54 protein-coding genes and 2 tRNA genes (2 of these 56 only partly in view) are annotated in these 55,589 nt (G+C 63.7%); 33 read left to right on the forward strand and 23 right to left on the reverse strand.

The features are described from left to right. From AC1Q6X_RS11375 to AC1Q6X_RS11425, 11 genes are all read left to right on the forward strand, one after another. Positions 1-235, forward strand: the 3' portion of a protein-coding gene (locus AC1Q6X_RS11375) for a sensor histidine kinase (RefSeq protein ID WP_492497025.1). It extends 2,804 nt beyond the left edge of the window; 235 of the gene's 3,039 nt are visible here — the last part of the coding sequence; its start codon lies beyond the left edge, outside the window; its stop codon occupies positions 233-235. Continuing rightward, positions 232-2,397 carry a sensor histidine kinase gene (locus tag AC1Q6X_RS11380; RefSeq protein WP_492497027.1) on the forward strand — a complete coding sequence of 722 codons (2,166 nt, stop codon included), beginning with the start codon at positions 232-234 and terminating at the stop codon, positions 2,395-2,397. Before AC1Q6X_RS11375 ends, AC1Q6X_RS11380 begins: the two co-directional genes overlap by 4 nt. 175 nt (positions 2,398-2,572) lie before the next feature. Beyond that, positions 2,573-4,783, forward strand: a complete 2,211-nt coding sequence (locus AC1Q6X_RS11385) for an EAL domain-containing response regulator (RefSeq protein ID WP_230504700.1) — start codon at positions 2,573-2,575, stop codon at positions 4,781-4,783. A 154-nt stretch (positions 4,784-4,937) separates the two neighbouring features. After that, positions 4,938-5,780, forward strand: coding sequence for an urease accessory protein UreD (locus AC1Q6X_RS11390; RefSeq protein ID WP_492497029.1), 843 nt, complete (start codon positions 4,938-4,940; stop codon positions 5,778-5,780). Between the two features lie 41 nt (positions 5,781-5,821). Further along, entirely contained in the window at positions 5,822-6,124 is a 303-nt protein-coding gene (locus AC1Q6X_RS11395; RefSeq protein ID WP_070313463.1) for an urease subunit gamma, read from the forward strand. A gap of 30 nt (positions 6,125-6,154) precedes the next feature. Beyond that, positions 6,155-6,484, forward strand: a complete 330-nt coding sequence (locus AC1Q6X_RS11400; protein WP_034751935.1) for an urease subunit beta — start codon at positions 6,155-6,157, stop codon at positions 6,482-6,484. A 1-nt stretch (position 6,485) separates the two neighbouring features. Further along, complete coding sequence (gene ureC / locus AC1Q6X_RS11405) at positions 6,486-8,186, forward strand: urease subunit alpha (RefSeq protein ID WP_492497032.1); 1,701 nt, start codon at positions 6,486-6,488, stop codon at positions 8,184-8,186. Positions 8,187-8,198: 12 nt separating this feature from the next. Further along, the gene (gene ureE / locus AC1Q6X_RS11410; RefSeq protein WP_492497034.1) at positions 8,199-8,714 is read left to right on the forward strand and encodes an urease accessory protein UreE; all 516 of its coding nucleotides are present in this window, start codon (positions 8,199-8,201) and stop codon (positions 8,712-8,714) included. After that, complete coding sequence (locus tag AC1Q6X_RS11415) at positions 8,714-9,394, forward strand: urease accessory protein UreF (protein WP_121669901.1); 681 nt, start codon at positions 8,714-8,716, stop codon at positions 9,392-9,394. Before ureE ends, AC1Q6X_RS11415 begins: the two co-directional genes overlap by 1 nt. A gap of 22 nt (positions 9,395-9,416) precedes the next feature. Next, positions 9,417-10,055, forward strand: coding sequence for an urease accessory protein UreG (gene ureG / locus AC1Q6X_RS11420; protein ID WP_100873508.1), 639 nt, complete (start codon positions 9,417-9,419; stop codon positions 10,053-10,055). Then, on the forward strand, positions 10,052-10,612 hold the full coding sequence (locus tag AC1Q6X_RS11425) for a HupE/UreJ family protein (RefSeq protein WP_492497037.1): 561 nt from the start codon (positions 10,052-10,054) through the stop codon (positions 10,610-10,612). The genes ureG and AC1Q6X_RS11425 overlap by 4 nt, the downstream gene beginning before the upstream one ends. A 5-nt stretch (positions 10,613-10,617) precedes the next feature. Here AC1Q6X_RS11425 and AC1Q6X_RS11430 read toward each other — a convergent pair whose 3' ends face one another. From AC1Q6X_RS11430 to AC1Q6X_RS11450, 5 genes are all read right to left on the reverse strand, one after another. Then, on the reverse strand, positions 10,618-11,229 hold the full coding sequence (locus tag AC1Q6X_RS11430; protein ID WP_070289317.1) for a 1-acyl-sn-glycerol-3-phosphate acyltransferase: 612 nt from the start codon (positions 11,227-11,229) through the stop codon (positions 10,618-10,620). Between the two features lie 204 nt (positions 11,230-11,433). Further along, complete coding sequence (locus tag AC1Q6X_RS11435; RefSeq protein ID WP_492497040.1) at positions 11,434-11,757, reverse strand: hypothetical protein; 324 nt, start codon at positions 11,755-11,757, stop codon at positions 11,434-11,436. Positions 11,758-11,847: 90 nt separating this feature from the next. Then, positions 11,848-12,912: an alkene reductase gene (locus AC1Q6X_RS11440; protein ID WP_326457753.1), complete on the reverse strand. Its 1,065-nt coding sequence runs from the start codon at positions 12,910-12,912 to the stop codon at positions 11,848-11,850. A 57-nt stretch (positions 12,913-12,969) separates the two neighbouring features. Next, the gene (locus AC1Q6X_RS11445) at positions 12,970-13,266 is read right to left on the reverse strand and encodes an ArsR/SmtB family transcription factor (protein WP_492497042.1); all 297 of its coding nucleotides are present in this window, start codon (positions 13,264-13,266) and stop codon (positions 12,970-12,972) included. Positions 13,267-13,389: 123 nt separating this feature from the next. After that, entirely contained in the window at positions 13,390-13,752 is a 363-nt protein-coding gene (locus AC1Q6X_RS11450; protein ID WP_070217982.1) for a DUF1304 domain-containing protein, read from the reverse strand. Positions 13,753-13,946: 194 nt separating this feature from the next. On the opposite strand from AC1Q6X_RS11450, the gene sugE reads away from it, so the two are divergent. Then, positions 13,947-14,267: a quaternary ammonium compound efflux SMR transporter SugE gene (gene sugE, locus AC1Q6X_RS11455; RefSeq protein ID WP_070217981.1), complete on the forward strand. Its 321-nt coding sequence runs from the start codon at positions 13,947-13,949 to the stop codon at positions 14,265-14,267. Between the two features lie 23 nt (positions 14,268-14,290). Continuing rightward, positions 14,291-14,620 (forward strand): SMR family transporter, encoded by a 330-nt coding sequence (locus AC1Q6X_RS11460; protein WP_070217979.1) that lies wholly within the window; start codon positions 14,291-14,293, stop codon positions 14,618-14,620. Here the strand turns inward: AC1Q6X_RS11460 and AC1Q6X_RS11465 are convergent, their stop codons facing one another. Further along, entirely contained in the window at positions 14,621-15,583 is a 963-nt protein-coding gene (locus AC1Q6X_RS11465; protein WP_492497044.1) for a M14 family metallopeptidase, read from the reverse strand. It lies immediately after the preceding gene. A 138-nt stretch (positions 15,584-15,721) separates the two neighbouring features. On the opposite strand from AC1Q6X_RS11465, the gene AC1Q6X_RS11470 reads away from it, so the two are divergent. After that, positions 15,722-16,834: an acyltransferase family protein gene (locus AC1Q6X_RS11470; protein WP_492497046.1), complete on the forward strand. Its 1,113-nt coding sequence runs from the start codon at positions 15,722-15,724 to the stop codon at positions 16,832-16,834. A 3-nt stretch (positions 16,835-16,837) separates the two neighbouring features. On the opposite strand, the gene AC1Q6X_RS11475 is transcribed toward AC1Q6X_RS11470, so the two are convergent. Further along, entirely contained in the window at positions 16,838-17,302 is a 465-nt protein-coding gene (locus AC1Q6X_RS11475; protein ID WP_409028374.1) for a hypothetical protein, read from the reverse strand. 148 nt (positions 17,303-17,450) lie between these two features. Here AC1Q6X_RS11475 and AC1Q6X_RS11480 point away from each other — a divergent pair. The 12 genes from AC1Q6X_RS11480 to AC1Q6X_RS11535 all read left to right on the forward strand — a co-directional run bounded on the left by AC1Q6X_RS11480 (position 17,451) and on the right by AC1Q6X_RS11535 (position 28,215). Next, positions 17,451-17,527: transfer RNA gene (locus tag AC1Q6X_RS11480), tRNA-Val, on the forward strand. An 89-nt stretch (positions 17,528-17,616) separates the two neighbouring features. Next, positions 17,617-17,693, forward strand: a tRNA-Val gene (locus tag AC1Q6X_RS11485). A 215-nt stretch (positions 17,694-17,908) separates the two neighbouring features. Next, positions 17,909-19,816, forward strand: coding sequence for a threonine--tRNA ligase (gene thrS, locus AC1Q6X_RS11490; RefSeq protein ID WP_071326353.1), 1,908 nt, complete (start codon positions 17,909-17,911; stop codon positions 19,814-19,816). 12 nt (positions 19,817-19,828) lie between these two features. Further along, positions 19,829-20,389: a translation initiation factor IF-3 gene (gene infC, locus AC1Q6X_RS11495; RefSeq protein ID WP_205711303.1), complete on the forward strand. Its 561-nt coding sequence runs from the start codon at positions 19,829-19,831 to the stop codon at positions 20,387-20,389. A gap of 227 nt (positions 20,390-20,616) precedes the next feature. Continuing rightward, the gene (rpmI, locus tag AC1Q6X_RS11500; RefSeq protein WP_038493025.1) at positions 20,617-20,814 is read left to right on the forward strand and encodes a 50S ribosomal protein L35; all 198 of its coding nucleotides are present in this window, start codon (positions 20,617-20,619) and stop codon (positions 20,812-20,814) included. A 26-nt stretch (positions 20,815-20,840) separates the two neighbouring features. Beyond that, a complete protein-coding gene (gene rplT / locus AC1Q6X_RS11505) occupies positions 20,841-21,200 on the forward strand; it encodes a 50S ribosomal protein L20 (protein ID WP_010399214.1) in 360 nt (119 codons plus the stop codon). A 145-nt stretch (positions 21,201-21,345) separates the two neighbouring features. Further along, positions 21,346-22,362: a phenylalanine--tRNA ligase subunit alpha gene (gene pheS / locus AC1Q6X_RS11510; protein ID WP_034751917.1), complete on the forward strand. Its 1,017-nt coding sequence runs from the start codon at positions 21,346-21,348 to the stop codon at positions 22,360-22,362. 78 nt (positions 22,363-22,440) lie between these two features. Next, entirely contained in the window at positions 22,441-24,867 is a 2,427-nt protein-coding gene (pheT, locus tag AC1Q6X_RS11515) for a phenylalanine--tRNA ligase subunit beta (protein WP_492497050.1), read from the forward strand. A gap of 172 nt (positions 24,868-25,039) precedes the next feature. Beyond that, positions 25,040-25,387: an integration host factor subunit alpha gene (locus AC1Q6X_RS11520; RefSeq protein WP_010399205.1), complete on the forward strand. Its 348-nt coding sequence runs from the start codon at positions 25,040-25,042 to the stop codon at positions 25,385-25,387. A 10-nt stretch (positions 25,388-25,397) separates the two neighbouring features. Next, positions 25,398-25,805 (forward strand): MerR family transcriptional regulator, encoded by a 408-nt coding sequence (locus tag AC1Q6X_RS11525; RefSeq protein ID WP_070217963.1) that lies wholly within the window; start codon positions 25,398-25,400, stop codon positions 25,803-25,805. Between the two features lie 210 nt (positions 25,806-26,015). Further along, positions 26,016-26,648 (forward strand): response regulator, encoded by a 633-nt coding sequence (locus AC1Q6X_RS11530; RefSeq protein ID WP_034783185.1) that lies wholly within the window; start codon positions 26,016-26,018, stop codon positions 26,646-26,648. A gap of 151 nt (positions 26,649-26,799) precedes the next feature. Then, a complete protein-coding gene (locus AC1Q6X_RS11535) occupies positions 26,800-28,215 on the forward strand; it encodes a sensor histidine kinase (protein WP_409028376.1) in 1,416 nt (471 codons plus the stop codon). A 65-nt stretch (positions 28,216-28,280) separates the two neighbouring features. Here AC1Q6X_RS11535 and AC1Q6X_RS11540 read toward each other — a convergent pair whose 3' ends face one another. Together AC1Q6X_RS11540 and AC1Q6X_RS11545 are read right to left on the reverse strand one after the other, a co-directional pair. Beyond that, positions 28,281-29,090 (reverse strand): Crp/Fnr family transcriptional regulator, encoded by an 810-nt coding sequence (locus tag AC1Q6X_RS11540; RefSeq protein ID WP_034751913.1) that lies wholly within the window; start codon positions 29,088-29,090, stop codon positions 28,281-28,283. Between the two features lie 225 nt (positions 29,091-29,315). After that, positions 29,316-31,373, reverse strand: coding sequence for a methyl-accepting chemotaxis protein (locus AC1Q6X_RS11545; protein WP_492497053.1), 2,058 nt, complete (start codon positions 31,371-31,373; stop codon positions 29,316-29,318). Between the two features lie 162 nt (positions 31,374-31,535). Between AC1Q6X_RS11545 and AC1Q6X_RS11550 the strand changes: the two genes are divergently transcribed. Continuing rightward, a complete protein-coding gene (locus AC1Q6X_RS11550; RefSeq protein WP_492497055.1) occupies positions 31,536-33,224 on the forward strand; it encodes a peptide chain release factor 3 in 1,689 nt (562 codons plus the stop codon). Between the two features lie 121 nt (positions 33,225-33,345). Here the strand turns inward: AC1Q6X_RS11550 and AC1Q6X_RS11555 are convergent, their stop codons facing one another. Beyond that, a complete protein-coding gene (locus AC1Q6X_RS11555) occupies positions 33,346-35,238 on the reverse strand; it encodes a putative bifunctional diguanylate cyclase/phosphodiesterase (RefSeq protein WP_230504727.1) in 1,893 nt (630 codons plus the stop codon). Between the two features lie 276 nt (positions 35,239-35,514). Beyond that, positions 35,515-35,643 carry a hypothetical protein gene (locus tag AC1Q6X_RS11560; protein ID WP_256267358.1) on the reverse strand — a complete coding sequence of 43 codons (129 nt, stop codon included), beginning with the start codon at positions 35,641-35,643 and terminating at the stop codon, positions 35,515-35,517. 184 nt (positions 35,644-35,827) lie between these two features. Here AC1Q6X_RS11560 and rnk point away from each other — a divergent pair, with 184 nt between their 5' ends. Next, on the forward strand, positions 35,828-36,235 hold the full coding sequence (gene rnk, locus AC1Q6X_RS11565) for a nucleoside diphosphate kinase regulator (protein ID WP_162835757.1): 408 nt from the start codon (positions 35,828-35,830) through the stop codon (positions 36,233-36,235). 56 nt (positions 36,236-36,291) lie between these two features. Here rnk and AC1Q6X_RS11570 read toward each other — a convergent pair whose 3' ends face one another. The 3 genes from AC1Q6X_RS11570 to AC1Q6X_RS11580 form a co-directional block, all read right to left on the reverse strand. Continuing rightward, positions 36,292-37,320 (reverse strand): transporter, encoded by a 1,029-nt coding sequence (locus AC1Q6X_RS11570; protein ID WP_175444840.1) that lies wholly within the window; start codon positions 37,318-37,320, stop codon positions 36,292-36,294. A 115-nt stretch (positions 37,321-37,435) separates the two neighbouring features. Beyond that, positions 37,436-38,191 carry a YXWGXW repeat-containing protein gene (locus AC1Q6X_RS11575; protein WP_343216318.1) on the reverse strand — a complete coding sequence of 252 codons (756 nt, stop codon included), beginning with the start codon at positions 38,189-38,191 and terminating at the stop codon, positions 37,436-37,438. Between the two features lie 188 nt (positions 38,192-38,379). Continuing rightward, entirely contained in the window at positions 38,380-38,616 is a 237-nt protein-coding gene (locus AC1Q6X_RS11580; RefSeq protein WP_492497059.1) for a hypothetical protein, read from the reverse strand. Between the two features lie 299 nt (positions 38,617-38,915). Between AC1Q6X_RS11580 and AC1Q6X_RS11585 the strand changes: the two genes are divergently transcribed. From AC1Q6X_RS11585 to AC1Q6X_RS11600, 4 genes are all read left to right on the forward strand, one after another. After that, positions 38,916-41,249: a coiled-coil domain-containing protein gene (locus AC1Q6X_RS11585; RefSeq protein WP_492497061.1), complete on the forward strand. Its 2,334-nt coding sequence runs from the start codon at positions 38,916-38,918 to the stop codon at positions 41,247-41,249. A gap of 19 nt (positions 41,250-41,268) precedes the next feature. Beyond that, positions 41,269-43,581 (forward strand): SUMF1/EgtB/PvdO family nonheme iron enzyme, encoded by a 2,313-nt coding sequence (locus tag AC1Q6X_RS11590; RefSeq protein ID WP_230504733.1) that lies wholly within the window; start codon positions 41,269-41,271, stop codon positions 43,579-43,581. A gap of 159 nt (positions 43,582-43,740) precedes the next feature. Beyond that, complete coding sequence (locus AC1Q6X_RS11595; RefSeq protein WP_099411573.1) at positions 43,741-44,139, forward strand: OsmC family protein; 399 nt, start codon at positions 43,741-43,743, stop codon at positions 44,137-44,139. Then, positions 44,136-45,023: a pirin family protein gene (locus tag AC1Q6X_RS11600; RefSeq protein ID WP_070224654.1), complete on the forward strand. Its 888-nt coding sequence runs from the start codon at positions 44,136-44,138 to the stop codon at positions 45,021-45,023. Before AC1Q6X_RS11595 ends, AC1Q6X_RS11600 begins: the two co-directional genes overlap by 4 nt. A gap of 6 nt (positions 45,024-45,029) precedes the next feature. Here the strand turns inward: AC1Q6X_RS11600 and AC1Q6X_RS11605 are convergent, their stop codons facing one another. The 6 genes from AC1Q6X_RS11605 to AC1Q6X_RS11630 all read right to left on the reverse strand — a co-directional run bounded on the left by AC1Q6X_RS11605 (position 45,030) and on the right by AC1Q6X_RS11630 (position 52,914). Beyond that, positions 45,030-47,513 carry a TonB-dependent siderophore receptor gene (locus AC1Q6X_RS11605; RefSeq protein WP_492415986.1) on the reverse strand — a complete coding sequence of 828 codons (2,484 nt, stop codon included), beginning with the start codon at positions 47,511-47,513 and terminating at the stop codon, positions 45,030-45,032. A gap of 114 nt (positions 47,514-47,627) precedes the next feature. After that, the gene (locus tag AC1Q6X_RS11610; RefSeq protein ID WP_492497064.1) at positions 47,628-48,596 is read right to left on the reverse strand and encodes a FecR domain-containing protein; all 969 of its coding nucleotides are present in this window, start codon (positions 48,594-48,596) and stop codon (positions 47,628-47,630) included. Next, positions 48,596-49,114, reverse strand: a complete 519-nt coding sequence (locus AC1Q6X_RS11615) for a sigma-70 family RNA polymerase sigma factor (protein WP_492497066.1) — start codon at positions 49,112-49,114, stop codon at positions 48,596-48,598. The genes AC1Q6X_RS11610 and AC1Q6X_RS11615 overlap by 1 nt, the downstream gene beginning before the upstream one ends. 109 nt (positions 49,115-49,223) lie before the next feature. After that, on the reverse strand, positions 49,224-49,823 hold the full coding sequence (locus AC1Q6X_RS11620) for a metal-dependent hydrolase (protein ID WP_492497068.1): 600 nt from the start codon (positions 49,821-49,823) through the stop codon (positions 49,224-49,226). A gap of 398 nt (positions 49,824-50,221) precedes the next feature. Next, positions 50,222-51,835 carry an FHA domain-containing protein gene (locus AC1Q6X_RS11625; RefSeq protein WP_492497070.1) on the reverse strand — a complete coding sequence of 538 codons (1,614 nt, stop codon included), beginning with the start codon at positions 51,833-51,835 and terminating at the stop codon, positions 50,222-50,224. A gap of 227 nt (positions 51,836-52,062) precedes the next feature. Beyond that, the gene (locus AC1Q6X_RS11630) at positions 52,063-52,914 is read right to left on the reverse strand and encodes a class I SAM-dependent methyltransferase (RefSeq protein ID WP_070313478.1); all 852 of its coding nucleotides are present in this window, start codon (positions 52,912-52,914) and stop codon (positions 52,063-52,065) included. Positions 52,915-53,066: 152 nt separating this feature from the next. Here AC1Q6X_RS11630 and AC1Q6X_RS11635 point away from each other — a divergent pair, with 152 nt between their 5' ends. Beyond that, positions 53,067-53,486 (forward strand): DUF2177 family protein, encoded by a 420-nt coding sequence (locus AC1Q6X_RS11635; protein WP_070289674.1) that lies wholly within the window; start codon positions 53,067-53,069, stop codon positions 53,484-53,486. Here AC1Q6X_RS11635 and AC1Q6X_RS11640 read toward each other — a convergent pair. From AC1Q6X_RS11640 to AC1Q6X_RS11650, 3 genes are all read right to left on the reverse strand, one after another. Then, a complete protein-coding gene (locus AC1Q6X_RS11640) occupies positions 53,467-54,417 on the reverse strand; it encodes a PP2C family protein-serine/threonine phosphatase (protein WP_070289650.1) in 951 nt (316 codons plus the stop codon). The genes AC1Q6X_RS11635 and AC1Q6X_RS11640 overlap by 20 nt on opposite strands. 143 nt (positions 54,418-54,560) lie before the next feature. Further along, on the reverse strand, positions 54,561-54,959 hold the full coding sequence (locus AC1Q6X_RS11645; protein ID WP_409028391.1) for a glycine zipper 2TM domain-containing protein: 399 nt from the start codon (positions 54,957-54,959) through the stop codon (positions 54,561-54,563). Positions 54,960-55,127: 168 nt separating this feature from the next. Continuing rightward, positions 55,128-55,589, reverse strand: partial view of a GNAT family N-acetyltransferase gene (locus tag AC1Q6X_RS11650; protein WP_070224661.1) — the 3' portion only. It continues 69 nt past the right edge of the window; the window shows 462 of its 531 coding nt (coding positions 70-531); the start codon falls outside the window, past its right edge; the stop codon is at positions 55,128-55,130.

The following is a 55,589-nucleotide window of genomic DNA, read 5'->3' on the forward strand; positions in this document are numbered from 1 at the left end:
CGCCTTCGACCTGCAGCAGGCGCTGGGCCAGCTGAGCGCCGCCCAGCGGCAGGCGCTGCTCGAATCCGTGCAAGCCCTCGATTTGCGGCGCAGCGCCATCGTGCTGGCCGGCGTGGCGACCAGCCTGCCGCAGCTGACCGCGCACATCGCCGCCATGCTGGAGCAGCACCAGTACCAGCCGCTGTGCGCCCTGCTGGCGCAGCCAAGCAGCGAGCCGCAGGGCGAAGGTGCATGACGCCATACGCCCCCAAAGATGCGCGCCTGGGCGGCGTCTCCATCGTGCTGGCCGTCAGCGTGGCGCTGACCTTTGTCGTCACCGCGCTGCTGCTGGTGTTTGCCGTGCTGTTTTACCAGTCCGAACGCGAGCAGCGCTGGCAGCAGCTGCAGGGCAGCCTGTCCGTAAGCGCGGACCAGCTGGCCGTGGCCATCGAACTGCCATTGTGGAATCTCGATGAAAAGCAGATGCAGGCCATTATGCGCAGCATGCTGGGCAAGCGCGACCTGGTGGCCAGTTCCCTCACGCCGGGCATCGGCAAGGAAGCGCTGGTCCTGCGCCGCACTGCGTCCGGCGCCATCGGCAGCTTTTCTTCGCTGTCCGCGGAACCCGGCTGGCTGGTGCAGCGGCGCCCCGTGACGATGGGCGGACAGGTCATCGGCAGCGTGGCCGTGTATGCGACGCCGGCCCTGCTGCACGCGCAGCTGCGCCAGCGCGCGCTGGGCATCGGCGCCATGATCGTGGCGCTCGACGTGATCCTCGTGGCCAGCATCTGGCTGCTGATGTGGTGTCTGATGCTCAAGCCCTTGAAAGCGATCGGCCAGTATGCGGCCGGCATCCAGGCGGGGCAGGGCGAAGCGCCCGGCACGCCGCCGAAAGCGTGGTTCCTGGGCGAGCTGCGCACCTTGTACCGTTCCATCCGCGACATGGTGGCGCTGCTCGACAGCCGCTACCGCGCCCTGCAGCGCAGCGAGGAGCGCGTGCAGATGGCCACCGGCGCGGCCAGCATCGGCATCTGGGACTGGAACGTCAGCAGCGATGCCTTGCAGTGGGATGAGCAGATGTATGCGCAGTTCAAGGCCGACGCGGAAAGCGGCATGGCGCCGGCGGCGATCTGGCGCAGGGCGCTGGTGCCGGACGACGTGCCCGCCGCCAAGGAGGCCCTGCGCGCCGCGCTGGGTGCCGGCCAGGCGTTCACGCACGAATACCGCATCCTGTGGCCCGACGGCGCCATCCGCTACATCAAGGCCGATGCCGTGATCTTCCGCGACGGCCAGGGTCGCCCCATGCGCCTGGTGGGCTCGAACTACGACATCACGGCGCACCGCGAGGCGGAACTGGAACTGCTGCGCCACCGCCATCATCTGGAAGAGCTGGTGGCCGAGCGCACGAGCGCCCTGTCGGTGGCCGTCAGCCAGGCGCAGGCAGCGAACCGCGCCAAAAGCACCTTCCTGGCCAACATGAGCCATGAACTGCGCACGCCCTTGAATTCCGTGATCGGCTTTTCGCGCCTGATGGCCGCCTCGCCGAACATGCAGGACGATGAGAAGCGCAACCTGGCCATCATCCACCGCTCGGGCAACCATTTGCTCACCCTGATCAATGAAATTCTCGAACTGTCGAAGGGCGAGGCGGGGCGCCTGCAGGCACAGACGGCCGTGGTGGCGCTGGCGCCGCTGCTGCAGGAAGTGATGGACATGCTGGGCATGCGCGCCGAGCAGCAGGGGCTGGCCCTGCGCCTCGACTGCGCGAACCTGCCGGCGGCCGTGGTGCTCGATGCGACACGCTTGCGCCAGGTGCTGCTGAACCTGATGTCAAACGCCGTCAAGTTCGCCGGCGGCGGCGAAGTCACCCTGCGCGTGCGCGGCGAGCGGCGCGCTGGCGACCAATGGGGGCTGTCGTTCGCCGTCAGCGACACGGGCATCGGCATCGCCCCGGAGGACCAGCAGCGCATCTTCGAGCCCTTCGTGCAGGCCGACAGCGCGGGACCGAAGGATGGCACGGGGCTGGGCCTGGCCATCTCGCGCGAATTCGTGCAGCTGATGAACGGCGAACTGACGGTGGAGTCCACGCCGGGGCAGGGCGCCACCTTCCGCTTCAGCATCCCCGCGCAGGCGGCCGAAGCGCCCGTGCCGGCGCCTGTGCCGCTGCCCGTGGCGCCGGCGCCCGAGGCGTTGCCGGCACTGCGGGCACAAGACTTGCTGCTGCTGACGGGGGAAGAACGCGCCGCCTTGCTGGTGGCGCTGCGCGAATTGAACCTGGCCAGGGTGGCCCTGCTGCTGGCGGCCTTGCCAGCGGTGGCGGCGCCGTTGCTGGCGCCGCTGCAGGCCATGCTCGACCAGCATCAATACCGCCAGCTGTGCGGCTTGCTGGAGAATGAGGGGGCGCTGGCGCACACGTAAAAGTGTGGGCTGACAACATCGGTTTCGCTGAAAAGACGGACTAAGTAGGGCCGATGGATGGTGCTAAATTGCAATAAAGATTATGATGATAGTACGTAGTTCATCGCAAAGAAAATGTCTTGTCCAGCGTGGCAACGGACCGCCGCGCCTCATCCAAAGCTGAGAGAACTGCTACATGCACCGCGATTTTTCGGAAGTGAATTCGAAGGGCGAAGTACTGATCGTTGAAGATACGCCGGCTTCGCTGAAGCTGTTGAGCGATTTGCTGGGCGGCGCCGGCTACGCGGTGCGCCAGGCGCCGAACGGCGAACTGGCCCTGTGGACGGCCCAGGCGCGCCCGCCGGAGCTGATCCTGCTCGACGTGCGCATGCCCGGCCTCGACGGCTTTGAAGTGTGCCGCCGCCTGAAGGAGATACCGTCCCTGCAGCAGGTGCCGGTGATCTTCCTGTCGGCCCAGTACGATACGGACGACAAGGTGCGCGGCTTTGCGCTGGGCGCCGTCGATTTCATCGCCAAGCCCTTCCAGGCCGAGGAAATCCTCGCCCGCACCGATGCCCATGTGCGTCTGGCGCGGGCGCAGCTGCAGCTGGCGCAGGAGCGCGCCAACCTGGAACGCCGGGTGGCCGAACGCACGGCCGAACTGGAACAGGTGGCCAGCACGCTGGCGCACGAAGTGCAGATCCGCCGCGCCAATGAAGAATTGCTGCGCCTGTCGGGCCAGGTCTTCGAAGCCACCCAGGACGCCATCCTGATCACCGATCCGGCCGGCATCATCGTCACGGCCAATCCCGCTTTTACCCGCATCACCGGCTACGCGGCGCAGGAAGTGGTGGGCACGGACATCATGCGCCTGCATGCCGAATACACGGGCGAAGCGGTGCTGCTGGCCCTGCGCCAGGGCTTGCGCAGCAGCGGCTGCTGGTCGGGCGAGGTGCAGACGCGGCGCAAGAGCGGCGACACCTATCCCTGCCTGCTCAGCGTCTCCACCGTGCACGGGCCCGATGGCGCCGTCGTCAACTATGTGGGCGTCTTCCTCGACATCAGCGAGCGCAAGGCCGAGCAGCATCTGATCGATTTCCTCTCCTACCACGACGCGCTGACGGGCTTGCCGAACCGCGTGCTGCTGCGCGAGCGCTTCGAACAGGCGCGCGCGAACGCCGTGCGCGACAGCCAGCAGGTGGTGCTGATGTGCCTGGACCTGGACCGCTTCAAGAACATCAACGATTCGCACGGCCAGGCCGTCGGCGACAAGGCGCTGCAAGTGGTGGCGCGCTTCCTGTCCGGCTGCGTACGCGAGGGCGACACCGTGGTGCGCCAGGGCGGCGACGAATTCCAGATCCTGCTGCAGGACGATGCCCTGCTGGGACGTACCCTGGGGCTGGCGCAAACCATCCTGGCCGGCTTGCGCGAAGAATTGAGTGTTGACGGCGAGCGCCTGGCGCTGACCACCAGCATCGGCATCGCCATGTGCCCGGCCGACGGCGACAGCCTCGACGACGTGCTGCGCCATGCCGACACGGCCCTCGTGCGCGCCAAGGAAATGGGGCGCGACCATTACGCCTTCTTCACGGAGCGCATGGGCAGCGATATCCGCGCCCGCCTGGCCATGCAGCAGCAGCTGCGCGGCGCCATCGGCCGCGATGAATTCGAAGTGCATTACCAGCCGCAGATGTGCCTGCGCACGGGCGCCATGCTGGGCGCGGAAGCGTTATTGCGCTGGAATAATCCTGTGCTGGGCAAGGTGCCGCCCGGCCTGTTCATCGCGCTGGCCGAGGAATATGGCTTGATCACGGCCATCGGCGAATGGGTGCTTGAAAGCGTGTGCGCACAGATCCGCGTGTGGCACGACGCGGGCCTGGGCAGCATCAAGGTGGCCGTCAACCTGTCCGGCAAGCAGTTCGCGCAGGACCGCACGGTGCCCTTCGTCGAGGCGGCCCTGCGCAAGTACGGCATCGCGCCCGCCTGCCTCGGCATCGAGATCACGGAAAGCACGGTGATGGGCGACCCGGACAAGGCCGTGGCGGCCCTCACGCGCCTGAAGGACATCGGCGTGGGCATTTCGCTCGACGACTTCGGCACCGGCTATTCCAGCCTCGGTTACCTGAAGCGCTTTCCCATCGACGTGCTGAAGATCGACAAATCCTTCGTCGACGACGTCACCACCAGCAGCAGCGACGCGGCCATCGCCCGTTCCGTCATCTCGCTGGCGCACAACCTCGATATGCGCGTCATCGCCGAAGGCGTGGAAACGCGCGAGCAGGTCGCCTTCCTGACGGAACACGGCTGCGATGAAATGCAGGGCTATTATTTCAGCCGCCCCCTGGGCGCCGCACTGTTTACAGCCTTGCTGCGCGAACGGCGCACCCTGGCCATGGCCCAGGCATAAACGCCGCGGTGCGGTCGCTGCACCATGGCGGTGCATTCGCTGCAACGCGGTGCAGGATTCTCACGTTTCCTTCACCTGATGCTGGCACATATCCTGCTTAGGTAATCGCTTATTTACGCGATTGCCCCGCATGCCAGACAGCAGCCATCCAGTCATGCCTCCACCAGCCAGCGCACACGGCGCCTGGCAGGCGCACCTGCGCCTGGGCTTCGCGCTGCACGATGGCGTCAGCCGCCTTGTCGAGCGCACGCACAGCGGCCCCCTGCGCGTGCAAAAGCCCCTGTATCCGGAAGGCGATGCCGTCTGCCACGCCATCATCATCCATCCGCCCGGCGGCGTGGTGGGCGGCGACCAGCTGGCCGTCGACGCCACGGCGGGCGAGGGCGCACACGCCTTGCTCACGTCGCCGGGCGCCGCCAAATGGTACCGCGCCAACGGCCATGTCTCGGGCCAGCACATCGTGCTGCGCGCGGGCAGCGGCGCCGCCATCGAGTGGCTGCCGCAGGAAAGCATTTTCTTCGACCAGGCCTGCGTGCGCCTGCGACATGAGGTGGACCTGGCGGCGGACGCCGGCTACATCGGCTGCGACATCGTTTGCCTGGGCCGCAGCGCCGCAGGCGAAATGTTTAACACGGGCAGCATCAGCCAGCAGGTGCAGATCCGCCGCGGCGGCAAGCTGCTGTGGTGGGAGCAGGGCGTGCTGGCCGCCGGCGGCGCCCTGATGGCCAGCCCCTTGGGATTGGGCGGGCACACGGTATGCGCCACCCTGATCGCCGTCGGCCGGCCTGTTTCTTCCGCCGTACTGGCGGCCGTGCGCGAGATCGCCGTGCCGGCCGGCGCCGCGTTTGGCGCCACGCACATGAAATCGCTGGTGGTGGTGCGCCTGCTGTGCGGCGACAGCGAGGCGGCGCGCCGCGTCATGCTGGCCGCCTGGCAGCTGCTGCGCCCCGCCATGCTGGGACGCGACGCCGTCGTGCCCCGCATCTGGAACACTTAGCATCTGGAACACTTAATCAGGAAAGAAGCGCAAGGAAAACCATGGATCTGACTCCCCGCGAAAAAGACAAGCTGCTCATTTTTACGGCCGCGCTGCTGGCCGAACGGCGCCTGGCGCGCGGCTTGAAATTGAATTACCCGGAAGCGGTGGCCCTGATCAGCGCCGCCATCATGGAAGGCGCGCGCGACGGCAAGTCGGTGGCGCAGCTGATGTCGGACGGCACCAGGATACTCTCGCGCGCCGACGTCATGGACGGCATCGCCGAGATGATCCCCGACATCCAGGTGGAAGCGACCTTCCCCGACGGCAGCAAGCTGGTGACCGTGCACCACCCGATACCGTAACCCTACAAGCGACATTGACAGGAGCCCCTCATGACCCCAGGCGAATACCAATTGGAAGAAGGCGAAATCAGCTTGAACGCGGGGCGCGCCACGGCCACCGTGGTGGTGGCCAACCGCGGCGACCGGCCCATCCAGGTCGGCTCGCACTTTCACTTTTTTGAAGTCAATCCGGCGCTGGCCTTCGAGCGCTGGCGTGCCTACGGCATGCGCCTCAATATCACGGCCGGCACGGCCGTGCGCTTCGAACCGGGCCAGCAGCGCACGGTGGAACTGGTGGCGCTGGCGGGCGAACGCAAGGTTTACGGCTTCAACGGAGAAGTGATGGGCGAACTGCAAGACACACCACCGGGAAAGGATTGAGATGGCCAGCATTCCCCGCAGCGCGTATGCCGAGATGTTCGGCCCCACCAAGGGCGACCGCATCCGCCTGGCCGACACGGAACTGTTCATCGAGATCGAGCATGACTACGCGATCTACGGCGAAGAAGTGAAATTCGGCGGCGGCAAGGTGATCCGCGACGGCATGGGCCAGTCGCAGCGCTGCGCGGCCGAGGTGATGGACACCGTCATCACGAATGCCGTCATCCTCGACCACTGGGGCATCGTGAAGGCCGACATCGGCCTGAAAAACGGTCTGATTTTCGGCATCGGCAAGGCGGGCAATCCCGATATCCAGCCCGGCGTCACGCTCCCCATCGGCGGCGCCACGGAAATCATCGCCGGCGAAGGCATGATCGTCACGGCCGGCGGCGTCGACACGCACATCCATTTCATCTGCCCGCAGCAGATCGAGGAAGCGCTGATGAGCGGCGTGACCACCATGCTGGGCGGCGGCACGGGGCCGGCCGTGGGCACGGCCGCCACCACGTGCACGCCGGGACCGTGGCACTTGCACGCCATGCTGGCGGCCGCCGACGCCTTCCCGATGAACCTGGGCTTCATGGGCAAAGGCAACGTCAGCTTGCCGCTGCCCCTGGAAGAGCAGGTGCGCGCGGGCGCCATCGGCCTGAAACTGCACGAGGACTGGGGCAGCACGCCGGCCGCCATCGACAATTGCCTATCCGTCGCGGACCGCATGGATATCCAGGTGGCGCTGCACAGCGACACCCTCAACGAGGGCGGATTTCTCGAGCACACCCTGGCCGCCTTCAAGGACCGCACCATCCACACGTTTCACACGGAAGGGGCGGGCGGCGGCCATGCGCCCGACATCATCGCCGCCGTGGGCCAGTCCAACGTGCTGCCCTCGTCGACCAATCCCACGCGCCCCTTCACCGTCAACACGCTCGACGAGCACCTGGACATGCTGATGGTGTGCCACCACCTGGACCCGGCCATTGCCGAAGACGTGGCCTTTGCCGAGTCGCGCATCCGCCGCGAAACCATCGCCGCCGAAGATATCTTGCACGATATCGGCGCCATCTCGATGATGTCGTCCGATTCGCAAGCGATGGGCCGCGTCGGCGAAGTGATCATGCGCACGTGGCAGACGGCGCACAAGATGAAGGTGCAGCGGGGTGCCCTGGCACCCGACACGGCGCGCAGCGACAATTTCCGCGCCAAGCGCTACATCGCCAAGTACACGATCAACCCGGCCATTACGCACGGGATATCGCACGTGGTCGGTTCCATCGAGGCGGGCAAGATTGCCGACATCGTCCTGTGGAAGCCCGCGTTTTTCGGCGTCAAGCCATCGATGATCTTAAAGGGCGGCATGATCGCCGCCGCGCAGATGGGCGACCCGAACGCCTCGATTCCCACGCCGCAGCCCGTGCATTACCGCATGATGTTCGGCGCCTTCGGCGGCGGCCTGAAAAAGTCGTTCACCTTTGTCTCGCAGGCGGCCTACGACCTCGATATCGGGCACCAGCTCAAACTCAATAAATCCGTCATCGCCGTGAAGAACATGCGCGGCTTGCGCAAGCACGACATGATCCACAACGGCGCCACGCCGCACATGGAAGTGGACCCGGAAACCTACGCCGTGCGCGCCGACGGCCAGCTGCTCGTGTGCGAGGCGGCGGCCGTGCTGCCCATGGCGCAGCGCTATTTTCTATTTTAAGCGGGAGACATCATGCTGACTTTGCATACCAAACTGGCGGCTGACGATCCTCGCGCCGCCGTTGCCCAACTCGTGCTGCCCTACGACCAGCGCGAAAAATGCCGGCTGCGCGCCGTGCTGTCGAATGGCGAGGATGTGGCCGTGTTCACCGTGCGCGGCACGGTGCTGCGCGACGGCGAGCGCATGACGGGGCCGGGCGGGCAGGTGGTGCAGATCGTCGCCGCGCGCGAACCGACCTATCTGGTGCGCTGCGCGGATGCCCATACCCTGCTGCGCTGCGCTTTCCACCTGGGGAACCGCCACACGCAGGCGCAGGTGGGCGACGGATTTTTGCGCATCCGCAAGGACGTGGTGCTCAAGGAGATGCTCGAAGGCTTGCGGGCGACCGTGACGGAAGAAAGCGCGCCGTTCGAACCGGAAGCGGGCGCATATGGCGGCGGCCATGGCCACCACGACGGCCACGGCCAGCACTTGCTGGCGCCCGTGCCGCTGCGGCAGAAAATCCACCGCCCCGGTGACACTGCGTGATGCAGGCGTCGGCCCTGCTGCATCTGCTGCAGTTCGCCAGCCCGGCTTTGCCCATCGGCGCCTACAGCTATTCGCAGGGGCTGGAAGCGGCGCTCGAGTCAAGCCTGGTGCACGACGCGGCCACGGCGCGCGCATGGATCGCGCAACACCTGGCGCAGGTGGTGGCGCGCTGGGAGGCGCCCCTGTGCTGGCGCTTGATGCAGGCGTTTGCAGCGCAGGATCTGCGCGCCGTGCAGCGCTGGAGCGAGCGTTTCATCGCTTCGCGCGACACGGCGGAATTTCGCGCCGAAACCATCCAGATGGGCTATTCCTTGACCAAGCTGCTGGCCGAGCTGGGCGTGGCCGATGGTGTCTTGATCGACATGCTGCAGGGCGAACCGGAAGTGGCTTTACCCACCGCGTATGCCTGCGCCGTGGCGGCGCTGGCCATTCCGCGCGAGGAAGCGCTGCTGGCCATGCTGTTCGCCTGGGCGGAAAACCAGGTGCTCGTCTGCGTGAAATCCGTGCCGCTGGGGCAGGTGGCGGGCCAGCGTTTGCTGCTGTCGCTGCGGCCGGACCTGGAAGCGGCTGCCCTCACGGCGCAAACGTTACCAGACGACGAGATGGGCAACTGGGCGCCAGGCCTGTCGCTGCTGTCGATGCGGCACGAAGTGCAGTACAGCCGCTTGTACCGTTCCTGAACTATTCAATGAGAGAGCAAACATGACATCGATTACCTCCAATCCCTTGCGCGTGGGCATAGGCGGGCCCGTCGGCTCGGGCAAGACGGCCCTGTGCGAAATGCTGTGCAAGGGCATGCGCGAGCGCTACGACATGGCCGTCATCACGAACGATATCTACACCAAGGAAGACATGGAAATCCTGCTGCGCGCCGACGCCTTGCCGGCCGAACGGCTGATGGGAGTGGAGACGGGCGGCTGCCCGCACACGGCCATCCGCGAGGACGCGTCGATCAACCTGGAAGCGATCGCGCGCATGCAGGCAGATTTTCCGCATCTTGATTTGATCCTGGTCGAATCGGGCGGCGACAATCTGGCCGCCACCTTCAGCCCGGAACTGTCGGACCTGACGATCTACGTGATCGACGTGGCCGGCGGCGAAAAAATCCCGCGCAAGGGCGGGCCCGGCATCACGCGCTCCGATTTGCTGATCATCAACAAGACGGACCTGGCGCCGTATGTGGGCGCGAACCTCGACGTGATGGCGCAGGATGCCAGGCGCATGCGCGGCGAGCGCCCCTTCGTGTTTACCAACCTGCGCAGCGGCGACGGCGTGCAGGTCGTCATCGATTTTATCCGCGAGCAAGGTTTGCTCGATCAACCAGGCAAGGAGCTGCAATGAGCGCAACACTGATGACAAAAACAGCCGCCGTGGCGGCCCTGTGCCTGCTGGCCTTGCCCGCGATGGCCCACCCCGGTCATGGCGAGAGCGTGGGTTTCCTGGCCGGCTTCGCCCATCCGTTCACGGGCATCGACCATTTGCTGGCCATGCTGGGCGTGGGTCTCTGGGGCGGCCAGCAGCGCCGCGGCTGGGGCCAGCCCGGCACTTTCCTCGGCATGATGCTGCTCGGCGCGCTGGCCGGCATGGCGGGCTTGACGGTGCCCGGGCTGGAAACGGGCATCGCCGCCACGGTGGCGCTGGTGGGACTGGCCATCGCGCTGGCGCTGGCCTTGCCGAACTGGCTCGGCATGGGGCTGGTGGGCGTATTTGCGCTCGCGCATGGCAATGCGCATGGCCAGGAATTGCCGGCCGCCTCGGCCGCGTGCGGCTTCATGCTGGCCTCGGCCATGCTGCTGTGTGCGGGACGTGTCGTCGGCCAGGTGCTGGCCGAGCGCGTGCTGCGTGTGGCCGGCGTGGCCTTGACGGCCGCCGGCGTGGTGCTGATGGGGGTTGCTTGAGCGGCTTAAGCGCCGGGGCGCTTGTCGGACAGCACGATGGGCGCCGCCATTTCAGGATGCAAGCCCTGGTGGCCCGCATACACGGCGGCAATCGCCGCCATGTCGGCCTCCTTGTCGCCCGTCAAGTATAAATGGTCGACGACGCCCAGCACCTTGTTCGGGTAGTCGATGTAGACCAGCAGCAGCGGCACCTTGGCGGCCAGGGCCAGGTGATAAAAGCCGCTTTTCCAGTTCGGGCGGTAGCTGCGCGTCGCTTCCGGCGTGATGGCCAGCCAGTACCAGTCTGCGGCCAGCATGCGTTCGGCCTGGCGCTGGATCGTGCCGCTGGTGGTGCTGCGGTCGACGGGTTCGCCGCCGAGATAGCGCAGCACCTTGCCCATGGGGCCGCGGAACAGCGAATCCTTGGCCAGCCAGCGGAACGGCAAGGACAGCGCCCATTTGCCGAACAGGCCCACCATGAAATCCCAGTTGGACGTGTGCGGGTAGACGACGGCGATGCCGCGCGGCCCCGGCAAGGGGCGGAAGCGCAGGCGCCAGCCGAACAGGTGCAGCACGCGCAGCGCACAGCGCTGGTGCCAGGTCGGCAAGTCGCCCGCTTGTACAAATAAATCGTCCATTGATACCCTTCAGTGACACTGTTTTAATGGGATGGCGCTGGTGGCCATTTTCCTTGAAGCAAAAATTCTGCGCAGGCATTTTATACGGGGCTGGCGGTGGCGACAAGCAGCCGAGGCCGCTATCCATGCGGTGTCGGCGCCGTTTGTACTGCCATTTTAACCATGCTTGCTTCCTGTGCCGGGCACTAAATGCACGGTATGTGGTCAAAACTTGATGCAGGGTTGATTCACCCGATAGGGAGCCATGGCATGAAAAACAGTAGCGATGATGTACATGGAAACAATGTCCGAACGGACAAAGTGATGGCCGAGCTCGTCGAGCGTGGCGTGGCGTTTCATCACGCCCTGGGCCGGACGGTGGCAACGGCCTATTTGCGCGAGCACGCCGTGCCGGCCGAAGTGATACGCCGCGTCTTCAGCAGCGTGCAGGCGCGCCGGCCGGCCCGGCCGGCACGGCGCCGATGGCGCTGAAGGGTAGCGAGTAGCGACCGAGTCGCGACGCAACAAGGCGGCGGGCGCCGCGATCATTACGCAATCAGCTGCGTTGGTATCGTTGCGCCCGCCGCCATTGGGGGGATGAGCAGCGCGGTGCTGCTCACGGTACTCTCAGGATGCCGTTCAGGCTTGTGCCGCCAGCGCGGGATAGTCCGTATAGCCCGCGGCATCCGGTGCATACAGGGTGTCCGGGTTCAGCGGGTTGAGCGGCGCGTCGCTGTGCAGACGGATGGGCAGGTCGGGGTTGGCGATGAACCACAGGCCAAAGGCCACGGCATCGGCTTCGCCCTTGGCCAGCAAGGCTTCGGCCGCCGCCTTGTCCATTTTCTCGTTGGCAATGTACACGCCGCCAAATTCCTGCTTCAGGTACGGGCCCAGGCGGTCTTCACCGAGCGCTTCGCGCGCGCAGATGAAGGCGATGCCCCGTTTGCCCAGCTCGCGCGCCACATAGCCGAAGGTGGCGCGCGGGTTCGAATCGCCCATGTCGTGCGCGTCGCGGCGCGGCGCCAGGTGCATGCCGACCCTGTCGGCGCCCCATACTTCGATGCACGCGTCCGTCACTTCCAGCATCAAGCGGGCGCGGTTTTCAATCGAGCCGCCATAGTTGTCGGTGCGCAAGTTGGTGCTGTCTTGCAAGAACTGGTCGAGCAGATAACCATTGGCGCCATGGATTTCCACGCCGTCGAAGCCCGCTTTTTTCGCATTCTCTGCGCCCAGGCGGTAGGCTGCCACGATGCCGGGGATTTCTTCCGTGTCCAGTGCGCGCGGCGTGACGAATTCCTGTTTCGGGCGGACCAGGCTGACATGGCCGGCCGGCTTGACGGCGCTGGGCGCCACGGGCAGGTCGCCATCGAGGAAGACGGGTGCGGAAATGCGGCCCACGTGCCACAGTTGCAGCACGATCAGGCCGCCCGCGTCATGCACGGCCTTGGTGATGTGTTTCCAGCCTTCCACCTGCTCGTCGGACCAGATGCCGGGCGTGTCGGCATAGCCCACGCCCTGCGGCGTGACGGCCGTCGCTTCCGAGATGATCATGCCGGCCGAGGCGCGCTGCGTGTAATACTCGGCCATCAGGGCGTTGGGCACGCGGCCCGGATTGCCGGCGCGCGAACGCGTCAGCGGCGCCATGATGATGCGATTTTTCAGTTGCAGGCTGCCTATGGTGATGGGGTCGAATAAAGTTGCCATGGTTACTATCTTTCCTGTCGAGAATGCCGCGAACGGCGATATGGATGGGGGTTGCTGTTACAAACCTTGCTGCATGTGGTCCAGAAAGGCCTGGATGGTGGCTTCATTGCGCTTGAAAAAGCTCCATTGGCCAACTTTTCTGGTGGAAATTAAACCGGCCTTTTGCAGGGTGGCCAGGTGCGCCGAGACCGTCGATTGCGACAATCCCAGCCGCCGGTCGATCAGGCCGGCGCAGACGCCAAAGTCGAGCGGATGGTCCTGTTCGCAAAAATACTGCTCCGGCTCCTTCAGCCACTGCAAAATCTGCCGCCGTACGGGATTGGCCAGCGCCTTGTGGATGGCGTCGATGTCCATGCTGTTTCTCCTGGTCGATGTTCGTCTTCAAGCGATATATGTATCGTCTTTTGTGAATTTCAATATCGGAATTTTACGATATAAATAAAAAACGTGCTGGCGGGCGGATTTTTCAGGCAGGTATCAGGCGAAGTGGAACAGCAGCAGAGCGATGACGGCAGGCACCGTTTGCAGATAGAGGATGCGCGTCATGACGGTCGCCGCGCCCCACACGCCGGCCACGGCGATGCAGGCCAGGCCGAAGACGGTGAATGCATGGGCGACGGCCGCGTCCGGGTGAAAAAAGCCCAGCGCCAGCGCGGCGACAAGAAAACCGTTGTAGCAGCCCTGGTTCGACATGGCGGGGCGCACGATCTCCGCTTTTTCCTTGGACAAGCCAAACACCTTGCGCCCGCGCGCATCGAACAGCACGGTTTCCAGCAGCACGATATAGACGTGCAGCAGCAGGATGAGGGCGGTAAGGATTTGGGCCAGCAGTAGCATCATTGTTCCCGGGTGTGTGTGTGGATGCCCAATTATGCTGCCATCAGCATATCTTTTGGCAATAGCACCAGAAAAAATGTTCTGGCGGCAAGAGTTTTCACCCGATGGTATACTTTTCCTTTTGCTCCTGTGGGGACGACCCCGCTCGATGTGGGGGCTGCATGGCGGGGACGACCCTGCCGCCTCGGGAGAAATAGATGGCGTGGATCATTCTGGTATTGGCGGGCTTGCTGGAAATCGGCTGGGCCATCGGCCTCAAATATAGCGCCGGTTTTACCCGCCTCGTGCCCTCCGTCTTGACGGCGGTGTCCATGCTGGGCAGCGTGGTGATGCTGGGCCTGGCCTTGCGCACCTTGCCTCTGGGCACGGCCTACGCCATCTGGACGGGCATCGGCACCGTGGGCACGGCCATCTTCGGCATCATGGTGCTGGGCGAACCGGCCAGCGCCGCGCGCATCGCTTGCATCGCCCTGATCGTCTCCGGCATCCTGGGCTTGAAATTGCTCAGCCCGCAATAAAGGATGCCAGCATGAGTCTCACCATGACGTATTTCTACCTGGCCATCGCCATCATCGCCGAAGTCATCGCCACCAGCGCCTTGAAGGCCTCCGAGGGATTCAGCCGCTTGTGGCCCAGTGTCATCACCGTGGTCGGCTACAGCATCGCCTTCTGGTGCTTGTCGCTGACCCTGAAGGTCATTCCTACCGGCATCGTGTATGCGATCTGGTCCGGCGTGGGCATCGTGCTCATTTCCGCCGTCGGCTGGTTCTGGTTCAAGCAAAGCCTCGATACGCCGGCCTTGATCGGCCTGGGGCTGATCATTGCCGGCGTGCTGGTGATTAATCTTTTCTCCAAATCAGTGGGGCATTGATCAGAAGCTGCTGGCCACCCGCGCCAGGTAATACCATTCGGCATTGGCTTGCGCGTTGACGTCCGGGAAGAGGATGTAGGCGTCGAATTCGGCCGTCACGGGCGTGCCGTCCGCGCGCACGCCGATCTGCTCGCCCTGTTTAACCTTGTCAAAGCTGGACCAGGTCTTGATGAAGCGGTCGCTTGCATGTAGCTTGTCGTGCACGACGACCATGTTCAACGCTTCCATGTCCGCGTCGGCGATCGGTTCAGGCTGCGGCGCATCGATGAAGCCGAGGAAGGCCAAGGTGTTCATGATGGCGCGGTAAGCCACGTCCGGCGCGGCCGGGTCCGCGTGCTGGCCGCATTCCAGGGTCAGGGCGTAGCCGCCCGTCGAGCGCATGTATTCCGTCGTGCCCACGCCATAGCGCAAGACCAGGCCCACCTGGTCGCTATTGCCCAGGCGGCGCTGCACGCCTGCGCCATACGTTTGCAGCCAGCCATCGACAAAGCGGCGCACGCCCAGGCGGCGCGCCAGCGCGCGTTCCTTGTCTTCATGTTGAAACGGTTGCAGCGGGCCATCGTTGTTGCGCGGCCCCACCATGACGAAGGGCTGGCTGTCGGCATTGAACGAGTGCAAGTCGAGCAGCACGTCGTGCTGGCCCAGCAAAGGGCACAGCCAGTTGGCGATGCGGTCTTCAAAATCTTGTGGATTGTCGTTCGGAAACAGATTGCGGTTCAGGTTGCGGTCGCCGCTGCGCACGCCCTTGGCGTAGGCCAGCGGGTTGGTGATGGGCACGAAGGTGACGCTGCCGGCCAGAATTGAGAGGGCGCCGCTGTCGAGTTCAGCCATCACGCGGTGGATGCCCTTGGTGCCGCAGGTTTCATTGCCGTGCACGGCGCCGGTGACGATCAGGCGCGGGCCGCTGCCCTGGCCCGTGTAGTTGATGGACTTGAAGTGGAGTGCGCTGCTCATGCTGGACATATCCTATGCTGTTGCGGGAAGGGAAAGCGGGGTCGGCATATTTTAGCGGGATTCGCCGTGCACGCCTGCAAAAATGTGGCCATGCCGCACTCTGGCGTGGCATGATCGGCGCCACCGTTGTTTTCCCTTGCTGATTCCATGTCCAGTACGTCCCATCCTTCCCGCCTGTATGGCCTCGATACCTTGCGCGCGCTGGCCATCGTGCTCGTCTTCATGAACCACTATTTGCTGTTCGTCAGCGAGGGCGGGGCGTTTGGTTTCTGGGGAGAAATCGGCTGGACGGGTGTGGACCTGTTCTTTGCCCTCAGCGGCTATCTGATCGGCAACCAGATCTTTGCGGCCCTGCGCAGCGAACACGGCTTTTCCCTGTCCCGCTTTTATGCGCGGAGATTCTTGCGCACCTTGCCCAATTTTTATGTCGTGCTGGCTTTGTATTATGTGTGGCCCGCGTTCCGTGGCGACAGCGCGCTGCTGCCCCTGTGGAAATTCCTGACGTTTACGCAAAACATCAATCTGACGCCGGGCACGGCGTTTTCCCATGCGTGGTCGCTGTGCGTGGAAGAGCAGTTCTACGTGCTGCTGCCGGCCGTGGCGTTGTTGATCGCCGCCTGCCGCAAGTCGCTGCTGTGGGCGTGGCTGGCCGTGGCCGCCAGTTTGATCGTCGGCATGCTGGTGCGCGCCTATCTGTGGGATGAATATGTGCACCTGCCGCGCGGCGGGCTTGGCTACTACAAGTATATTTATTACGCGTCGTGGTGCCGCTTCGACGAACTGGTGGCGGGCGTGGCCTTGGCGCTGGTGAAGAATTATCATCTGGCCGCCTGGGCGCGCCTGACCTCATACGGCAACCGCACCTTGCTGGCGGGGATAGGCGGCACGGCGCTGATGTTTTACGTGTTCCTCACCGATCATTATGGCTATGCGGTGACCGTGTTCGGCTATCCGGCCCTGGCCGCCAGTTTTACCTTGCTGCTGATCGCCGCGCTCAGTCCCGGCAGTGCGTTATATAAACTGCGCGTGCCGGGCGCGGCCAGCCTGGCCCTGTGGTCGTATGCGATTTATTTGCTGCACAAGCAGTTGTGCATCCTGCTGCGGCCGGTGTTGCAGGATCTCGGTTATGGGCCGGACGGCGCGCCGGCGATACTGGTCAGTGTCGCCGTCAGCATCTTGACGGGCTGGCTCTTGTATAGAGTGGTGGAAACGCCGTTCATGCGCTTGCGGGCGCGCTACGTTCCCGCCAATCATGCATGACGACTACATGTCGATAACGTCGAGTCCCCGTGGCGTGCCGACCAGCAATTCCAGGATCGCATGCACGCGCAGATTCGTGTCTTCGTGTTCCGTGTTGTAGATCAAGGTGCGCAGCCCGGGCACGGCTTCCGTGATGTGGGGGCTGGCGTAGGCATTGATCAATAACAAGACCAGGTCCGTGGCGCCCGCGCCGGGCTGGCGCCGCAGCCGGTCGTGGATCACGTTCAGCAGCGCGCGCTGCATGCGCGGCGTGGGATTGCTGATGTAGGCGAAGACGCTCGGCGTGTTGGCGATGGCTGCGCAGATGCGCCGTTCGATCTCGTCGGGCTTCACGTCGGAGGCGATATCGAAATACGCGGCTTCCCAGCGCGTGCGCGCATAGGGATGATTGGGCGGGAAGGAGTCGGCCGTTTCAAAACCGCAGATGCGGCTCAGGGTTTTCAGCCAGGCGAATAGGGTGGAGTTCATGCCGCGATTCTAGCGGCATTCCGTGTGTGCCGGGCCGACTCTCTATAAAGGAGGCTGACGCCCGGAAAGCGGATGAAAAACAGATTAAAGTTTCCTGTAAAACAGCCCTTGTCATTCTGGGAAAGCCTCTCTATAATGCTGGTCTTCGGGGCGGTTAGTTCAGCTGGTTAGAATACTTGGTCGACATCCAAGGGGTCGGGGATTCGAATTCCTCACCGCCCACCAGAATTTGGCAGTAAGTGGTTTTAAAGAGTTTTAAGCTGGCGCAAGCCGCAAGCGGTCATTTGAAATACAATGATCAACAAAAGTTTTACGGGCGGTTAGTTCAGCTGGTTAGAATACTTGGTCGACATCCAAGGGGTCGGGGATTCGAATTCCTCACCGCCCACCAGAATGCAGTTAGAGAGAAAGGTAAAACCGGTTATGACACCGCGAACTACTACCAAGCTTTGGGAGTGACGCTAGTCGAACGGGTTTCCTTTGTCTCAAAAAAGTGAAAAACGCGGCTAGTCCGCGTTTTTTTGCGTCTGCGTTTTCCTTTCAGTTTTTCAGTCCACACCATTCATTGCAGTTTTACCTGGCGCCAGCGCCGATATGGAGATCAATATGCTTACAATCCGACTTCCCGATGGTTCCGCCCGTCAATTTGACGGTCCGGTCACCGTGGCCCAGGTTGCGGCCAATATTGGTACCGGCCTGGCCAAGGCTGCCCTGGCGGGCAAGGTTGACGGCAAGCTGGTCGATACCTCCTATCTGATCGAGCAAGACGCGGAATTGGCGATTGTCACGGACAAGGACGCCGACGGCCTGGAAGTGATTCGCCACTCGACGGCCCACTTGCTGGCGTATGCCGTCAAGGAATTGTTCCCGGACGCGCAAGTGACCATCGGTCCCGTGATCGACAACGGCTTTTACTATGACTTCGCCTACAAGCGTCCGTTCACGCCGGAAGATCTGGTCGCGATCGAAAAGAAAATGGCGGAACTGGCCAAGAAGGATGAGCAAGTCACGCGCAAGGTTGTCGCGCGCGACGAAGCCATCGACTACTTCAAGGGCATCGGTGAAGCGTACAAGGCTGAACTGATCGGATCGATCCCGGCCGACCAGGAAGTGTCGCTGTATTCCGAAGGCAAGTTCACGGACTTGTGCCGCGGCCCCCACGTGCCGTCGACAGGCAAGCTGAAAGTGTTCAAGCTGATGAAGCTGGCCGGCGCCTACTGGCGCGGCGACTCGAAAAACGAGATGCTGCAGCGTATCTATGGCACGGCCTGGGCCAAGAAGGAAGACCAGGAACTGTATCTGCACAACCTGGAAGAGGCGGAAAAGCGCGATCACCGCAAACTGGGCAAGCAGCTCGATTTCTTCCATTTCCAGGAAGAGGCGCCGGGCCTGATCTTCTGGCACCCGAAAGGCTGGTCGATCTGGCAGCAAGTCGAGCAATACATGCGCAATGTGTACCAGGTCAACGGCTACCAGGAAGTCAAGGCGCCGCAAATCCTCGACCGTGGCCTGTGGGAAAAAACCGGTCACTGGGATAATTACCGTGAAAACATGTTCATCACGGAATCGGAAAACCGCGCCTATGCGCTGAAGCCGATGAATTGCCCTGGTCATATCCAGATTTTCAACAATGGCATGCGCAGCTACCGCGACTTGCCATTGCGCTACGGCGAATTCGGTCAATGCCACCGCAACGAACCGTCGGGCGCCTTGCACGGCATGATGCGCGTGCGCGGCTTTACGCAGGATGACGGCCACATCTTCTGCCTGGAAGAGCAGATCGCCGGCGAAGTGACGGCGTTCCACCAGCAGGCGATGGATGTGTACACGGCATTCGGCTTCACGAATATCGACGTGAAACTGGCCTTGCGTCCCGATAACCGCATCGGCACGGAAGAATCGTGGGATTTCGCCGAGGAATCCCTGCGTTCGGCCTTGCGCGCCTGCGGCGTGGAGTGGACGGAATTGCCGGGCGAGGGCGCGTTCTATGGTCCGAAGATCGAATACCACCTGAAGGATAGTCTGGGCCGCGCATGGCAAGTGGGTACCGTGCAGATCGACCCGTCGATGCCGGGCCGCCTGGGTGCCGAATACGTGGCCGTGGACAACACGCGCCAGGTGCCGATCATGCTGCACCGCGCGATCGTGGGTTCGCTGGAACGTTTCATCGGCATCCTGATCGAACACTATGCGGGTGCCATGCCGTTGTGGCTGTCGCCGGTGCAGGTGTCAGTGTTGAATATTTCCGACGCCCAAGCTGATTATGTACAAGAAGTAACAACAAAACTGCGCAAAGCGGGGCTGCGCGTACAGGCTGATTTGCGTAACGAGAAGATTACCTATAAAATACGTGAACATTCCGTACAAAAATTGCCTTACATCTTAGTAATTGGCGACAAAGAGCGGGATGCGAATACAGTGGCCGTGCGGGCGCGGGGCAATGTCGATCTGGGCGTCATGTCCGTCGATGCCCTGATTGAGCGACTCAAACATGAAGTCGACACCAAGGCCTGACGAGGAAACTCGCTGCACGACCGTCTTACAAGATTTTTAAAGGAAATTACAATAGCTACTGACAAGTCACATCGCATCAATGGCGAAATCACTGCCCCTGAAATGCGTTTAAGCGGGGTCGATAACGAGCCACTCGGTATCGTAAGTTTGGCTGAAGCCTTCCGCCTGGCGGAAGAGGCAAACGTCGACCTGGTGGAAATTGCGCCTACCGCGCAGCCACCGGTGTGCCGTTTGATGGACTACGGCAAATTTAAGTATTCGGAGCAAAAGAAAGCTCACGAAGCCAAATTGAAGCAAAAGATCATCCTCGTGAAGGAAGTCAAATTCCGTCCGGGGACTGATGATGGTGACTACAATATCAAGTTGCGTAATCTCATCAAGTTCCTTGAAGACGGCGATAAAACCAAGATCACCTTGCGTTTCCGCGGTCGTGAGATGGCGCACCAGGATATTGGCTTCCGCATGCTGGAACGTCTGAAAGCCGATCTGGAGCCGTACGGCCAGGTCGAGCAGTTCCCGAAGATGGAAGGCCGCCAAATGATCATGGTTCTTTCGCCTAAGAAGAAGAAGTAAGTTACAATAGCGTTTTACTGTGGGTGGACACAGCGCGTGCCAGCATTGGCGCGGCGTCAAACCCCAGGCAGAATTTGCGCGGCCCGCTCAGCAATGTGCGGGCCGCGTGAACTGTAGCGGACTCGCATCCGCTGCACAACATGTGAAAGCAGGCATCTAAGCGCAGCGTCGTGTTGCCACCTGCAATCCTGTTATAAATGGAGCTGTCCGTAAGAGGACAGATTGCTATGCCTAAAATGAAGACCAAAAGCTCCGCGAAAAAACGTTTTCGCGTGCGTCCAGGTGGAACTGTCAAGTCGGGTCACGCGTTCAAGCGCCACATCCTGACCAAGAAGACCACCAAGAACAAACGTCAGTTGCGCGGTACCCGTAACATCAACGCATCGGATGTCACATCCGTCATGCGCATGATGCCGACTGCTTAATCTCACACTCAATTTAAGGAGTTACTATGCCTAGAGTAAAACGTGGGGTTACAGCTCGTGCCCGTCATAAAAAGATTCTTGTTCAAGCTAAAGGCTACCGTGGTCGCCGCAGCCGTGTATACCGTGTTGCCAAGCAAGCAGTTATGCGCGCTGGCCAATACGCTTACCGCGATCGCCGCAACAAGAAGCGCGTTTTCCGCCGCCTGTGGATCGCCCGTATCAACGCCGCTTCCCGTGAGCATGGCGTAACGTACAGCGTATTCATGAACGGCTTGAAAAAAGCAAATATCGAACTGGACCGTAAAGTCCTGGCCGATATGGCTGTGATGGACAAGCCAGCATTCGCTGCGATTGTCAACGCAGTGAAAGCAAAAATCGCTGCGTAAGCATCGGTCATTGCACAACGTCATCCACAGGGTGACGTTATAAAGAGCGGGGCAGGGGTGTGAACCTTATGCCCCGTTTCCGTTTTTGATTGTTGGGTTCTAGATTACTAAATCCAGGATTGATTTCCAAAACAGGAAAAGCCGCATGAACTCCCTAGAAGAACTCGTCGTCTCGGCCCAGGCTGACTTTATCGCCGCCGCAGACGCTGCCGCACTTGAAAACGCCAAAGCCCGCTACCTGGGCAAGACTGGCCAGATTACCGAAATGATGAAGGGCCTGGGCAAGCTGGACCCGGACGCGCGCAAGGCGCAGGGCGCCCTGATCAACGCCGTCAAAGTGCAGATCGAAGACGCGCTGACGGCGCGCCGTGATGCGCTGGCCGATGCCCAGATGCAAGGCCGTCTGAACGCCGAAGCGATCGACGTGACCCTGCCGGGCCGTGGCCGCATGCCCGGCGGCATCCATCCCGTGATGCGCACGTGGGAGCGTGTCGAGGAAATCTTCCGCTCGATCGGCTTCGACGTGGCCGACGGCCCCGAAATCGAGAACGACTGGACCAATTTCACGGCGCTCAACAGCCCGGAAAACCACCCAGCCCGTTCCATGCAAGACACGTTCTACATCGATGGCAACGACACCGATGGCAAGCCCTTGCTGCTGCGCACGCACACGAGCCCGATGCAGGTGCGCTATGCGCGCACGCACACGCCGCCGATCAAGGTCATCGCGCCGGGCCGCACCTACCGCGTCGACAGCGACGCCACTCATTCGCCGATGTTCCACCAGGTCGAAGGCCTGTGGATCGCCGAAGACATCAGCTTTGCCGACCTGAAGGGCGTGTACCTGAACTTCGTCAAGGCCTTCTTTGAAACGGACGACCTGCAAGTGCGCTTCCGTCCGTCGTACTTCCCGTTCACGGAACCGTCGGCCGAGATCGACATCGCCTTCGGCTCCGGTCCTTTGAAAGGCCGCTGGCTGGAAGTGTCGGGCGCCGGCCAGGTGCATCCGACCGTGGTGAAGAACTTCGGCCTCGATCCCGAGAAATTCATCGGTTTTGCTTTCGGCTCCGGCCTGGAACGCTTGACGATGCTGCGCTATGGCATCAACGACCTGCGCCTGTTCTATGAAGGCGACTTGCGTTTCCTGAAGCAATTCAACTAAGCGTTGTTCCGTTTGATTCATGGCGCTTGAGCGCCCGTGCGCTCGCGCTGTGAGCTTTGACCATTTGAAGGCTTGATTATGCAATTTTCCGAAAACTGGCTCCGTACCATGGTCGATCCGAAGATGACTTCGGACGAACTGGCCCATCTGCTGACCATGTCCGGTCTCGAAGTCGAGGACGTCGATCCTGTCGCGCCCCCGTTCTCGAACGTGGTGGTGGGCCTGGTCCTGGAGATGGAAAAACATCCGAACGCGGACCGCCTGAATGTGTGCCAGGTCGATGTCGGCACGGGCACCATGCTCAACATCGTCTGCGGCGCGCCGAACGTGCGTCAGGGCTTGAAAGTCGTCTGCGCAATGGCGGGCGCCGTGCTGCCCCCTGGCGCCGATGGCAAGCCGTTTGAAATCAAGGTGGGCCAGCTGCGCGGCGTCGAGTCGCAAGGCATGCTGTGCTCCGCGCGCGAATTGAAATTGTCGGAAGAAAACGCCGGCCTGATGGAATTGCCGGACGACGCGCCGATCGGCCAGAATTTCCGCGATTACTTTGCTTTGAACGACTTGAAATTCACCATCAAGTTGACGCCGAACAAGGCGGACTGCCTGTCCGTGCTGGGCGTGGCGCGCGAAGTGTCGGCATTGACGGGCGTGCCCCTGCATGCGCCGCAGTTCCGCACCGTGCCGGTTTCCAGCGATGAAATCCTGCCCGTGAAAGTCAGCGCGCCGGACCTGTGCGGCCGTTTCACGGGCCGCGTCATCCGCGGCTTGAACGCCAAGGCAGCCACGCCGGACTGGATGAAGCAGCGCCTCGAGCGCAGCGGCCAGCGTCCGCTGTCGGCCCTGGTCGACATTTCCAACTATGTCATGCTGGAACTGGGCCGTCCCAGCCACGTGTTTGACCTGGCAAAGATCCACGGCAGCCTCGACGTGCGTTGGGGCAAGGCGGGCGAATCCGTCAAGCTGTTGAATGGCAACACCGTTGCCGTCGACGAGTGGATCGGCGTCATTGCCGATGAGCAGGAAATCGAATCGTTGGCCGGCATCATGGGCGGCGACGCCAGCTCGGTGTCGGACGATACGGACAGCATCTACCTGGAAGCGGCATTCTGGTGGCCGAACGCCATCCAGGGCCGCGCCCGCCGTTTGAATTTCTCGACCGATGCGGCGCACCGCTTCGAGCGCGGCGTCGATTTCGCCACCACCGTCGAACATATCGAGCGCATCACGGCCCTGATCGTGGAAATCTGCGGCACGCCGGCCACCACCGTCGGCCCCGTCGACGACCATGTAGTGAACCTGCCGCAACGCCAGCCCGTGACCATGCGCACGGCGCGCGCGCAAAAAGTCATCGGCGTGCCGCTCACGGATGCGCTGATCGCCGATATCTTCACGCGCCTGGCCCTGCCGTTCACCCTGGCCGACGGCGTGTTTTCCGTGACCTCGCCCAGCTACCGTTTCGACATCGAGATCGAGGAAGACTTGATCGAGGAAGTGGCGCGCGTGTACGGCTTTGAAAACATCCCGACCTTGCCGCCCGTGGCAGCGAACGTGATGCAGATTGCACCAGAAAATACCCGCTCCTTGTTTGCGGTACGTCATGAGCTGGCCGACCTGGGCTTCCAGGAAGTGGTTAACATGAGCTTTGTCGATACGGCATGGGAGCGCGACTTCTCGGGCAACACGAATCCGATCAAATTGCAGAACCCGATCGCCAGCCAGATGAGCGTGATGCGTTCCTCGCTGATCGGCAGCCTGATCGCCAACGTGCGCTACAACCTGAACCGCAAGACGAACCGCGTGCGCATCTTCGAAGTGGGCGCCATTTACCAGCGCGACGACAGCGTGCAAAACGGCCCCTTGTCGGTGGCCGGCTATGCCCAGCCCAAGCGCGTTGCCGCCATGGCCTACGGCGCGGTGGTCGACGAACAGTGGGGCCAGCCGTCCCGCACGGTCGACTTCTTCGACGTGAAGGCGGACCTGGAAGCGCTGTTCGCGCCGCTGGTCTTGCGTTTCACCAAGGCGGAACACCCGGCTCTGCATCCGGGCCGTTCGGCCAACGTGGAACTCGATGGCAAGGTCATCGGTTTCATCGGTGAATTGCACCCGCGCTGGATGCAAAAGTACGACTTGCCGCTGGCGCCCGTGCTGTTCGAAGTCGATGCCGCTGCCCTGACGCAAAGAGTCGTGCCCGTGTACCAGGAAATCTCGAAATTCCCTGGCGCCAGCCGCGACCTGGCCGTGGTCGTCAAGCAATCGGTGGCCGTCCAGGATCTGCTCGACAGCTTCCATGCCGCCGCCAAGGCAAGCCCTGCGGCGCGTATCGTGCAAGCCATTGTTTTATTTGATGAATATCGTGGAAAAGGTCTGGAAGCGGATGAAAAAAGCCTTGCTTTCCGGATTAGCTTGCAAGATACTCAAAACACCCTGCAAGACGATGTGGTCGATGGCCTGATGGCTGTCCTGATCGATGCCGCCAAGCAGGGCCACGACGCGAAACTGCGTTCGTAATTACCGGACTGGCCGTCGCTTTTTGCGTGACGGCCTTTCCGTCGTCAATCGTAGACGAGCTTGCCATGTGGCGGGCTCGGGCGCACAGAAAAGGCAGGGCAGGAAAATTAATAACAGCGACGTTGATTCCGCCGTACTGCAATCCGCACTGGCCGCCGATTTGCATCGGGCCATGCTGGTTGCCAAAGTGCGCCAGGAAGCGGAAAAAGATTTACCCACCTTGACCAAGGCGGAACTGGCCGAACTGTTGTTCGAGCAAGTGGGCCTGAACAAGCGCGAAGCGAAGGATATGGTCGAGACCTTTTTCGACGAGATCCGCAATGCGCTCGAGCGTGGCGAAGCCGTCAAGCTGTCCGGTTTCGGCAATTTCCAGTTGCGCGACAAACCGCAGCGGCCGGGCCGCAATCCGAAGACGGGTGAAGAGATTCCTATCACGGCGCGCCGTGTCGTGACCTTTCATGCGAGCCAGAAGCTGAAAAGCATGGTCGAAGAGACCAGTCCGCTGGCACGTGCTGCCTGAGTGAGTGGCGATGAACGAGCGCATCAGTAAAACCGAGTTGATCGCCCCCTTGCCGCCCATTCCGGCGAAACGCTATTTCACGATCGGCGAGGTGAGCGAGTTGTGCGGCGTCAAACCGCATGTACTGCGCTACTGGGAGCAGGAGTTTTCCCAGCTCAAGCCGGTCAAACGACGCGGCAACCGCCGTTATTATCAGCATCATGAGGTGCTGCTGATACGCCGCATCCGCGAATTGCTGTACGAGCAGGGCTTTACCATCAGCGGCGCGCGCAACAAGCTCGACAGCCGTGGCGCATCGCATGCCATCGCCGACGAGTTGCCAGTGCTGCCGGCCATGCCTGCCGTGCCGCAGGAAGCGCCGCTGGACCGCGTGTGGATACGCAATGAATTAATTGCGATTTTAAACTTGCTAAAATAAGATTTGTACCAATATAGGTCGGGTTGTCCGGTAGCGGTTGACTAAGTTGACTATACTGCATGGGCGCTCCGCCTTGGTGCTGACGCTACCGTACGGCGCGCCATATTTTGAATATAATGTTAATGTTGCGTTTTTGTTAGTGACGCTAAGCCGGAGCAGCGTTCAGGTTCCGGTAGTCTTTCCCAGGCCAGGAAAATTTAAGGGGAAACAATGATACGCGTTGCCATTTGTGATGATCACCAAATAGTACGAGCTGGGTTCAAACAGATTTTTTCGTCGTCAAGCGACTTCAGTGTGGTGGCGGAAGCCGGTACCGGGCGCGAAGCGCTCGATATCGCCCGCCGCGAAATTTGCGATGTATTGCTGCTCGATATCGCCATGCCCGATCAGAGCGGCATCGATACCTTGCGCACGATCCGCCAGGGCCAGCCGGAATTGCCCGTGCTGATCCTCAGCGGCTATCCCGCGCAGCAATATGCGCTGAATCTGTTCAAGATGGGCGCGAATGGCTATCTGAACAAGGAATGCGAAGCCGACGAGCTGATGACGGCCGTGCGCACCGTATTCCAGGGGCGCCGCTATGTCAGCTCCACCGTGGGCGAGTTGCTGGCGCAGTCGTTCGACCGCGACACGAATGCCGCCCTGCATACGGAATTGTCGGACCGCGAGTTCCAGGTCTTCCTGCGCCTGGCGCGCGGCGCCACCGTGTCCGATATCGGCGTGGCCTTGTCGCTGAGCATCAAGACGGTCAGTACCTACCGTACGCGCATCATGGAAAAAATGGGCTTGCAATCGAACAGCGACTTGACCTATTACGCAATGAAAAACAATTTGCTTGACTAGCGCTGCGGTGCGATCATGGAAACATGATCGCTCAGCCAGCTAACCGGGCACGACTTGATGTTGTGCAGTGCAGCAGTTTGTGGCGAGGACTATAATTGGCCGGCGCCGGCGCTCTCTCCCGCGCCGAACCTTGCTAAGGATGCACACCAGGATGTATTTCACCGCTCAACCGGCCCCGAATCACCGCCTGCCCCTGTACAAGACGATCCTGTGCGTGACGTGCGCCTTGTTGCTTGTATTGAATGGTTTCAGTCTTTACCATAACCTGGAGTCGCTGAAGGGCACGAATGCCTTGCTCAGCCAGAGCGCCCGCGTGGCCGACCGCCTGCAGTATCTGAACGTGCTCGTGCTCGATGCGGAAAGCAGCTTGCGCGGCTATTTCATTTCCGGCTCCGAAACCTATCTGGGGCCGTCGAAGACCGCTGCCACCGAGATCGACAACGAATTCAACGAGCTGCAAACCTTGCTCGCGGGCAGTCCCACCCAGTTGAAAAACCTGGGCCAGCTGAAAAGCCTGATCCGCCGAAAAATGTCGATGTTGCAACAGTCTATCGACGTCTACAAGCAGGGCGGGTTGGCCGAGATCGTCAACATTTCCCGCGTGACCGATGACCGCGCCACCATGGACGAGATTCGTCTGCAGGTGGTGATCATGACGCGCGAGCAGAATGAAGCGCTGTCGACCGGCAGCGCCGCCTTTTATCATGAGTACCAGAAAGCCGTGCTGCTCGGCATCGGCATCAATGCCCTGGCCATCCTCGTGCTGATCATGTTTTACCAGCTGGTGCGGCGCAGCTTCCAGAACCGGGCAGCCGTCGAGTATGCATTGCAAAATGCCAATGACACCCTGGAATCGACGGTCAGCAAGCGTACCGAGCAGTTATCCGTGCTGTCGCGTCATTTGATCAGTGTCAACGAAGTGGAAAAAGCGCGTCTGGCGCGCGAGCTGCACGATGAACTGGGTGCCAACTTGACCTCGATCAGCATGGACCTGGGCGCCGTCACGCAGCAACTGGCGCATGCGCAGCCGGAACTGGCCGCGCAGCTGCGCCATGCCAAGGCGACCTTGCTGGAAACGGTGGAACTGAAGCGCCGCATCGTGGAAGACCTGCGCCCCAGTCTGCTGGACAACCTGGGCCTGTGCGCCGCCATCGAAAGCTATTGCGAGGATTTTGCGCGTATGAGCTCGGTGCGCTGCGAAACGGACGTGGCCATCAATATCGATAACCGCGAAGCGACCTTGACGATCGCCCTGTTCCGCATCGTGCAGGAATCGCTGACGAATATCCTCAAATATGCACGGGCCGGCATGGTCAGCGTGACCTTGAAGCGCAACGAGCACGGCCTGGTGCTGCGCGTGATCGACGACGGCATCGGCATCACGGAAGATGCGCTGCAAAAACCGATGTCGCACGGCTTGCTGGGCATGCGCGAGCGGGCCCTGCTGCTGGGTGGCACGCTTACCGTGCGCCAGGGGCCGGAAGGCAAGGGGACGTGTGTGGAGGCCGTGATTCCCATGCCGCTGACGCCGGAGCTGGAAGATATCGATGCGGATGCCGAAGCGTAATTTTCCTTGAGATAAAAAAATGGCCGGGCATGCAGCCCGGCCATTTTGCTAACTATCTTGCCCGATCAGCAGCGTGAAACGTCTCGCAGCAAGCGGTCGTATTCCGTCTTGGCGACCTTGTAGCACTCGCCCGCATAGCATTCCAGGCCGGCGCGGTCCAGCACCGTGATATTGCCGCGGCGATAGTGGATCAAGCCTTCTTCCTGCAGCTTGCCGGCGGCGGCCGTGATGCTTTCGCGGCGCACGCCCAGCATGATCGAGATCAGCTCTTGCGTGACTTTCAATTCATTCGATGGCGAACGGTCCAGGCGGTCCAGCAGCCAGCGGCACAGCTTTTGCTCGATCGAGCTGTGGCGGCCACCGACGGCGTTCTGCGCCATCTGCGCAAACAGGGCGTTGGTGTAGCGCATCAGCAGCTGGGGCAGGGCGCCGCCTTGATTGAAGGCGTCGCGCAGGCTTTGCGTTTTCAGGCGGTAGCCGTAACCGGCGCTTTGCACGACGGCCGTGCACATGGCGCGCTCGCCTGCCAGCAGCGAGGCACCGGCCACGCCTTCATGGCCGACCACGGCGATTTCCGTCGTGGCGCCGTCTTCCATGACATACAGCAGTGAAATGATGGCGGTGGTGGGGAAGTAGCTATATTCCAGGTTGTTACCATAGGCATACAATTCCTTGCCGAACGGCAGTTCAACCAGTTCCAGGTCTTCGAACAGCGATTCGAGCGCGGCGCGCGGCAGGGCGGCCAGCAATTCATTCTGTTGGGCACTGCTGAGGCTAACCCGCGACGCAAGCTTGATTTCCCGTCCGGCCGCCGGCATGGCGCGCGGCAGCAACTGGTTCTTCTGGACCGGGGTGCTAAGTTGAGTTTGGTTCATAGTATTCCTCACAGGCTTTTTACATCGGAGTGCGACTGCCGCGTTGCTGGTCAAAGAAGCTGCCGTGCTCATGTGATAACGGCGTTTTGTTCGACCGCGCGGTGCAGATCGCGATGTAGCTACTTTAAGAGCTTATGTAAGTGGCGAACATAAGATTAGCAGTCGCCACTTTGTAGTCTCTTTTGAGGCGAAATTGTAGTCCTTGTCCTACGTGCACACTTTTGACTAGCTAGCCTTGCGCCGTTCTGCGCGATTTTGTGATATGACGCGCGGTTTATTGGCGCTCCACAGGCCGGCCGGACGCACGCTGGGCAAGCCGTCGCGCACGGTCGCGGCGGGCGCCTGGCGCGCGTTTGGCGCCTCGTGTTCGCCGAGGCGGAAGCGGCTCACGGCCTGCGTCAGTGCTTCGCCTTCCTGGTGCAGGCGCTGCGAACCGGCGCGCGCCTCGTCGACCAGACCCGCGTTCTGGCGCGTCATGTCGTCGATCTGCGCCAGCGCCTGGTTGATGCGGGTAATCTCGCCATTCTGTTCGGCGCCGGCGCTGCTGATGCGTCCGATCACCACGGCCACCTGCTGCACGGCGTCAACGACCTGGCGCATGGTGCTGCCGGCTGCATTGACCAGGTCGCCGCCCGCATCCACGGTGGCGACGGAATCGCCGATCAGGCGCTTGATTTCCAGCGCCGCCTCGTTCGAGCGCTGCGCCAGGCTGCGCACCTCGGATGCCACGACGGCAAAGCCGCGTCCTTGTTCGCCCGCGCGTGCCGCTTCCACGGCCGCGTTCAGGGCCAGGATATTCGTCTGGAAGGCGATGCCGTTGATGACGCTGATGATGTCGACGATCTTGTGCGAGCTGGCCTTGATCGAGGCCATGGTCTCGACCACGGCGCCGACGGTCTGTCCGCCTTTCAGGGCCACGTCGGCCGCCGTCGCCACCAGCGTGCGTCCCTGTCCTACGTGGGCTTCGTTGCGGCCCACGGTGGCCGTCAGTTCGCGCATCGAGTCCACGGTGGCGCCCAGCGCGTCCGCTTGCGTGGCCGTATGGCCGGACAGGGCGGCGTTGCCCTGGGCGATATCGGCGCCGGCCGCCGCGATGACGGCCGCGCCGCCGCGGATTTCCTGCACCAGTGCGGCCAGGCCGTGCGTCATGGCGCCGAAGTCGCGCACCAGGTCGCCGATCTCGTCGTGCGCCTGCGAGTTGATGCTCTGCGACAGGTCGCCCGCCGCCGCCGCGCCGACGGCCACGCGCAATTGCGTCACGTCGCGCGCGAACGCGGTATAAAAGCCTGCGCACAGGTAGGCGGCGGCCAGCAGCACCAGCAGCATGGCCGCCAGGATCAGGGCGCGGCGCGCCTCGTCGCGGGCGATGCGCTGCGCCAGCAAGTCGTCCAGCGCGGTGGCGGAGGCGCCGGAGAGCGCGTGCAGGGCGTCGATCGCCTGCATGCCGGCCGCGTGGAATTGCGCGCCCGACGTCTGGTCGTAGGAATTCGTCACTTCATTTTTCGTGCGTTCGAGGAAGGCCAGCGCGGCCGGCACGGCTTTCAGGGCCGGCTGCAGGCTGGCGCGCAGTTCCGGCCTGGCGGCAAGGATCTCGTCGAAACGGGAGGGCAGGCGTTCCAGTTCGTGGCGCGCGATCAGGGCGTTGGCGTTGACGAGCTGGTCTTCGTTCGCTTCGAACAGGCCCGTGTCGATGTAGGCGGCGCCGCGCCCGCCGATGTCCGACAGGCTTTCGGCCAGGTCGGGCAGGGTGGCGGTGAAGACGGCGCTCAGATGGTTGGCGCCCGCGTCCGGGTCCAGGCTCAGGTGCGAACGGTCGGCCACCAGCTGGCCCAGTTTGGCCGCCTGGCGCAGCAGCGCCGTGTGCGCCGCATAGCTGTCGCGCGCCGCCAGGCCCGCCTGGCGGCCCAGCAGGGCTTGCCACTGTTTCGTCAGTTCGGCCGCCTGGGGCAGGCCGGCGCCCGCCGGCAAACGCGCCAGGGCCGCCAGAGAAGCCGTGATGCGCGCGTTGAGGGCCGTGTTGTCCATGCCTGCCTTGCCGCTCAGGCGCAAGTGCTCGAGGCCGCGCCGCTGCTGCAGCAGGCGCGTGCCTTCCTGCAACTGGCGCACATAGGTCACGCCCCGCTGCGCATCCTGCGCCTGGGCCAGCGACTTGCCCAGCTCCGAGATCAGCAGGGTGGTCGCCAGCGCCAGCGGCAGCAGGAAGACCAGGCAGACAAGCATGAATTTGGGCAGCAGACGCAAGCGCTGCATGAGTCGGATGGCGGGGGTGAGAAGGATTTTCATCGGGTTTCCAGGGTAGGGTGACAACATTTCTGCAGTGCAATGTTGCCTGCGGATTGTGACCCCTTGATGAAGCGGGCGATTTTGCTTTTCTCTACAGTGAAGCAGTTCACACGGAAGGCCGATCCTTCTGTAAAATCGAGGGTTTTTTGCGAGGGCCATATTATGGTCACCAATATGGCCAACGAGAACGACATCACTACCCCCGATTCCAGCGACAATGCGGATAACGCCGCAGCGCCGGCGAGCAGCAAGGCGCCGGCCGTGATCGCGCGCGAAGTGCAGCGCCGCCGCACCTTCGGCATCATTTCCCACCCGGATGCGGGTAAAACCACCTTGACGGAAAAACTGCTGCTGTTCTCGGGCGCGATCCAGATGGCCGGTACCGTCAAGGCCCGCAAGTCGGGCCGCCACGCGACGTCGGACTGGATGGAGATCGAGAAGCAGCGCGGCATTTCCGTCGCCTCCTCGGTGATGCAGTTCGAATTCCGCGACCACGTCGTCAACCTGCTCGACACCCCGGGCCACCAGGACTTCTCGGAAGATACCTACCGCGTGCTGACGGCAGTTGACTCGGCGCTGATGGTGATCGATGCGGCCAAGGGCGTGGAAGCGCAGACGATCAAGCTGCTGGCCGTCTGCCGCATGCGCAATACGCCCATCGTCACCTTCATGAACAAGATGGACCGCGAGACGCGCGATCCGCTGGACCTGCTCGACGAACTCGAATCGGTGCTGAAGATCCAGTGCGCGCCCGTCACCTGGCCTATCGGCATGGGCAAGAACTTCCGCGGCGTGTACCACCTGCTGAACGACGAGATCATGCTGTTCAAGGCCGGTGAAGAGAAGGCCGACGGCGCCTTCGAAATCATCAAGGGCATCGACAACCCGCGCCTGCAGGAGATGTTCCCGCTGGAGATGGATCAGTTGCGCATGGAAGTCGAATTGGTGCACGGCGCCTCGAACCCGTTCAACCTGGAGGAATTCCTCTCCGGCGTGCAGACGCCCGTGTTCTTCGGTTCGGCCATCAACAACTTCGGCGTGCGAGAGATTCTTTCTGCGCTGGTCGACTGGGCGCCGGCGCCGCGCCCGCGCGACGCGACCGTGCGTTCCGTCGATCCGACCGAGCAGCCATTCACCGGTTTCGTCTTCAAGATCCAGGCGAACATGGACCCGGCGCACCGCGACCGCATCGCCTTCCTGCGCGTGTGTTCGGGACGTTTCGAGCGCGGCATGAAGGTCAAGCACTTGCGCCTGGGGCGCGAGATCAAGGTGTCGAACGTGGTGACCTTCATGGCCTCCTCGCGCGAACAGGTGGAAGAGGCGTACGCGGGCGACATCATCGGCTTGCCGAACCACGGCAACATGCAGATCGGCGACAGTTTTTCTGAAGGCGAGATGCTGACCTTTACCGGCATCCCGTACTTCGCGCCGGACTTCTTCCGTTCCGTGCGCATCCGTAATCCGCTGAAGATCAAGCAGTTGCACAAGGGCCTGCAGCAGCTGGGCGAAGAGGGCGCGGTACAGGTCTTCAAGCCGGTGCAGGGCGGCGAACTGGTACTGGGCGCCGTCGGCGTGCTGCAGTTCGAAGTGGTGGCCAGCCGCCTGCTCAACGAGTATGGCGTCGATGCCGTCTTCGAAGGCACCAGCATCAGCAGCGCGCGCTGGGTCAGCTGCGACGACAAGCGCGTCCTGCAGGATTTCGAGAACGCGCTGGGCCACAACGTGGCCTATGATGCGGCCGGCAACATGGCCTATTTGGCCACATCGGGCGTGAACCTGCGCCTGACGGAAGAGCGCTGGCCGAAGCTGAAATTCCACGCGACGCGCGAGCATTCGGCGAAATTGGCTTGATGTAGCATGGTGGTGTCGGGTTACGCGCTTTGCGCTAACCCGACCTACGTCGACCTGCCTGTGCATGGCGTAGGTCGGATTAGGCCAACGGCCGTAATCCGACACCATCGTTGGCAGCAACTCAAGCCGGCAAAATCGTCCGCGTGCTCCAGTCGCGCCGCTCCAGCAGCAATGCCGTCAGCTGCGCCGCCGTCATCGGTCGCGCAAAGAAGTAGCCCTGCACGTTGTCGCAGCCCGCTGTTCTTAAAAATTCCACCTGCTGCAAGGTCTCCACCCCTTCGGCCACCACTTTCAGGTGCAGGCTGTGCGCCATGGCGATGATGGCCGTGACGATGGCTTCGCCCTCGCCGGGCAGGTCGTGCACGAAGCTGCGGTCGATCTTCAGCTGGTCGATCGGCAGGCGCTTCAGGTAGGACATCGACGAATAGCCGGTGCCGAAATCGTCGATCGACAGGTGGATGCCCGTCTCCTGCAGGCGCCGCATCAGTTCCACGTTGGCGTGGACGTTGTCCATCAAGACCCCTTCCGTGATTTCCAGCTCCAGCAAGCCATGCGGCAGCTGCGTTTCGTGCAGGATGGCGCGGATGTCGTCCATCAGGCCCGGGTCGCGCGCCTGACAGGCCGACAGGTTGACGGCCACGTGCTCGAGCGAGTCGAGCAGCCCCGCCTTGCACCAGACGGCGGCCTGGCGGCAGGCGCTTTGCAGCACCCAGCGTCCCAGATCGACGATGATGCCGCTTTCCTCTGCCACGGGGATGAATTCGGCAGGGCTCAGCTGGCCCATCTCGCGGCAGTTCCAGCGTACCAGCGCTTCCACGCCGACGATGCGCCCGCTGCGCAAGTCGATCTGCGGCTGGTAGTGCAGATACAGTTCCTCATTTTGCAGCGCGCGGCGCAGGTTCGCTTCCATGCGCAGGCGGCGCTGGGCGCGCAATTCCATTTCGGCCTTGAACACGGCGTAGCGGTTCTTGCCCTGGTGCTTGGCGTGGTACATGGCCGTATCGGCATTGCGCGTCAGGGTGGCCACGTCCTGCGCGTCGAACGGGTACAGGCTCACGCCGATGCTGGCGCTGACATACAACTGGTGGCCTTCGAGGTCGAACGGTTCGGCCAGCACGGCGAGGATCTTGCTCGCCACGCTGGCCATTTCCGAGGCGTCGTCGGCCGGTTCGACGATGACGACGAATTCGTCGCCGCCGATGCGGCAGATGATGTCGGTGCCGCGCAGGATGGCCACGAGGCGCTCGGCGACGAGCTTGAGCAACTGGTCGCCGCAGTGGTGGCCCAGCGTATCGTTGACGATCTTGAAGTTGTCCAGATCCAGCAGCAGCAGGCCCACGCTGCTGTCCTGGCGGTCGGCGCGCGCCAGCGCGTAGGCCAGCGCGTCGTTGAATTCATGGCGGTTCGGCAGCTGCGTAACGGAGTCGACGTGGGCCAGGTAGTGCAAGTGGCTTTCCGCATGCTGGGCGGCGGTGCGCGTGCGGCGCACCATCAGGAACGTCAGGCCGAATGCGCACAGGCAGACTAGCAGGGTGAAGGCGGCAAATTGTGCCAGGCTGGCGTACAGCGGCGCCAGGCTGGCGCGCAGGTACAGGGCGCCGCCGCCGGGCAAGGTCTTGAGGATGGCGGCGCTGCCGTCCAGGTAATCGAGGTGCACGCCGTTGCGCGGCGCCGCGGGCACGGTATCGACGCTGCTGCGCGCATAGCGGGCAAACGGCGCGCCATAGGGACTGTAGAGCAGGGCTTGCCGGATATGCGGGGCGGCGGCGAGGGGAGCGAGCAGTTGTTGCGCCGCCAGGCGATTGTCCTGGCGCATGGCCTCGGTGGTGGCGGGCGCCAGCATGTCGGCCTGGATCTGCAGGCTGCGCTGGAGGGATGCCTGGAGGGAAAACAACTGGAAGAGGATCAGCAGCAGGCTGGCCATGGCCAGCATGGCCGCCGCGGCCAGCAAGTTCAGCCGGGCTATCCGGTCGCCGCGTAATTGCACGGACGGCAGTATCAATGGCGTCATCATGACGCTTCCTCCTGCCGGCCCCGCTTGCCGCCGCCCCGTGTGATCGCGCCTCGCCCTGCCATACTTTACGTTCCAGTCTGAAGAAAACCGAAGTGAGCCGGAACTCTCAACGTGTTGCTAAGTGTTGCTAAGGCCGACATATTGTCATTTTGCAGCGTGAAAGTACAGGGCGTGCGGCAATTTAGTATCCATGCCGGGCACCGCTGGCGGCAGACAAGGCGACAAGACAGGCGGAAAAGGCGGGCGTGTCTTTCTAATAATAATACATACTGAAGTTTAATCCTTTTTTTGCCTGCCGGTTTTTTTCTCTAAAAACATGCTGAAGGTAAACAAAATACCGCCAAGAATAACTTCAATGTGCCCGGCCATTCCGGCACGGATTAACTTTTTGACTGTATCGGCCATTGCAAGTCATTGATTTTAATAAATTTTAATGAAGAATGCGCGAACGCTATGGCCTTGCTTCGCGAGTTCGTCCATAATCCGCTGATGATGGACGTTCTGATGCTGTTTGTTTTGTCTGCCGCGGCCAAGCAAGTCGCCGCCAGCAAAACCGGACGCCGCCCTAATGATCAATAGTGAGGATATCTTGGAAAAAAAACCAAAAATTATTTTGTCGTCACAAGACCTGGAACGACTGGAAGCGTTGTTGTATGCCTTGGGTAATAACTTATCGCCGGACAAGGCCGCCTTGCTCGATGAGCTGGGCCGCGCCGAGGTGCTCGAACCGCAAGAGATTCCCCCGACCGTCGTGACGATGAATTCCACCGTGCGCTTCACGGTGGAAAACAAGGAGGAATTCTGCCTCACGCTCGTCTATCCGAAGGATGTGGAAGGCCAGGCCGACCGCATTTCCGTGCTGGCGCCCGTCGGCAGCGCGCTGCTGGGCCTGTCCGTGGGCGACAGCATCGCCTGGCCCATGCCGGGCGGCGTGGTGAAGGTCAAGATCGAGGAAATCGTCTATCAGCCTGAACGGGCCGGCGAGTACCACCGATAAGCAATGACGGCGGACGGCGCCTGCCGTTCGCCTGCCAGGCCGTGCCGGGACGGAAATTAACTGTTTCGCTGCACGCGCACCACCAGCCATCCCGCCACGACCGTAAATGTGACGATGATGGCGACGATGATCCAGAAACCCTGCGGATGCTGGGCCAGCGGAATACCCCCCACATTCATGCCCAGCATGCCGGCGATGATATTGATCGGCAAGGCCAGCACGGTGACGATGGTCAGCACGAACAGGCTGCGGCTGTTTTCCTCGTTGACGCTGGCGGCGATCTCTTCCTGCAGCAGCTTGATGCGTTCCTGTAGCGAGGACATATCGCTGAGCACCACCGAAAATTCCTCCGTCGATTGGCGCAATTCCAGGCTGTCCAGTTCCGACACCCATGCGGGCGGACGCTGCAGCAGGCGGAACAGGGCGGCCGGTTCCGGCGCCAGCAGGCGCTGCAGCCGCACCAGCACGCGCCGCATGGCGCCCAGGTCTTCGCGTTTCGGCACCAGGCGCCCGGCCAGCAAGTGATCCTCGATATCGTCGACCCGCGCCACGGCATCGCGCACGATGTTGACCAGCACGTCGGCCTGGTCGCGCAGCAGGTGGATCAGCAGTTCCACCGACGAGCGGATCGGTTCGTGGTTCTTGATGACGGCCTGGCGCAGCCGTTCGATCGACTGCAGCGGCGCGCGGCGCGCCGTGATGACGAGGTTTTGCGCCACGCTGGCCCACATGGTGGAAATGTCGGATGCTTCGAACGAGAAGTTGTGCACCACATCATTGACCACGGCGATCAGGGTATTTTCCGCCTGCTCGATGCGCGTGGAACGCGAACCCTGGTGCAGGGTTTCATAGAATTCGTCGGCCAGCTGCGTGTGCGTCATCAGCCATTTTTCGCTGGCCGCATGCGACAAATTAAAATGCAGCCAGACGAATTCCTGCGCCGGCCGCGCCGCGCCATCGGCCAGCCAGGCCAGCGCGGCCGTCGAGTCGAGCGCCAGCGGCTGCGCTTCGCGGCCAAACAGGAAGCCCCAGACCAGGCCCGAGGTGTCCGAGCCGTAGGTAAAACCGGCAGTTTCCATCGCCATCGTGAATCTTTCTCGCGCAGTGTGATTGATCGTCGCGCGATGTTAATACACGGATGTGTCCGGAAAATGACAAGGCCACCGCGATGGGTGGCCTTGTCCGGACTACGGCTGCATATTAATTGCGATGGGGATTATCGGGACGGCGGTCGTCGCGGTTCGGAACGCCGTCGCCGTCGCGGTCGTGGCGGTTGCCGTTGTCGCGGTCATAGCGGTTGGGGATGCCGTCGCCGTCACGGTCGTGGCGGTTGCCATTGTCGCGGTCATAACGGTTGGGGATGCCGTCGTGGTCGCGGTCGCCGTTCGGGCCGCGTGGCGACCAGCGGCCTTGCTCCATCTGCCAGCGGCCGTCGCGCTGGTTCCAGGCGGGCGGCGCATACACGTAGCCGGGGCGTTCGGCGATCCATACGCCTGGTGTCCAGGCGTAGCGCTGGCTGCGCCATTCCCAGTGGCCGGGCACCCAGGCGTAGCCGTGGCGGGCGCGCGGGATGGCTTCGCGGCGCGGCGGCGGCGGGGCGATGCGGATGTCGTCATAGCGCACGGGCTGCACCTGTGCGGCGACCCAGCCGCCACGGTCCAGGCGCCAGCGGTTGTTCTCTTGTATCCAGGCAGCGCGGCGGTACTGGTTGCCGCCGCGTTCGCGCAGCCATTCTCCGTCGTTCCACACATGGCGCTGGCCATCCCAGTTCCAGTAGCCTGGCGCCCAGACATAGCCGGCGCGCGGTGCCGGCACGCTTTCAAACCGTGGCGGAGGCGGGGCGTTGCCGACGACAATGCTGACGCCGAGCTGATTCTGTGCCATGGCCTGCGCGGGCAGGAAGGCTGCGGCGCTGATGGCAAGCATGGCTGCTGCGTAGAGTGTGATGGGTTTCATGATGTGCTCCATTTCGGTGATTGCGTGAAATGGACTATAGGCGCTTGCCGGCGGTTTTTCGCCTTTGATTCAACTTATTACAATTGACACAATGCTGTGTGTCCGTGTATCCGTGGCCGATACAAATGGCGGCCTGGCGCGGTCGTGTTCAAACTGGCGCCAGGCGGCGTGGGGGCAGCATCGGTGACTCACAGGGCGCTGGCGGTGGTGTTGCCCAGCAAGGCCTGGCGTTCCTCGATCAGCGAAATTTTCTTTTCCTGTTCCGTCAGGCGCTTGGCGCTGACCACGACGACGGGGATGGCGCGGGCCTGCGCCGCATTGCCGGTTTCTGCCGCCTGTGGCCTGGTGAAGCTGGCATAGCTGGCGCCGCAGGCGATGGCGACGGCGACGGTGAAGATGGCTTCCATGTTTTTCAGGGCTTTCATGATCGTTCCTTTCGGTGGCGGGTGGGTATGCATGCACTGTAGCCAGACGCGCGCCCGCCCGCCATGCGCATGCGACCAGCCGTGGTTTTGGCGGGATGGCCTGCAAAAAAACGGCGCTGAAATGCCTGCGCGGGCGACCGCTTGAATTGAGGCCTAATTAGCCCTGTATCCGTGCATATGAATGTACTTGCCGCGTGGCATTATTTGATACTGCGCGGTGTAGCGTGCGCCGCCGGCGCTCCTGCTAGAATCGCTACGGTAGCCAGCGCGCACGCAATCATTCTCATCAGGAGTCACACATGTTCCAATTGTTTGGTTTTGGCGGCGCCCGCTGCCCGCGCTGCGAGCACAAGAACGGCGCTGCCGCCGGCTACTGCGCGCAATGCGGCTTGTCGCTGGGCGCCCCCGACAGCGACGCGGTGCTGCATGCCAATCAATGGCATCTTGCTGATGGGCAACTGGCCCTGTTCTTCGGCGTGCGCGAGTTGTCCTCGCTGTTCGGCAGCGCCGCGCGCCGCCTGCAGGTGCCCGCCGAGTCGCGTGCCTGGATCGTGCAATCGGACGCTTTCACCTTGATACCGGCTGGCGACTACGACAGCGCCGCCTTCTTCGCGCGCCTGCCCGCGCTGCTGCCGGCGCGCCCGGCCGAAGTGCTGATCGCGCGCGCCGACGCCGTCAGCCTGGAATTCGACCTGCCCGGCCTGGCCAGCACGGAACTGCTGAACATCGCCGCCTCGCTGCGCGTGGACATCGCGCTGGGCCAGCCCGATGCGTTCGCGCGCCAGTTCATGCGCGCGCCGGGCGCCGTCACGCGCGCCCACCTGCACGCCTTGCTGCTGCCGTCCGTGCGCCAGATCGCGCTGGAATTCATCGGCAGCCGCGCGCTGCGCGAGATGGACGCGAATGCCGACCTGCGGCCCGAATTGAACGAGCGCCTGCAATCGGCCCTGACGCAGCGCCTGGCGCCGTCCGGCCTGGCCGTGGCGCGCGTGGAAACGCTCAGCCTGCGGCACGACAAGCGCGCGGGCGAGGGCGATGCCGCCGCCAGCATCGGCACCCTGTGGCTGGGCGGCTTGCCGGCGCAGGAACTGGAACAGCACAGCCTGGAGCGCATGAAGCAGCTCGACCAGCTGTATGACGAGGAAGAATGGCAGCGCATCCGCCGCGAGGAACTGGCGGCGCGCCACGCGCACCGGCGCGCCGAACTGCGGCAGGACGCGACGCTGGAAAAGGCGGAACTGGGCCACCAGGAGGCGGAACGCCTGCAAGCGCTGCGCGGACGCCAGATCGACCTGTATGGCCGCATCCTGGAAGCGAAGTCGCGGCGCCAGGCGCTCGACCATGGCGCCGCGCTGGCGCTGGGCGAGCTGGAACAGGAACTGGCGCAAAAGGGCGCCCAGCGCGCCGATGAGGCGGCCAACTGGGAACATGTGCGCGCGCTGGCCGCCATCAAGATGCGCAGCGAGCTGGAATTGTCGCAGCTGCACGGACGCGAACAGATCCAGATGGCGCAGCAGCGCTTTACGCATCAGGTGCATTTGCAGTCGATCGCGCAGCAGGTGGAAAGCGCGCTGCTGATCGACGACGAGACGGGCCGCCGCACCCAGCTGGCGCGCCTGCGCCAGGCGGAAGCGGATGCGGCCCAGCGCGAGGCGCAGCTGGAGGCGGAGCAGCACCAGGCGGCCTGGCAGGGCCTGATGCTGGCCAACGCGGCGCGCAAGCGCGAGGCCGAGCGGGTACAGGAGTGGGAAGACCAGATGCAGCTGGCGCGCCAGCGCGAACTGCTGCGCGCCGAAGCGCACAAGGATGAAGCGGCCCAGGTGCAGGCGGCGGAGATCGCGGAAAAGGTGGCGGCGCTGCGGCGCGGCGGCGCGCGCGAGGACGCCATCGCGCAGCAGGAAAAGCTGCTGCGCACCATCGAGGCCGACGGCGTGCACGCGCGCCAGCTGCAGCAGCAATCGCAGCTGGCGCAGCTCGACGCGCTGGCCATCGAGGAACAGCGCCAGCAGCTGCGCCAGCTGGAACAGGAAGCGCAATGGCAGCGCGACTTGCTGGCCATGGCGCAGCAGCGCGAAAGCGATTACGCGCGTTGGAAGGGAGAATATGAAGCCCTGCTGGCGCAGCAGGCGCATGCGGCCGAACTGGCGCGCATCGATATCGACCGCATCGAGAAAATCGGCTCCCTGAGCGACACGGGCAAGGTGGCCATGGCCGCCGGGCAGAACGCGGCCGCGTTGGCGCAAGTACTGAAAGTGCAGCTGCAGGCGGGCATGAGCGCCGAGCAGATTCACGCGCTGGCGGCGCTGGCGGCGGCCGAGAACAGCGTCGCGCCGCTGGACGCGCTGCGCATGGCGCAGGACAGCGTGGCGCAGGAGCGCAGCTACCTGGAAGGCCAGGCGGAGCGCGAACGTCGCCAGCAGCTCGACCTGATCAACCTGCAGAACGCGGCGCACGCGCACGGCCTGTCGGCGCAGGCGCAGCTGGGCGTGGCCGTGGCGCAGGCGCTGCAGCCTGGTGCAGCTTCCGCCGCGCCGGCATCGGCGCCGGCCCGCTGCAAGAACGGCCATGCGCAGCGCGCGGGTCACCCGGAAGATAAATTCTGCGCCGCCTGCGGTGTCGCCCTGCAGCCTTGATGGAAGCGTTTCACCCCAGATGATGCAAAAAGCACGAGACAAACTGCGGGAACTGCGCGCCCTCCACGACGACGGGCTGCTCAGCGAGCAGGAATTTGAACGCCGCAAGAACGCCATCCTCGACGCCGAGTACGCGCCGCCCGGCGCCGCTCCGGTGGCCGCGCCGTTGCCCGTGCGCCAGGGCACGGAGCTGGGCTTCATGACGGGCCAGGAAATCGGCCCGCAGAACCGCCGCTACCGGCTCGAACGGCTGATCGGCACGGGCGGCATGGGGCAGGTGTGGCAAGCGACCGACCTGGCCACGCACGCGGAACTTGGCAGCAGCGAAATGGTGGCGCTGAAGATCTTGCCGCCGCAGCTGACGCAAAGCGCCACGCATGCCAAGTTGCTGATCGAGGAAGCGACCCAGGCGAGGAAGCTCGCGCATGAAAACATCGTGCGCGTCTACGAGTGGGCGCAGGACCCGGCCACGGCCAGCTATTTCATCATCATGGAATGCCTCGATGGCGAAGACCTCGAGCATTATCTGGCGCGCGAGGGCGCGCTGCCTCTGTCCACGGTGCAGCAACTGCTGCAGCCGGTGGCCGACGCCCTGTCGTATGCGTGGGAAAAGCACAAGCTGGTGCACCGCGACATCAAGCCGGGCAATGTCTTCCTGACGGCGAAAGGCGACGTCAAGCTGCTCGACTACGGCATCGCTTCGCGCGTGCGCAATGCGGACAGCAGCCTGGCGCTGGACATGCCGAATGCGGGCACGCACGGTTACCGGGCGCCCGAGGCCGGCGCCAACCAGCGCCAGCCCAGCCCGCGCCTGGACGTGTATGCGGTGGCCGTGATGATCTACCAGATGCTCGAAGGGCGCATGCCGTTCGACGACGCGCGCAGCGCCAGCCATCTGCCGTCGGCGCCGCAAGCGCTCAACGCGCAGCAGTGGCAGGTGCTGCAGAACGGGTTTTCGCTGACGCCGGAATTGCGTCCGCAATCGGTGCAAGCCTTGCTGGAAAACCTGGAGCGCGCGGCCGGGCCGTCGCCCGAAGAACTGGCGGAGCAGGCGCGCCAGCAGCAGGCGCGCGCGGCGCAGCAGCAAAAGGCGGCGGCGCTGGCCGCCGAACAGGCCCGCGAGGCGGCGCTCAAAGAGGCACGTGCGCGCCAGGAAGAACTGGACCAGCGCCGCAAGGCGGAAATCCAGGCCGCCGCGCTGGAAAAGCAGCGATTGGACAAACTGCGCCGCGAGCAGGAGGCGCAGCGCCATTTCGAGGCGGAAGAGGCGCGCAAGCTGCGCAAGGAAGCGTTGCGCGGCCAGCTGCGCGCGCGCCGCGAAGCCGATGCCGCCACCGCCTTGCAGGAACACCAGGAATTGCAGCGCAAGGCCATCGTCGCCAAGGCGGAGGCGGCCTACCGCGCCGAGCAGGAACGCGCGCGCCGCGAAGAGGCCAGCCGCGCCGCCGCGGCCGCTGTCCCGGCGCCGGCCTCCGCGCCTGTGCCGGAAGCGGACCACGTGGAACCGGTGCCCAACGCGGAAGGCGTCTTGCGCGACGATTTTCTCGATGGCTCGGGACAGGGGCCGGAACTGGTGCTCATTCCCAGCGGCCGTTTCCAGATGGGCGCGCACGAGACGGAACACAAGGCCGCCATCCAGGCCGGCTCGCAACAGGCCTGGCTCGAGCGCGAGATGCCGCAGCACTGGGTCGGCATCTCGCGCCCGTTCGCGCTGGCCCGGCATCCTGTCAGCGTGGGCGAATGGCGCGCCTTCGTCAAGGCGACCGGCTGGGCGGGCGGTTCCGAGACGGACTGGGACAATCCCGGCTTCGTGCAGAACGACCAGCACCCGGTGGTGGGCGTGAGCTGGAATGACGCGCAGCTGTATCTGGGGTGGCTGAGCGAGCGTACCGGGCGCAAATACCGCCTGCCCAGCGAAGCGGAATGGGAATACGCTTGCCGCGCCGGCACGCGCACGGCCTTCAACGTGGGCGATACGATCAGCACCGAGCAAGCCAACTACGACGGTTTGTACGTCTACAACGGCGGCCCGCGCGGCGTGTACCGGGGCGGCACCAGCCCGCTGGGCACGTTCGCGCCGAATTCCTGGGGCCTGTTCGACATGCATGGCAATGTGTGGGAATGGGTGCAGGATGTGGTGCACGACAATTATGAAGGCGCGCCCGTCGATGGCAGCGCATGGGAAGAGGGCAGCGACAGCAGCCGGCGCATCCTGCGCGGCGGCTCGTGGCTGTACCACCCGCGCTACCTGCGCTCGGCCCTGCGCAACGGTTTTTCCACCGTGCTGTCGAACGACATCGTGGGCTTCCGCGTGGCGCGCACGCTCGATTAGGCAAGTACGGCGCCTGGCGCCGTCACGCCGGACCCGGAAGAAATGGCGCTGATGGCCGACGCCGTCTTCCGTATCATATGACCAGGTAGCAGGAGAGCGGGCTGCGCCAAGCGGGCAAACGGTGTAAATTGTGGCTTTCCAAACGCACCAAGGAACGCCATGACCATCAAAGCCATCCGCGACCAGTCGCAACCCATGCGCCACATCGTGCACGTGCGCGATCACATCATTTCCGCCGACGCCTCGGTGGAGGAGGGCGGCGGCGACGCCGGCCCTTCGCCGCACGACTTGTACGATGCGGCCCTGTCGGCCTGCAAGGCGCTCACCGTCGTCTGGTACGCCAGACACAAGGGCATCCCGCTGGAACACGTGGAAGTGTCGACCGAGCGCGATGCCAGCGACGAGCGCAAGGGCGTGTACCGCCTGGCCGCCACCCTGCACCTGACGGGCGAACTGACGGATGCGCAGCGCCAGGAATTGCTGGCCGTGGCCGGCAAATGCCCGATCCACAAGCTGATGACGGCCGTCACCACGGAAATCACGACGGTGCTGGCATGAGCGCGGCCATCCTGAAAAGCCACGAGAAGGACTTGGGCGGCGGCTTCATCGTGCGGCGCCTGCTGCCTTCCGCAGTAAAACAGGCCGTCGGCCCCTTCATCTTCTTCGACCATTTCGGCCCCATCGATGTGGCGCCCGACGCCAACCACGACGTGCGCCCGCATCCGCATATCGGCCTGGCCACCGTCACTTATCTGTTCGAGGGCGCGATCGACCACCGCGACAGCATCGGCTCCTGCCAGCGCATCGAACCGGGCGCCATCAACTGGATGACGGCCGGGCGCGGCATCGTGCATTCGGAGCGCACGCCGCACGACCTGGCCGGGCAGCCGCACCGCACGCACGGCTTGCAGCTGTGGGCCGCGCTGCCAAAGGCGCACGAGGAAGATGCGCCGAGTTTCACGCACACGCCGCAGGCCGACATTCCCGTCGTGACGCTCGATGGCGCCGTCGTGAAAGTCCTCATTGGCACGGCGTTTGGCCAGACTTCGCCCGTGCGCACCTACATGCCCACGCTGTACCTGGACGTGGCGCTGCAGGCGGGGCGCGAGTTGCGGCTGGAGGACTTGCCGGCGGAAGCGGCGATCTATCCGATCAGCGGGGAGGTGCTGGTCGACGGCGTGGCGCTGCTGCCACACACCATGGCCTTGCTGCAAGCGGGCGCCGTGCCCGTGGTGACGGCAGGCGGCGGCCCGGTGCAGTTCGTCGTGATCGGCGGCGAACCGCTGGACGGCCACCGCTACCTGTTCTGGAATTTCGTCTCGTCGAGCAAGGAGCGCCTGTCGCAGGCGGCCGACGACTGGAGCGCCCAGCGCATGGGACAAGTGCCGGGCGAGACGGAATTCATCCCGTTGCCGAAGGCGCCATTGCGTCCTCCGGCATAAGCTGGCTTAGAAGCGCGCGCGCAAGGTCAGTTGCGCCTTGCGCGGCTCGCCATAGAAATTGCCCCAGGCCGGCGCGCCCACCGTCTGGTAGTAGCGCTTGTCGAGCAAGTTCGTCACGGACAGCGATGCCGTCCAGTTGCGGTCGATCTGGTACGCGGCGCGCGCGCTCCACAAGGCATACGCGCCTTGCGCCACGGTCACGTCGCGCGTGACGCGCGAGCTCTCCGTCTGGAAGTTCACGCCGCCGCCCACGCTCCACTGCTGCAAGGCGCCGGGCAGGCGGTAGTCGCTCCACGCGCGCAGCATGTGGCGCGGCGAGTAGGTGCTGGCGAACATCACGCCCGCGTTCGACGTCTGCTCCAGGTACTTGAAATTGTTCAGCGTGTAGCCGGCGAACAGCTGCCAGCCCGGCGCCACTTCGCCGCTGATTTCCGCATCGAGGCCTTCGCTGCGCACCTTGCCCGTCGAGAAATAGCACTCCGTGCCGCTGGAGCAGGTATTGGCCAGGTCGAGTTCCGCGCGGTTGCGCTGCTCGATGCGGAACAGCGCCAGCGAGGTGTTCACCTTGCCGTCGAACAGTTCACCCTTGACGCCCACTTCCAGGTTGCGGCCCTTGAGCGGGTCGAGCAGGGCGCCATCGGCCGTGCGCTGGTTTTGCGGCTGGAAGATGTCGGAGACGCTGGCGTAGCCGGACCAGCGCTTGTCGAATGCGTAGATCACGCCGCCATACGGCGTGACGACGCCGTTTTCGCGGTACGGGTCGATGTACACCTCGCCCGTGTCGCGGTACACGCTGCTCCATTTGTAGTTCGACACGCGGGCGCCCGCCACCACGGTGAGCGGATCGCTGACGCTGAAACGGGCCACGCCGTAGGCGCCCGTCTGCGTCATTTTTGTTACGCTGGGGTCGCCCCGGTAGCTGTGTTCGCGGAACCAGGCGTCGCTCGGTTCGGCCACGCTGTGATTCGGCTGCAGCGGATTGTTCGCTTGCTGCAGCAGGGCCAGACTGAAATCGCTGTCGCTTTCCAGGCGGTTCGTGCTGATGCCGGCGCTGAAGCCGTGGCGGCGGCCAAAGGCGTTGAATTTGCCGTCGAGCGACAGGTCGAGGCCCTTGTTAGTGCTGCCGTAGTCGAACACGCCGCCATACATCATCATGCCGGCCAGGGTGGCGGGGTCGATCGCGCCCTGGCTGAACATGTATTTCACGTCATGCCGCTCGCGCGTGTAGTTGGCGCTGGCCTTGAGCGACCAGTCGGCGTCGAAGTGGTGCTCGAATTCGGCGAAGACGGCCGTCTGGCGGCTAGCCCAGCGGTTCCAGTCGGCACCGAGGAAAGTCTCGCGGGGCAGTTTCGGATCGCTGCCGTCGCGGTAGCGCGGCATGCCGGAAAAGAAGGGCGTCGCGTGCAGTTTTTCGTAGCTGGCGCCCGTCGTCAGCTTGCTGCCCGGCGCCAGGTCGAATTCCAGCACGCCGTACAGCACGTCCGTGCGGCTGTCGGCCACGTCATAAAAATAATCGCGCTGGTCATGCGCGGCCACGGCGCGGCCGCGGATGCTGCCCGATTCGTTCAAGGGGCCGGTGACATCGACTTCGCCGCGCACGTCGTTCCAGCGGCCCGCGCTGAGCGCCAGCTGCACCTGCTTTTCCGCCAGCGGACGCTTGCGCACCATGTTGATGGCGGCGCCCGGCGAGCCGGTGCCCTGCAGCAGGCCCGTGGCGCCGCGCACGATCTCCACGCGATCGAGCATGGCCGTATTGCTGGTGAAGCTGTTCGCCTGCGGGTAGTACATGGCGCGGTTGACGCCGTCGAACTGGTAAGTGTCGACCATGAAGCCGCGCGAATACACATAGCGCCCGCCCATGGGGCTGTCGTACATGGTGATGCCGGTGGTGTTGGCCAGCACGGCGTCGATGGTGTTGAGGTTCTGGTCATCCATCTTCTGCCGCGTGACGACGCTGACGGACTGGGGAATCTCGCGCAGGGTCTGCACGCCTTTGCCGACGGTGACGGCGCGCGCCGCGTACGAGTTGCTGTGTTCACTGACGGGGTCGCGCTCCATGCTGGCGTTCACGACCACGGGCGCCATGGTCTTTTCCACGCCGGCCGCCGGCGCGGAGGAGGGTGCCGCCTGGCGCAGTACGTAGGCGCCGTTCGGCAGCTGCACCGCTTCCAGGCCGCTGCCGGCCAATACCTGGGCAAAGCCCTGCGCCACATTGTGGCTGCCGCGCACGCCGGGCGAGCGCAGGCCGCGCGTCTGCGCGGGATCGGTCGACAGGCTGACGCCGGCGGCGACGGCAAAATCGTTCAAAGCGGTGGCCAGCGGGCCGGCCGCAATGGCGTAGGCTTGCGGCGCAGCGCTTGAAGCGGCGGCCTGGCCTTGCGCCAGTGCGGGCGCGGCGACAAAGGCGGCGGGGGCGGCGCACGCCATGGCGAGGACGGCCAGGCGGATGGCGCGCGCGGCGGGATGGAGGACGGGGGTGGTCAGCTGCATGCTCGGTCTTTCTGCTCAGGGTAAGGGCTATGGTGGATGAATCGGCTTCTTACCTGTCAAGCCGAAGCAGCGCAGCGAAACACCAACCCCTGGCGCAAAAAAAACTGAAAATAATTAGCTTGAACGGGCCGCCACCGTGGCCCAGTAGCGCGTGAAGTAGGTCACTTGCAGTCCGTGCGAGGCGCACAGGCTTTCCAGCACGGCGTCGATATCGTCGATCCGGTAAGAGCCCGTGACGGGGCGTTTCGCCACGCTTGCGTCACAGGCCAGGCGTCCGCGCCGGTAGCGCGACAGTTCCTGCACCAGCCGTTGCAGCGGCCAGTCTGCCGCCACCAGCATGCCGCGCAGCCAGCTGTCCTGGTGCGCGGGCATGGCCAGCACGGCTTCCAGGCCGGTGCCGCCAAAGCGCAGCTGCTGCCCCGCTTCCAGGCGACGCACGGCATCCGGGCGCGCCGCGCCGCGCACCTCCACGGCGTGTTCGAAGACGCTGACGACGCTGCCACCGTCATCGCAGCGCACGCCGAAGCGCGTGCCCAGCGCGCGGATCACGCCGTGCGGCGTGTCGACGAGGAAGGGGCGCGCATCGGGTGCCGTCGTGATCATGACTTCGCCGTGATGCAGGCGGATGCGGCGGCGCGCGGCGCTGTAATCGACGTCGACGGCGCTGTCCGTATTCATCTCCATCTGCCCGCCATCGGCCAGCGCCACGTGGCGGCGCTGGCCCGGCACCGTGCGCAAGGACGCCGTCCACGCTTGCCAGGGGGCGGACTGCAAGCCCGCCTGGCCCAGCATGATGCCGCCGCCGGCCGCCACCAGCATGGCCAGCACTTTCGCGGCGCTGCGCCGTCGCTGCTGCGCCGCCTGCAGGGCAGGAATTGCCAGCGCCGGCGGTATGATGGCCAGCTGGCCGTCCATGCGTTGCAGCAGCGCCCAGGCCCGGTCATGCTCGGCGCTGGCGTCGCGCCATGCCTGCAGGGCGGCCGGGTCGGCGCTGCCGCACTGGAGTTCCACATGCCAATGGGCGGCGGCGGCCAGCACCTTGCGGGGGATGGGCGCTGACTGCGGGGTGGAAGGGGAAAACATCAGCCGGCCACCAGCATCAGGCATTCCGTGTAGGCGCGCACCAGGTGCTTTTTCACGGTGGGCAAGGACACGCCGAGGCGCCGGCTGATGTCCACATAGCTGAGCTCTTCGATTTGCGCCAGCAGGAAGATGGCCCGCGTGCGCGCGCCCAGGCGGTCGAGCAGGCGGTCGATGGCGAGCAGGGTTTCGATGATGATGGCGTGCGTTTCGGCGCAGATCGATATCGGCTCGGCTTGCTGGGCCAGCGCTTCCAGGTAGGCCTGTTCCAGCGCCTGGCGCCGGTAGCGGTCGATCAGCAAGCCGCGTGCGATGGTCGCCAGGTAGCCGCGCGGCTCGCGCAGCGGCGCCAGCGGTGCCACCTCGCGCTTGCCCAGCAGGCGTAAAAAAGTGTCCTGCGCCAGGTCGGCCGCCTCGGCGCGGTTGCCCAGCTTGCCGCGCAGCCAGCCATACAGCCAGCCATGGTGTTCGCTGTACAAGGTGCTCAGGTGGCTGGCATGGGTGGGACTGACGGTACTCACTGCGTTCTCCAGGCAAGGGTAGAGCTGGGCTGACGGAACGCGGGGTGCCGGCTGGCTGGGCTGTTTGAGAATGATACTCATTATCACATTGTCATGCGGGCGGCGTCAATTACTGTCCGCCACCGAGGCGCCAGCGCTCCTGCCACTGTTGCAGATCCGCCCAGGCTTGCTGCAGGGCAGTGGCGGACCAGTGCAGCAGGCCGTCGAACGCCAGCACGGTGCGCTGCCAGTGGATGCCGTCGAAAAACACATGGTCGGCCACGATGGTGGCGGCCAGCCAGGCGGCGATGATGACGATGATGTCGTGGCGGCCGCTTTTCCACCAGCGCAGCGAGTGGCGGCGGAAAATCCACGGCACGCCCAGCGGATTGGGCCAGTCCGCCAGCAGATGCATGATGCCGCCGGCGGCACAGCCGAACAGGGGCGGCGCCCACAGGTGGTGCGGCAATTGCAGATACGTGTAGACGAGCAGGGCGATCCAGGCCAGGCCCCAGTGCGTCCACGTGCGGTGCGTGATCCACAGCTTGTGCGTGCGCGCCCACCAGGCCACTTCCAGCCAGTCCGGCGCCGTGCCGCCCAGCGCCCCCATGACAAAGGCGAGCATGCTCAGCACTTGATAGGGGCCGCCGGCGCCAGCGTGCGCGACGAGGGCCGCGGCGATCACGCCGGCAGCCCAACCGGTCGCATGATGCGCTTTGTTGGAAGCCATAGGAAATGTAAAACGCTGTGTAGGCGTTTTGTGAAATGTCATGGATATTAACTGGATGAATATACAGTACGCAAGGGCGTCGCTGGGCGCTATTTGCGCAATATCTGCTATTAAAGTGTTAAATTGTGTGTCGGGATGGACGTGATGGCGGACTCGGCGCCTGATGCCGGCCGGTCAAGTATGTTGTGCGGCTGATAATGTATTTGGCGCAGGGCGCGCTATGCTGAAAGCAGTCTTACGTTTTAAGAGGTGTCGCCATGAAAATCCCGCGCGAATTGCAGATTCCCGCCATCGTGTTTACGCTGGAAGCGGTGTTTATTCTGGGCTTGTCGATGATTTTTCTCGTACTGATACCACGCTAGTGCCTTGCGGATAACTGCAGATTTACAACAGTGTTCTTATGCAGTTTGCATGGTGCTATCGCACAGCGCCGCGCCTTCGGTGCGGATGATCCAGCATTCCGGATATGGTTCGCTGGCGAAGCGGTTGTGCCGCGCGAAGCCGCTGAGCTTGTCGAGCGCCGTGGCCGGGGCCAGCGGGGTTTCCTTGCCGCTGGCCGTGTCCAGGTGCCAGAAACCGCCGTTGCGGTGGAATAGCACGGGAAGGCAGCTGGCCTGCGGCGTGGCAAGATGGCTGGCCGGCGTGGGTTGGGAATCGGGCAGCAGCAGGTAAAAACACTCGGCGCGGGCGCCGTGGTCGATGCGGTGCAGAATCACGCCGTGCGCGAGGATGGCCGTGACGCTGAGCACGACGATGCCCTTGATGCTGGCTGACAATTCGATGCGCATGCCCAGGCGCAGGGGCACGGGTTTGTGCTTGCCGGGCCAGACGCCGTCGAGCAGCATGCCGTAGCGCGACACGTCTTCGATTTCAAAGCCTTGCTGGCTGCGCCGGATGATGGCGTGGCGGCCCGACAGGCGGCGCGTCAAGCCATTGTTGTCCTGGCCGTCGGGGCTGAAATGGCTGAGCAGCACATCGGCTTCGGGGTCCACCAGCTCGAAGCGTCCCAGCATGCATTCTTCCAGCGCGAACAGGCGGATCTGGCGCTGCTCGCCCGCTTCCGGCGCCGCATTGACGAGGCAGGCAGCCTGGCTCGGGTGCGGATGGCAGTGGCTGGCGGCGGGCAGGTCGACTTCGATCAATTCCTCGTCCCAGGCGATGGTGGTAAAACCCATGTCGATCTTGCCTTGCGGCGCCGACAAATCCACGTGGGCGATGCCGGCATTGCGCGCGGTGACGTCGAGGTTGCAGCCGTCGCCGCCCGTCACGCGGGCAATCGAGGCGTCGTCGGCCATCACGCGCACGTTCTTGTGCGTGCTGAGGAAAATCTGGTGGATTTCCGTCAGGGTGGCATCGCGTCGCGGTACGAGGATGACAAACGTGCATACCCATTTCTGCGCCACGGCGCCATCGACGTGGCTGTGCACTTCGACCTCGATCTGGTATTGCCCGTGCTCCTTGTTACGCGAGGAAAACTCGACAAATACGGGGCGCCAGTCGCCGCGCGTGGTGCGCACGAAATCATGCTGGACGGCGCCGCGCGGGATCAGGTCCGAGCGCAGGCGCAAGGTCAGCTGCGGCGCGCAGGCGGCGCTCATGCCGCGCAATTCCATTTTCAGGGTTTGCCGTCCGCCTGCCGCACGGGGATCGAAGCCGCTGATGTGCAGGTGGGCATGTATCGGCTGGTAGGCGGGCGCAGTGGCGGGTTGTGCGGCGGGCACTGGGGTAAATGCCGGCAGGCTGGCGGGGGGCGAGGCTGGCATGGGGCTGGTCAGGCTGGTCACCGCTTGAGCAGCATCGCGTATCACCGCATCGCGCAGCCCGGCATCATGCGCACGGGCGTGCGGAAGCGCCGTTGCCGATGGTTCGGAACGGGCGCTGCGCAGTGCGGTCAACAGGTCGTAGCTGCTGGGGGCATTCGTCGCTTGCGGGTGGTTGCCCGCGCAGACTGTTTCCCCAGGCAAGACCCAGAACGTACAGTGCGGGTGCTCCGGGTTGCTGCATTTTTTCATGACATTCTGACTCGAATCGAGCGGGGACATTGCGCCCTCTGTTCTACATGAGAGCTTACGCGCTTTTGCGCCTGCTTGGCAACTTTCGCGGCGCTTGAATGCGCTCTTTTTGCCCAAATTCATCCCCTTGGTCACACCTTGCCATACATGTCATGGAAACTATTGCTCAAAAACACATTTTATGTCTTTCCAGATATGTTATTTTGATATCGCCAGTCCAGCTGCGTTCAGCTGCGCTGTTTGCTGACGATGACTTCCAGATACTCGCCCGGCACCACCAGCGAGTGAGTGCCCGCTGTATTCAGGCGTTCGAGCAGGGCGAACAGCTCCTGCTCCAGCGCCTCGGCGCCAGGTGCGTCCAGCGCGGCAAAGGCCTTGTGGACGGGGCCGTAATAATCGCGGAAGACCTGCACCCAGTGGTGAGCGGAGGCGTAGCGGAAATTGAAGACCTTGCGCTGGCTGTGCACCTGCTCTGCCGCCTGGCCGAACAGGTCGCGCACATACGCTTCCTCGCCCCAGCGGGCCGGCGACACCACGCCCGCCGGGGGCGGCACATATTTGCCGATGGTCTTGAAGAGTTGCCCGATAAAGCCGTCCGGGGTCCAGTTGGCCATGCCGATGCGTCCGCCGGGACGCAGCACGCGCAGCATTTCGCTGGCCGCGCGCCGGTGGTCGGGCGTGAACATGACGCCGAAGGTCGACAGGGCCGCGTCGAAACTGGCATCGGCGAAGGGCAGGGCTTCGGCGTCGGCCACGCGGAAGGTCACGGCCAGCCCTTCCGCTTCGGCGCGCGCGCGCCCCTTGTCCAGCAGCGCCGGCACATAATCGGTGGAGACGACGCGGGCAAAGCGGCGCGCCGCCGCCAAGGTGGCGTTGCCGTTGCCGGCGGCGATGTCGATGACGTCTTCGTGGGCGCGGATATCGGCAGCCTCGGCCAGCGACTCGCCGACCGGCTGCAGGGTCACGCCGATGACGGCGAAGTCGCCGCTGGCCCAGCCTGCTTGCTGGCGCTGCTTGATGGCGGCGTAGTCGGGCGCGCCGGCGGCGCCGGCCTGCGGTGTAGGCATGGTGTTGCTCATGGCATGCTCCTGTGACGTTGGAGAGATCCTTTCGTCAGACCGCGCGCCATGGGCATGGTTCAATTTATACAGGCTGTCGTGAGCGTGGCGGCGTTTTGCATTATGCTGGCGCAACTGTTCCCCTCAACGCCGCCTGACGCCGAAAGACGACCATGCCTGCCCAACGCCCGTTCCAGCTTGCCATTGCCTATGGCGCCGCCTTGTGCGTGTTCCTGGCCATCGACGCCCTGTGGCTGGCGGTGCTGATGAAACCCGTGTACGCCGCGGCGCTGGGGCCGCTATTGGCGGACACGCCCCGCTGGGCGCCGGCCGTGCTGTTTTATCTGCTCTACGTGGCCGGACTGCTGGTCTTTGCCATCCTGCCCGGCTTGCGGGCGCGCCGCGGACGCACGGCGGCGGCGCTGGGCGCGCTGCTGGGGCTGCTTGCCTACGGCACCTATGATTTGAGCAACTATGCGACCTTGCGCGGCTGGCCGCTGGCCTTGACGGCGATCGACATGGCCTGGGGCACCGTGCTGTCGGCCGTGTCGGCCACGGCCGGCTACCTGGCTGCTAGCCGCCTGGGACGGTGAATGCCGCATCGAAGCGCAGCGCCACCACGGTAATGTTATCGCTATACAAGCCTTTTGGCGGATGCAAGAGGAAGTCGTCGAACAGGTCGCTGACGGCCTGAGCCGCAGTCTTGCCGGCACACAAGGCGGGCCAGCGGGCCGTGAGGGCCAGCGGATCCTCGCAGGCCCAGAAACCGTCGCTGGCCAACAGATAGTGGGCGCCGGGACGCACGCGCAGCACGCGGCGGTCGCCCAGGTGCGCGAGGAAGGGCGGCAAGGTGGCCGCATCGAGTCCGCGCAAGGGCTTGTCGAGCTGCAAGCTGTCGCTGATGGCGTTGCCTAAAATGAAGGCCTGCGAGATTTGCGGATGGTGCTCGCCGTGCACGGCGGCGCGCCAGCGCGTCTCGTCGAGCGCGCCGCGCATGGCGTACACGGTGGCCGGCACGTGGTCGACGGTGAGGATGCTGGCAACCCCGTCGGCAATTTCATACAGGCGCGAATCGCCCACGTGATACAGCAGCGGGGCTTCGCCGGGCGGCACTTCCAGCAAGGTCAGGGTGGTGCCCGGCGGGCGGGCCTGGGCTGGCGCCGTCCTGGCGAAGGTATCCTGCAAGCGCGTGTGCAACTGGTCGAGTTTGGCTGCCAGGCTGGCCGTGTCGAGGCAGGCGGGTATGGTCAGCAAGCCTTGCACGGCCGCTTCCGCCGCTTCGCGCCCAAGGCCGTGGCCGCCCATGCCGTCGAGCACGGCGGCACGCACATGGCCGCGCGGCCAGCCCGGCACCTGGCAGTGGAACGGCGCCTGCCGCGACAGGCAGACGGCGTGGCCGCTGGCATCGATCAGCAGGAAGTTGTCCTGGTTCTCGCGCCGGGGCATCGGGCCGGCGCCCACGCTGGTGCCGGCGGCGGCATCGAGCCAGGGGCCAAAGTCGAGCGCGTCTTTAATTAAATGCATCGGTTGGTGCGGTCCAGGCGGCCAGCAATGTTGATCGTAGGACACAGCTTAGCCGAAATCGTGCGGGGGCGATACCTTGCCTGTTTCGCAAAAAAACCTGCGGCAGCAAGCTGGCGCAGGTTTTATATGGTGGCGGGTGTCGCTTAACGGCGATGGCCCCAGCCGTGGCCGTGACCGTGGCCACGGTCATAGTAGTCGTAGCGGCCATGGTCGCGGTAGTAGCCGCGGCCCGGCTGCACGTAGACGACAGCCGGCGGGCCGTAGTAGCGTGGTGGCGGCGCGTAGTACACGGGCTGCGGCGCGGGGGCGTAGTACACCGGTTGCGGCGCAGGCGCGTAATAGGTTTCGCGGTAGCCGCCGCGATAGCCGCCACGGTCGTAATAGCGGTCATTCGTGCTGATGCTGTTGCCGACTGCGGCGCCCAGCACGCCACCGACGATCGCACCATTGCGTCCGCCGGTGCTGTTGCCAATGGCCGCCCCGACAACGGCGCCTGCAACGGTATTGAAGTCGCGGTCACCGGCGACTGCGGCCGAAGACACAGCCACTGCCGCTACCATTACCGCACCCAGGAGTTTCTTGTTCAACATGGCATTTCCTTCCATTCCGGCGAGATCACAATGATCTGCATGAACTGGACTATATCTGCTGCCGCAAGCTTGTTCCACGTCTAATACAACTTATTACAATCGGGGCGGGGCGGTAACAAGTCAGCGCCGGCGCGCCTGCCATTCTGGACGAAGCAGGCTGTACATTTTGGCGTCGCGCATCACGCCGTTGATAAAGAAAGCCTGGCGTATCAAGCCTTCCTGGGTAAAGCCGTTCTTTTGCGCGATGCGCTCGGAGCCGATGTTCAGCGGGTCCATCAGCAGCTCGAGCCGGTGATACGGATAGGCGCTGAACAGGTAATCGACCACCAGGCGCGTCGCTTCGCTGATGTAGCCGCGCCCGTCCCGCTGCCGGTCGAACAGGCGGTAACCGATTTCGCGCGAGGCTGGCGTGCGGCTCTTGAAGTGCGTGATCGTGCCGATGATGTGCTGTGAGTGATCTTCGATGAGGAACAATTCGCTGTCTTCGGTGACAAAGCCCGATTGTAGGAAGTCGCGCCGCATGGCCTCGGGCGACTTGAATTGCATCGAGAAAAACTCGCCGCGCGAGGGCAGGTCGTTGAC

It is taken from the genome of Janthinobacterium sp. GW823-FHT06H09 (assembly GCF_058794735.1).

What these genes read in the sequence shown, in the direction of transcription:
- AC1Q6X_RS11545 (WP_492497053.1), bottom strand. Translation starts at nt 31,373, where the DNA reads ATGAAAATCCTTCTCACCCCCGCCATCCGACTCATGCAGCGCTTGCGT.
- AC1Q6X_RS11390 (WP_492497029.1), top strand. Translation starts at nt 4,938, where the DNA reads ATGCCTCCACCAGCCAGCGCACACGGCGCCTGGCAGGCGCACCTGCGC.
- AC1Q6X_RS11475 (WP_409028374.1), bottom strand. Translation starts at nt 17,302, where the DNA reads ATGAACTCCACCCTATTCGCCTGGCTGAAAACCCTGAGCCGCATCTGC.
- AC1Q6X_RS11440 (WP_326457753.1), bottom strand. Translation starts at nt 12,912, where the DNA reads ATGGCAACTTTATTCGACCCCATCACCATAGGCAGCCTGCAACTGAAA.
- AC1Q6X_RS11415 (WP_121669901.1), top strand. Translation starts at nt 8,714, where the DNA reads ATGCAGGCGTCGGCCCTGCTGCATCTGCTGCAGTTCGCCAGCCCGGCT.
- AC1Q6X_RS11465 (WP_492497044.1), bottom strand. Translation starts at nt 15,583, where the DNA reads ATGTCCAGCATGAGCAGCGCACTCCACTTCAAGTCCATCAACTACACG.
- AC1Q6X_RS11570 (WP_175444840.1), bottom strand. Translation starts at nt 37,320, where the DNA reads ATGGCGATGGAAACTGCCGGTTTTACCTACGGCTCGGACACCTCGGGC.
- pheS (WP_034751917.1), top strand. Translation starts at nt 21,346, where the DNA reads ATGAACTCCCTAGAAGAACTCGTCGTCTCGGCCCAGGCTGACTTTATC.
- AC1Q6X_RS11395 (WP_070313463.1), top strand. Translation starts at nt 5,822, where the DNA reads ATGGATCTGACTCCCCGCGAAAAAGACAAGCTGCTCATTTTTACGGCC.
- AC1Q6X_RS11535 (WP_409028376.1), top strand. Translation starts at nt 26,800, where the DNA reads ATGTATTTCACCGCTCAACCGGCCCCGAATCACCGCCTGCCCCTGTAC.
- AC1Q6X_RS11640 (WP_070289650.1), bottom strand. Translation starts at nt 54,417, where the DNA reads ATGCATTTAATTAAAGACGCGCTCGACTTTGGCCCCTGGCTCGATGCC.
- AC1Q6X_RS11555 (WP_230504727.1), bottom strand. Translation starts at nt 35,238, where the DNA reads ATGATGACGCCATTGATACTGCCGTCCGTGCAATTACGCGGCGACCGG.
- AC1Q6X_RS11595 (WP_099411573.1), top strand. Translation starts at nt 43,741, where the DNA reads ATGACCATCAAAGCCATCCGCGACCAGTCGCAACCCATGCGCCACATC.
- pheT (WP_492497050.1), top strand. Translation starts at nt 22,441, where the DNA reads ATGCAATTTTCCGAAAACTGGCTCCGTACCATGGTCGATCCGAAGATG.
- AC1Q6X_RS11625 (WP_492497070.1), bottom strand. Translation starts at nt 51,835, where the DNA reads ATGAAAAAATGCAGCAACCCGGAGCACCCGCACTGTACGTTCTGGGTC.
- AC1Q6X_RS11520 (WP_010399205.1), top strand. Translation starts at nt 25,040, where the DNA reads ATGCTGGTTGCCAAAGTGCGCCAGGAAGCGGAAAAAGATTTACCCACC.
- AC1Q6X_RS11575 (WP_343216318.1), bottom strand. Translation starts at nt 38,191, where the DNA reads ATGAAACCCATCACACTCTACGCAGCAGCCATGCTTGCCATCAGCGCC.
- AC1Q6X_RS11525 (WP_070217963.1), top strand. Translation starts at nt 25,398, where the DNA reads ATGAACGAGCGCATCAGTAAAACCGAGTTGATCGCCCCCTTGCCGCCC.
- ureE (WP_492497034.1), top strand. Translation starts at nt 8,199, where the DNA reads ATGCTGACTTTGCATACCAAACTGGCGGCTGACGATCCTCGCGCCGCC.
- AC1Q6X_RS11620 (WP_492497068.1), bottom strand. Translation starts at nt 49,823, where the DNA reads ATGGCTTCCAACAAAGCGCATCATGCGACCGGTTGGGCTGCCGGCGTG.
- AC1Q6X_RS11580 (WP_492497059.1), bottom strand. Translation starts at nt 38,616, where the DNA reads ATGAAAGCCCTGAAAAACATGGAAGCCATCTTCACCGTCGCCGTCGCC.
- AC1Q6X_RS11540 (WP_034751913.1), bottom strand. Translation starts at nt 29,090, where the DNA reads ATGAACCAAACTCAACTTAGCACCCCGGTCCAGAAGAACCAGTTGCTG.
- AC1Q6X_RS11385 (WP_230504700.1), top strand. Translation starts at nt 2,573, where the DNA reads ATGCACCGCGATTTTTCGGAAGTGAATTCGAAGGGCGAAGTACTGATC.
- thrS (WP_071326353.1), top strand. Translation starts at nt 17,909, where the DNA reads ATGCTTACAATCCGACTTCCCGATGGTTCCGCCCGTCAATTTGACGGT.
- AC1Q6X_RS11585 (WP_492497061.1), top strand. Translation starts at nt 38,916, where the DNA reads ATGTTCCAATTGTTTGGTTTTGGCGGCGCCCGCTGCCCGCGCTGCGAG.
- AC1Q6X_RS11380 (WP_492497027.1), top strand. Translation starts at nt 232, where the DNA reads ATGACGCCATACGCCCCCAAAGATGCGCGCCTGGGCGGCGTCTCCATC.
- AC1Q6X_RS11610 (WP_492497064.1), bottom strand. Translation starts at nt 48,596, where the DNA reads ATGTTTTCCCCTTCCACCCCGCAGTCAGCGCCCATCCCCCGCAAGGTG.
- AC1Q6X_RS11560 (WP_256267358.1), bottom strand. Translation starts at nt 35,643, where the DNA reads ATGGCCGATACAGTCAAAAAGTTAATCCGTGCCGGAATGGCCGGGCAC.
- AC1Q6X_RS11425 (WP_492497037.1), top strand. Translation starts at nt 10,052, where the DNA reads ATGAGCGCAACACTGATGACAAAAACAGCCGCCGTGGCGGCCCTGTGC.
- AC1Q6X_RS11400 (WP_034751935.1), top strand. Translation starts at nt 6,155, where the DNA reads ATGACCCCAGGCGAATACCAATTGGAAGAAGGCGAAATCAGCTTGAAC.
- AC1Q6X_RS11450 (WP_070217982.1), bottom strand. Translation starts at nt 13,752, where the DNA reads ATGATGCTACTGCTGGCCCAAATCCTTACCGCCCTCATCCTGCTGCTG.
- AC1Q6X_RS11590 (WP_230504733.1), top strand. Translation starts at nt 41,269, where the DNA reads ATGATGCAAAAAGCACGAGACAAACTGCGGGAACTGCGCGCCCTCCAC.
- sugE (WP_070217981.1), top strand. Translation starts at nt 13,947, where the DNA reads ATGGCGTGGATCATTCTGGTATTGGCGGGCTTGCTGGAAATCGGCTGG.
- AC1Q6X_RS11600 (WP_070224654.1), top strand. Translation starts at nt 44,136, where the DNA reads ATGAGCGCGGCCATCCTGAAAAGCCACGAGAAGGACTTGGGCGGCGGC.
- AC1Q6X_RS11435 (WP_492497040.1), bottom strand. Translation starts at nt 11,757, where the DNA reads ATGATCGCGGCGCCCGCCGCCTTGTTGCGTCGCGACTCGGTCGCTACT.
- ureG (WP_100873508.1), top strand. Translation starts at nt 9,417, where the DNA reads ATGACATCGATTACCTCCAATCCCTTGCGCGTGGGCATAGGCGGGCCC.
- rplT (WP_010399214.1), top strand. Translation starts at nt 20,841, where the DNA reads ATGCCTAGAGTAAAACGTGGGGTTACAGCTCGTGCCCGTCATAAAAAG.
- ureC (WP_492497032.1), top strand. Translation starts at nt 6,486, where the DNA reads ATGGCCAGCATTCCCCGCAGCGCGTATGCCGAGATGTTCGGCCCCACC.
- AC1Q6X_RS11430 (WP_070289317.1), bottom strand. Translation starts at nt 11,229, where the DNA reads ATGGACGATTTATTTGTACAAGCGGGCGACTTGCCGACCTGGCACCAG.
- AC1Q6X_RS11630 (WP_070313478.1), bottom strand. Translation starts at nt 52,914, where the DNA reads ATGAGCAACACCATGCCTACACCGCAGGCCGGCGCCGCCGGCGCGCCC.
- AC1Q6X_RS11445 (WP_492497042.1), bottom strand. Translation starts at nt 13,266, where the DNA reads ATGGACATCGACGCCATCCACAAGGCGCTGGCCAATCCCGTACGGCGG.
- AC1Q6X_RS11550 (WP_492497055.1), top strand. Translation starts at nt 31,536, where the DNA reads ATGGTCACCAATATGGCCAACGAGAACGACATCACTACCCCCGATTCC.
- AC1Q6X_RS11460 (WP_070217979.1), top strand. Translation starts at nt 14,291, where the DNA reads ATGACGTATTTCTACCTGGCCATCGCCATCATCGCCGAAGTCATCGCC.
- AC1Q6X_RS11605 (WP_492415986.1), bottom strand. Translation starts at nt 47,513, where the DNA reads ATGCAGCTGACCACCCCCGTCCTCCATCCCGCCGCGCGCGCCATCCGC.
- rpmI (WP_038493025.1), top strand. Translation starts at nt 20,617, where the DNA reads ATGCCTAAAATGAAGACCAAAAGCTCCGCGAAAAAACGTTTTCGCGTG.
- AC1Q6X_RS11530 (WP_034783185.1), top strand. Translation starts at nt 26,016, where the DNA reads ATGATACGCGTTGCCATTTGTGATGATCACCAAATAGTACGAGCTGGG.
- AC1Q6X_RS11635 (WP_070289674.1), top strand. Translation starts at nt 53,067, where the DNA reads ATGCCTGCCCAACGCCCGTTCCAGCTTGCCATTGCCTATGGCGCCGCC.
- AC1Q6X_RS11470 (WP_492497046.1), top strand. Translation starts at nt 15,722, where the DNA reads ATGTCCAGTACGTCCCATCCTTCCCGCCTGTATGGCCTCGATACCTTG.